The following is a 56,870-nucleotide window of genomic DNA, read 5'->3' as shown; positions in this document are numbered from 1 at the left end:
TCGAACTGCCGTGGGTCCATGCTATCGAAGGTTAGGGCACCGATTAAATCCTGCCCTGCGAACAGGGGTAAGCCGATGCAAGCATGCACTTTCAATTGACCGTGGCCGGGGATCAGACCGTCGTAAGGATCGGGTAAATCGCTGTCTGCCGGGAAACGCACTACGTTACCGGCACGAGCGATGGCTTCCAGCCGCGGATGTGCGTCAAGGGAGAAACGGCGGCCCAAGACATCCGGTGCCAGGCCATCGATGGCCAGAGGGCGGAATTGTTGCCCCTCAAAGCGCAGTAAAGCGGAGGCATCGCAGCGTAAAAGTTCTCTTAGGCTGTTGATCAAAAACTGGAAGCGATCGCGTTGCGTGAGGCCGTTTTGCAAATCTATCGCGATGGTGGCGAGCGACTGGATAGAGAGAGACATGATTGTCATTCCGACACTGAGTTGTCATAAAGACAAGCTTATCCCGCTGTCACTTTGACATCAACATTTTAAAAGTAGTTTTAAAACAATCAGATAATAACTGGCACGCCCTTTGCTCAATACCACTATCTCAATGTAATGATCAATCGAAGGGCAGTGAACATGGCAATCCAGGTAAAAAACAATATTCAGTGGGTCGGGCAACGTGACTGGGAAGTGCGCGATTTTCACGGCACAGAATATAAGACCCTGAAGGGCAGCAGTTACAACAGCTATCTGATCCGTGAGGAAAAAACGGTATTGATCGATACGGTCGATCACAAATTCAGCCGCGAGTTTGTGCAAAACCTGGCGGCGGAGATCGACCTGCAAACGCTGGACTACATCATTATCAACCATGCGGAAGAAGACCATGCCGGTGCGCTCACCGAGTTGATGGCGCGGATCCCCAATACGCCGATTTACTGCACCGAAAACGGTATCGACTCCATTAACGGTCACCATCACCACCCCGAGTGGAATTTCCACGTGGTGCATACCGGCGACAGCCTGGATATCGGCAACGGCAAGCAGCTGATCTTTGTTGAAACGCCAATGCTGCACTGGCCGGACAGCATGATGACCTATATGACCGGTGATGCGGTGCTGTTCAGCAACGATGCGTTTGGTCAGCATTATTGCGATGAGCATCTGTTTAACGACGAGGTCGATCAGAACGAACTGTTCGAACAGTGCCAACGCTATTACGCCAATATCCTCACGCCTTTCAGCCGTTTGGTCACGCCTAAGATCACTGAAATCCTCGGGTTTAATCTGCCGGTAGATATGATTGCCACGTCGCACGGCGTGGTGTGGCGCGATAATCCGACGCAAATTGTGCATCGCTACCTGGAATGGGCAGCAGACTACCAGGAAGATCGCATCACCATTTTCTACGACACCATGTCCAACAACACCCGCATGATGGCGGATGCCATTGCCCAGGGGATCAATGAAATCGATCCTCGCGTGGCGGTGAAAATCTTTAACGTGGCGCGTCACGACAAAAACGAAATCCTCACCAACGTGTTCCGCTCCAAAGGTGTGCTGGTGGGCTCATCGACCATGAACAACGTGATGATGCCGAAAGTGGCTGGGTTATTGGAAGAGATCACCGGCCTGCGTTTTCGCAATAAGAAAGCCTCGGCGTTCGGCAGCTATGGCTGGAACGGCGGGGCGGTTGACCGTATCCAAACCCGCCTGATGGACTGTGGTTTTGAAACCACGCTGGCGCTGAAGGCCAAATGGCGGCCCGATGGCGATACGCTGGAGATCTGCCGCCAGCATGGGCGTGATATTGCCCGCCAATGGGCTATTTCTCCTCTGCCAGCAGGTAATGCGGTAATCCCGGAGGTTCAGCCTCAACCGCCAATGGCTACGGCATCGCAGAGTGCTGAAAGCGGCGATTTGGGGCCATGTATGCAATGCAGCGTTTGCCTGTGGGTTTACGATCCGCAGCAAGGTGAGCCGATGCAGGATGTGGCGCCAGGAACGGCCTGGCCAGACGTGCCGGACGATTTCCTCTGCCCGGAATGTGCGATGGGCAAAGAGGTCTTTGATGCGATGAAGTCGGAGGCAAAATGAATCACGGCATTCTGATCGTTGGCTCCGGATTTGCGGCCCGTCAGTTGGTTAAAAGCCTGCGTAAGCTGGATGACAATGTGCCGATTAGCCTGATTGCCGCAGACAGTTGCGATGAGTACAACAAACCGGAACTGAGCCATGTCATCAGCCAGCATCAATCGGCAGAGGCTTTGACGCGGCAAACGGCGGGCAGCTTTGCAGAACAGTACCGCGTGACGGTGCATCCCAACACCCGCATTACCGCTCTGGATAGCCAGCTAAAAACGGTGAGTAGCGATGAGCGCTGCTGGCATTACGACAAACTGGTGCTGGCCATGGGGGCCTCGGCCATCGTGCCGCCGGTGCCGGGTCATCAGCATATGCTGACGTTGAACAGCCAGCAGGAATATCGCAGCAGTGAAACGCTGCTGTTAAAGGCTCAACAAGTGTTGATCCTGGGCGGCGGGCTGATTGGCTGCGAACTGGCCATGGATATGTGCCGGGCGGGCAAGCGGGTTACGCTAGTCGATAAAGCCTGTAGCCTGATGTCCGCGCTGATGCCGGTTGAGGCCAGCAGTGGCCTCCAGCATCGTTTGCAGCAGATGGGCGTCGAGCTGGTATTCAACCAGCAATTAACGGCTGTTGAACAGCGGGAAAATGGCATACATGTGACGCTGAGTAATCAGCGAGAGCTGCTGGTGGATGCCGTGGTCTCTGCCATTGGGTTGCAACCGAACATTGCTTTGGCGCAGCAGGCTAATTTGCAGGTTAACCGGGGTATCCAGGTTGATCGGAGCTTGCAGACGTCGGCGCAAGACGTTTACGCGCTCGGTGACTGTGCAGAAATCGAGGGCCAGTTGATGCCTTTCCTGCTGCCCATCCAATTCAGCGCCTCGGTGCTGGCAAAAAACCTGTTGGGGACGGCCGAGGCGGTGAAATTTCCGGCCATGTTGATCAAGGTGAAAACGCCTGACCTGCCTTTACATCTGGCGGGGGAAACCCAGCGTCAGGATTTGAGTTGGTCGATCAGCGTGGATCCTCAGGGCATGATCGCCAAAGGGGTGGATCAACAGCAGCAACTGCGGGCGTTTATCGTCAGCGCAGATCATATGAAGCAGGCATTTGGATTGTTGAAAGTGCTGAATGCCTGAAAGTTATCGTCAGAAGGAGGTGTTATGAAATTCCGCATTCCAGTTGATTACAAGCATACCCGTTCAACACCTTTTTGGGATCGCGAAACAGTACCCCGTGCCTTATTGACCCATCACAACACCAAAAAGGGAGTCTATGGTCGGCTTTCCGTGATGCAGGGCGCGGTGAAATATAAGGGGTTTAACAATGAACAGGCTACCGAAGCGGAGATGGAGGTGATTATTTCCGCCGGACAGTTTGGTGTCAGCCCGCCGGAGTATTGGCACTGCATTGAGCTAATGACGCCGGACACCTACTTCAATCTGGATTTCTTTGCTGCCCCCGATCTGGAGATGGCAGGCGAGGGATTCGGGCAGGTAGTTAACCGGAAAAGTTGAGGCAACCGATCGCCCCTCACCCCAGCCCTCTCCCACGGTAAAAACCGGGGATCCCATAAACACTGGTTTAGGGAGAGGGAGCGAGTCCAGAGCTGCGGTCAAGTGCCGGAGCTCATATGTAGCACGTTCAGTCCCCTCTCCCTGTGGGAGAGGGCTAGGGTGAGGGGCATCACGGCACGTATGGCTATGCGCCTATTGGCTAAACGGACAAACCAACGATTCAAATTTTAATTCCCCAGAATTCGAGGGAATAAAATGGGGGGCAGGCCACAATAGCTTTAAAACCATCAGATATGTTTGAGAGTAAGAAGTCACTTTTCTTGATCCCATAACGTATGAACTTGCATGGTTCTGCGTAATGCAGCATTGGGTTCAGAAGCCAGCTCTAATCGGGTCAGGAATTTTTGGTAAGCTTCAGGGGCGGCAATGATAACGCGTTGTTCTTCGGTGGCTTTGATGAATATCTTATGCTTAACGGGAATGCTGTTGTCTGTCGACATAGGGCTGTCCTCAGTGCATTTCTAGATACTAAATATACTGCGATGTAACGTTAATATCATTACACGTCTTGTGCTGAGAAATATTCTGGGGTGACCGAACATGAAAACAGCGTGGCCCCCAAGTTCTGAGGGCCAACGTTGTTTTATTGCAGGGAGGTGCTGGCATCCATACGCAGCAGCGCGAGCAGCAAAGTACTCAACGCAGCATAGAACCCAAAACCGTCGTGACGAATACAGCGCTGGTTGAACTCCGGCAGCCAGCTCAGGATACCGGTTAACACTTCACTACGCAGCGCCAGCAGCTCCTTGCCAGCCGTCTCTGTTTCCGTGAGTGCAAAGTTCAGCCGGCTCAGCAGCTCCAAAATCAGCGCCAGATGATCTTCCGGCTCGCTAAAGGAGCCATCAACCTCCATGCCCGACTGTGCCAACAGTGCCTTCATCCGTGAGCTCTGCTCTTGCTTAAAGCGTGTGGACTCCGGCTGATAGCACGAGGCATAGGGCAGCGCGGCGGATTTATCCGTCATCAGAAACAGCCCGGCAAAATCGGCCGCCAGCTCCAGTTGCGCATCAGGCCGCTGCTGCAATGCCGCAACTGCCTGATTGAACTGGGTGACCGGTGCTTGCAGCGCCGGGATCTGCTCCAGCAACGTCAGCCAGGCAGTGAGCGATGGGCTGGCCAGCTCGGCTATCTGCGCATCGCCAAGCTCCCGCGCAAAGCAGCCGGACAGCCAGGCATAGAGGCAGGCGTAATGCGGAGCGCCAAGCTCTGAACCCTGATTTAACATGGCATAGCCTCCTTATGGCGCGGCATTTTCTGCCTTCTTCGGCACAAATTCATATTGGGCAACCATCTCGATGGGGCCATTAAACGCGGTAACCGGTTCGATTTTGCCTTTGAACTTCTCAATCTCGACCAATGCGGTGTGTGCGCTGGTCGCCTGCGCCAGATCGGAAGAGCCGATATCCAGTGTCAGCACGTTCGGGTTGCCGTACTTACACAGCGAACCGGCCACGCCGCCGCGTTCAGGATCGTACCAGGCACCTTCATGGATGCGGATCACGCCGGGCGTATAGCGATCCGAAACCACCGCCCCGGCCAACACCTGCCCACGCGCGTTAAATACCCGCACCACGTCGCCATTGTTGATACCGCGCTCGCGTGCATCTTGTGGGCTGATAAACACCGGCTCTTTACCTGCCACGCTATATTGCGCGCGCAGCATGTCCGATTCGCACAGTTGCGAGTGCAAACGGAAATCAGGGTGGGCAGATTGCAGGTGCAACGGATAGCTGGCCGAAAGTGGCCCACCATGCGAGCGTTCTGCCTTCTCAAACCACATCGGGTGGCCCTGGCAATTGTTGTAGTTAAGATCGGCAATGCTCTTCGAGTAAATCTCGATCAAGCCGCTCGGCGTGCCTAACGGCTCTAAATCCGGGTCTTGGCGGAAGGCCTGGTGCCGCACAAACATTTCCGGGTGGCTGAATTCGAAGTAACCCGTGCCATTCCAATATTCATCAAAGGCGGGCAGAGCAATGCCGCGTCCTTTGCCCTGGCGTGCGCCGTCTTGATAGATGCGCTTGATCCAGCCCATTTCGTCCAGGCCTTCGGTGAACTCCCGCTCGCGATCGAACAACTTGCACAGTTCGCGGAAGATATCGAAGTCATTACGGGCTTCAAACTGCGGCGGTACCAGTTGCTTCATCGCCATGATGCCGCGGTTGGAATGGTTGCCGAACTGGTCGATATCGTTACGCTCGAACTGAGTAGTGGCAGGCAGCACGATATCGGCAAAACGGCAGGTGGAGGTCCACTGATTGTCGATGGCAATCACGGTTTCCAATTTTTGCCAGCCGGCGATCATGCGGTTAACCTGCTGATGGCGGTGGAACGGGTTGGTACCGGCAAATACGCACATCTTCAACGGCGGCAGTTTGACGCGCTTGCCATTCCAATCAATCTCTTTGCCCGGCTCCAGCATGGCATCGATAAAGCGAGCGATAGGGATGGTGCTGCTGTAACCCTTGAAATCGCCGTTAGCGTGGATCGCTGGCGTGCTGGTGGATCCGGAGAAACCGCTCAGGATCACCCCTTTACGGCTCGGCGTGCCCGCACCGTTATAGTGCCAGCCAAAACCAAAGCCGCCGCCCGGTAAACCGATCTGGCCAAGCATCGCCGCCAGCACGACTGTCATCCACGACCATTGCTCACCGTGCTGCATACGCTGTACACACCAGCCAGCGATAATCTGCGTGCGGTTGGCTGCCATCTGGCGGGCCAGTTCCTGGATGGTTTTAGCGTCGATGCCGCACAGCGTTGAGGCCCATTGGGCGTCTTTAGGCTGGCCATCGCTAGTGCCCAACAGGTAAGGGAGGAACTGCTCAAAGCCGACGCAGTAGGTGCCGAGGAAGTGGGTATCGTGCAGCTTCTCGGTGTACAACGTATGCGCCAAGGCTAGCTGCAATGGCACGTCCGTTTGTGGATTCAGGGCGATGTGCTGCACATGTTCGCGGCCCAAATACTCGTGCGTCGAGGTCACTACCGGGTCAACGCTGACTACCTTGATCTCGCCGCTGGCAGCCTTGGCTTTTAGCTCGGCATAGTATTCATAAACGTCATGATCCGGGCACCACCAGTTGGCTTGCTGGTTCTTCACCAGATCCGAGCCCCAGAACACCACGGTCTTGCTGTTTTGCAGCACCAGCGGCCAAGAGGTTTGCTGCTCATAGACTTCCATTGCGCCAACCACTCGCGGCAGGATCACCTGGGCTGCACCCGTGGAATAGTCGCCGCCGGTGCCAACCGAATCCCCGTGCAGGGCTAGCGCCCTGGCGAGCATACCGGAGGCATTATGGAACATGCCGGTCGATTGCCAGCCGGTGCCAGAGAGCAGGGCGGAAGGGCCATGGGTTTTCTGCACCCGCTCGAGTTCCTGATAGAACAGATTAAGCGCTTCATCCCAGGTGACGCGCACGAAACGGTTGTCGCCGCGCTGGGTGGTGTCGCTCAAATGGCGCTTGCGCATCCAGTCGATCCGCACCATCGGATAACGAATACGTGCGGTGCCGTGGACGTGATCGGGCAGGCCCGCAATCATTTTGGAGGGATATTTATCCATCTCAAACGGCTTGGCGGCGACAAAACGCCCGTCCATCACGGTGGCGCGGATGGCCCCCCAGTGGGAGCCGGTCAACAGACCTTCTTGCAGGCCACTACCGGTGCTGCCTTGGGCCAGAGCGTTCTTCGGCATCAGCAGCGACGGGCCAATCATGCCAATGGCGGTCAACCCGCCCAGTTGAGTCAGGAAACGACGGCGGGACAAGCTGATGGTTGGTAATGTTTTCATGTGCATTCTCCCTTAGTGTTTCTGCTCTGCGCCGCCGGTATCGGAAGCATTCATCTGCAAGTATTTCAGCAGGGTACGTTCTTCCCGCTTATCCAGGCTGGTGAAGCCAATCATGCCGTTCAAGGTGCCGATCCAAGCGTTGGCATCAAAGTGGGCGATCTCCGGTGCGCCGTGGCATTGGTTACAGGTGCCGTTATACAGGGCGGCGGTGTAGGCCCAGATCGGTTTGATATCGTTGACCAGATCGCCTTTCTGCACCCAGGCGGTGGTTTGCAGCTTGCTCCACTCCACGCCGGTGCCGGCTACCGTGGTTTTCTCCAGCGTTTTGGCCTGCTTTTGCACCTCATCACGGATCGAGGAGACAAAAATGCGTTTACCCGGCAGCAATGACAGCACGCGCTGGCGGCCGGTGGTTTCGGTCCAGCCCACGATTTGTACTTCGAGCCAATCGCCATCACGTTTCAATACCGTGACTTCAGAGGCTGGCAGCAGAGAACCGGCAGGTTCTTTATCGCCTTTAGCCGCATAGATCGGTTTCATATCCAGAGTGAAGAGCGTGTTGCCATCGCTGTTGGCGTCGGCACTGTGGCGCAGATCTTCAAACTGTTTGCGGAAGCCGCTGCTCATGTCGGGTAATTGGTGAGCAATCCCTTTATGGCAATCGACACAGGACTGATTATCCTTGGCCGCGATGCTCATCTGCTTGGCAGCCTCTGGGTGCTGCTTGGTATGTTCCATCGCGTCATAGTTATGGCAGGAGCGGCAACCGGCGGAATTGTTGTCCTTCATGCGCTTCCATTCGCGCTCGGCCAGTTCGGCCCGTTTGGCTTCGAACTTTTCCGGTGTATCGATCGAGTGGGCAATAAAGGTTTGGTAGATATCGTTGGCCGCTTCCATCTTGCGCCACAGCATGCCGGGTAGATCCGGTGGGATGTGGCAGTCATGGCATTCTGCGCGTACGCCGGAGGCGTTCTTGAAGTGAACAGACTGTTTGTATTCTTGATACACTGGTTGCATAGAGTGACAACTGACGCAGAACTCGGTGGTGCTGGTCATCTTGATACCGGCGTGCGGTACGATGATGATCGCCAACCCGAGAATGCAGCCGATAGCCACCAGTGCCAGCACCGACCATTTGGCGCTAGGCCGGGTCAGTTTCCGCCAAAGCTTGCTCATAAAATAGACCTTCTAGTTATTATGGATACTCCTTTAGTAGGATAGGGAGTAAATGTGAATAGGGTCACTGGTCTGAATGAACGCAATAAGTCACAATATGAATGGATATGAACAGGGCGGGAGCAAGTTGACACCATGAGCCATCACATCGTGATTGTTGAAGACGATCCGGTTACGCAGGCGCGCTTACGCGACTATTTCGTGCATGAGGGCTACCAGGTATCTGTGGCGGAAAGCGGCGTGGGGCTGAAAGAGATCATGCTGCTACAGCCGGTGGATCTGATTTTGCTGGATATCAACCTGCCCAATGAGAATGGCCTGTTGTTAACCCGCGCGCTGCGTGAGCGTTCCAACGTTGGGATCATTCTCGTGACCGGGCGTAGCGATCAGATCGATCGGATCGTCGGGCTGGAGATGGGGGCGGATGACTACGTGACCAAACCGCTGGAGCTGCGCGAGCTGGTGGTGCGGGTAAAAAATCTGCTGTGGCGGATCGATCTGGCCAACACCCCGGCCAGTAACGTGCAGCAAGACAACTGCTACCTGTTCGCCGGGTATTGCCTAAATCCTTCTCGCCATACAGTGATGTTCGAAGAGCAGCCCATCCGCCTGACGCGGGCCGAATATGAAATGCTGCTGGCGTTTGTCACTAACCCCGGCACGGTGTTGAGCCGCGAACGTCTGTTGCGGATGTTGTCGTCCAATCGGGTGGAACAGCCGGATCTGCGTACTGTGGACGTGCTGATACGCAGGCTGAGAAATAAGCTCAACAGCGAACTGTTCGTCACCCAACACGGCGAGGGCTACTTCCTAGCCGCCGACGTCAGCTGACGGCAACTGATAGACCGGCCGAAAACCTAGGGGCGAGAGCGATAGCGCCACCTTTTGGGGGCTGATGTTGCCCGGCGTCAGCGTCAGAATATGCGGGCTGATATTATTTCCCAGCGGCTGATGTTGCAAAACCCGGATTGCCTGATCGATAGCCAACTCGCCCTGAAGCACCATCTGGTCGCTGGCGGCCACCATGATCTTGTCGCGCTTAAGCCCACGGTAAACCTGGTGCGAGAGATAAAAAGAGACAATCCCCAACGGCTGCTGCCGATTACGGTTTTCCCCCATCGCCACCTGAGCGGCAATGGCGTTGCCCGCTACCAGATTGATTTGCGGATGCTGTTCCAGCATGTCTTGCAGTAAATTGCGCTGAATTTCTACGTCATTATCGCCATACACCACTTCGACGATGTTGATCCCGCTGCCAGCAACGGCGGCACGAAATCCTTCAATCATTTCCTTGCTGCCACCGGCATCCTTGGGTCCTGGCATCAGCAACACGTTGAGTGGCCGTTGAGTCGCGTGCTCAACCAGATAACGCCCCGGTTGGTAGCCCATCTGGAACCATGGCACTCCCACGCGTACTTTGGTTGCCGCATAGCCCAGCGCGTTGACCACCTCAATTACCGGTGTGGCGCCCACTGCGGCGGCCAGGTTCGGGAACTGTGCCACGCTGCTGCCAAGCAAAATCGCATCGGCTCCCCAACTGCGGCAGAGCGCCAACTGTTCACGCTGGGTATCGATCTGCGAGTAGCCACTGGCTTCAAAGATTTGCAGCGTCACGCCAGCGCGTTGTGCCTCACGCACCATGCCGTAATTGATGGATAACCAGTAAGAGTCTTTCAGGCTGGGGTAGAGTGCGCACAGTTTCCAACGGCGCTCCGCCTGAATGGCTGCCACGGCGGCAACCGGCTCAGACTGGCGCTCGTTTATCCAACGCACCAGCGGGGCCGATGAGACGGCCAGCGCTGACGAGACGTGCAGGCCGCAGATAAACAGCAGCAGAAAACGCAGAAGAGAGGTTTGCATAATAGCCTCATAGATCGGATGCCTTTATGCTATAGGCTTCGTAGCTGATATTCCATCACCGGGACATTTATGGGGCACCCTTCGTTAACACGACGACTTTGGTTGGCTTTTTTGCTGATGGCGGGCCTGACGCTGCTCAGTTCGCTGATCGGCTGGTTCGGCTTTCGCTTTATTGGCGAGGTTGAGCAAACCCATACCCAGTCGGTGATCCCCACCATGAACATGGCGCGCCAGCTGAGCGAGGCCAGCGCGTACGAACTCTTCTCTGCCCAAAGCCTGACCAACGCCAATACCCAGGCGGAATGGCTCGATCAGGGCAAGATGCTGACGGTGCAAAGCCTGCGTATCAGCCGGTTGCTGGGGCGTTTGCGTGAGCAGGGTTTTGATACTGCGGCGATCGAGCAACAAGAATCCGACATTACCCGCAGTCTGGGCTTACAGGGTGAGTTGGTCGGCCAGCGCCTGACGCTGCGCAAACAACAGAGCGAGCTGTCACGCCAGATTATGGAGGCGGCATCCCGCATTGCCGAACTGGCCAAGGGGCAGTTAAACAACGCAGCCACAGCGGCGGGCGTGACCCAGGCAGGGATTTACGATCTGATCGATCAGCATCGCAACCAGGCGGCAGAGCAGGCGTTAGACCGGTTGATCGATGTCGATCTTGAATATCAAAACCAGATGAGCGAGTTGCGGCTTAACGCGATCCAGATCGAGCATCTGATCCTGCTGCTGGAGAAAGAGGTCGCCGAGCGAGCACCGGCTGAATTGGTTTCCCGTATTGGTGACTACGTGCGTATTTTGCAGCGGCGTCAGGAGCGTGTCGAAGATCCGCTCACGCGGGAGAAGATCGGCACTGAATTGCAGATTGTGGCGCGTTATCAGCAACTTTCGGCACTTTATCAGCAGGAGCGGGATATTCGTGCCCAGTTGCAGGCGCTGTCGCAAAACAACCTGGATATGTTTACCCGCTTTAGCAGCGAAATCAGCCGCCAGGTCAGCGACATTGAACGGCGCAATACGCAGGCATTGGAAACGCTGAAGCAGGCCCGCGAAACCGGCAAATTCTGGCTGATCGTCTTGAGCCTGTTCACTCTGGCGGTGCTGTCGCTGATCCTGTGGCGTGTGGTGTGGCGCTCGGTCACCTTACCGTTGGCGAAGCAAACTGCGGCGTTGCAACGGTTGCTGCAAGGCGATCTTAACTCGCCTTTTCCTGCGACCTCGGTGGTGCATGAGCTCAACACTATGGGGCAATTGATGGAGGCGTTTCGCGCCAATGCGGATGCCTTGCAGAACCAGCAGCAGTATCTGGCGGCACAGGTCGAATTACGCACGGCGGAACTGGAAGCGCTGGTGGTCGAGCACCATCAGGCTCGGGCAGAGGCCGAAAAGGCCAACCGCGCCAAATCCGCCTTTTTGGCGGCAATGAGCCATGAAATCCGCACGCCGTTGCACGGTGTGTTAGGCACCGCTCAGCTACTCTCCGAGCAGTCGCTATCGGCCAAAAGTCTCGCTTATGTGCAGGCGATCAATGACTCAGGCGAAAGCCTGTTGGCGATCCTCAACGATATTCTCGACTACTCGGCGCTAGAGGCAGGCAAAGGCAGCGTAACCATCAGCAATGAACCTTTCGACCCGCGCCAGCTGTTGGCGAGTATCGTACGTTTGATCTCTGGGCGTTTGCGTCATCGCGATATCCAGCTCAGCCTCAGCTGTGCCGATGATTTACCGCAGTGGCTCAATGGCGATCCGCGGCGTATTCGCCAGATCGTGATTAACCTGCTTTCCAACGCCTTGCGCTTTACCGAACAGGGGCGGGTGGTGGTGAGCTGCCGGGTTGATGGCCAGCGCTGGCAAATCGATGTGGTCGACACGGGCTGCGGCATTTCCGCCGACGGACTCACACAAATTTTCCAACCGTTCGTGCAACTGACGGATAAACGCGGCGGCACCGGGTTAGGTTTAGCCATCAGCCAAGGATTGACCGAAGCGTTGAAGGGGACGCTAAGCGCTACCAGCACGCCGGGCGAGGGCAGCTGTTTCTCGCTGAGCCTGCCGTTGCAGATTGCGGCCACGCCAGTCCAGCATCGCGCCGAAGAGCGCACCGACCTTGCCAACTATCGCCTGCTGATCGTTGAGGATAATCTGGTGACGCAGCGCATCACGGCGGAAATGTTACAGTCTTGCGGTGCCGGGGTTACGGTGGCTAGCGATGGCCAAAGCGCGTTGGGCATACTGGCAGCCGACTCGGCATTCAGTGGCGTGCTGGTCGATCTGGACCTGCCCGATATGGATGGCATCACGCTCTCGTTGCAGATCACGGCCCGTTGCCCACAGTTGCCGCTGATCGGTTTTAGCGCCCACGTGGCCGATGAAGTGCTGCGACAGCGCACGACCGAAGTATTCCGCGGGCTGATACAGAAACCTGTTGCGCGTGAGGAGTTGAGCCGATTGATTGAGCATTATTTAACGGCGGATCAAAAAACGGCGTTGCCCGCAAACTCGCTGGATACGGAGCAACTCACCCAGGATGCGGCGGTGTTTGGCAAAGAGAAAATCGGTGAGTGGCGGGAGCTGTTTATTGCACATGCGTTGCCGCTGGTAGCGGAAATTGAACAGGCGTTCGAGGCCGGGGATGAAGACTTGGTGGCGCGCTTGGCCCATAAGTTGAAAAGTGGCTGCGCCAGTTTGGGGATGCAACGTTCGGTTCAGGCTTGCGTAGTGCTGGAGCAAGGGGCGCGGGAAAACGTGCCTTTACGCCAGATGGTGATGGACGAACTCCGGCAGTTGGCGGTTTGGGTTGATGTCGGTGCCATTTGATTTACCTTGAAAAAGTTCCTTCTAAGCTGGCAAGACTATGTAGACGCCTTGCGTGTCACTTTTTGCCTGAAACCTCTTTTGAACTTGAATTTGATATGTTGGGTTGATGGTTTTTGAGATGATTAGAGGTGTGATTTTTTCTAATCAATGGATTATATTGATATTTTTGTTATAGTTTTGAGATGTTGTCATGCACTCGTTGAGATAATTAAACATCATGGCTCAATTTAATCACTTTGAACTCAGGCTTCTGAACCCGAACTTTGACTCCCCTTTGGTCGATGTGTTGACCGAACTGGAATTACTCCGGCATCTGAGACTGGAAACGGATGTCCATCCCTTGCTGTTTTCGCAGTTGAAGGCTGTTTTCCATATGTTGGAGAGTCTGGGTTCGGCAAGGATTGAGGGCAACCATACCACGCTCGCTGACTACGTTGAAAGCAAAGTTGAAGGAACGCAAAATTCGACAGATCAGCTCAGAGAAATCAACAATATTGAAGCTGCGATGGAGTTTATCGACGACTACCTGAACAATGGTGATGACATAACGGAATATTTTATCCGTGAGCTGCATAGTTTGGCGGTTGTCGGACTGCAACGGGAAGGTGATAAAAACCCCGGTGCATATCGGCAACATAACGTCACCATTGCTCAGGCAGAGCATTTACCGCCGGATCACATCCACGTTCCTGACTATATGACGGAACTTACCGCCTTTATTAACCGAGCCGATAAGCCAAAATATGATCTGATGAAAATTGCGTTGGTGCATCACCGCTTTGGTTGGGTGCACCCGTTTGGTAACGGTAATGGCAGAACGGTCAGATTGCTGACCTATGCGTTACTGATCAAGTATGGGTTTAACGTTCAGGCGGGTGGTCGGGTTCTTAACCCGACAGCGGTATTCTGTAACGATCGTGAACGCTACTACGCCATGCTTTCGTTAGCCGATAAGGGCACTGAGCAAGGTTTAGAGGAATGGTGCTTATATGTGCTGTCGGGTATCTCATCTGAGTTGAAGAAGGTTGATCAACTGACAAACCAAGCTTTTTTGCGCGAAAAGGTCTTGTATCCGGCTATCGCTTTTTCGTCGGGAAGAGGTTTGATAAACCCGCTGGAGTCGAAGGTTCTGAAACGTGCTGTCGATCTGGGGGCAATAAAAGCAGGGGATCTGCGTACTGTCTTACCCGATCTGAAACCAGCACAGGTGACTTATCAGCTTGGTAAGTTGATCGACCGGGGGCTGATCCAGCCAGTAGAAGAGGGAGCTAGAACCTATACGGCGAAATTTTCGAATTCATCTCTAATACGTGGGGTGATCCAGGTTCTGCGTGAGCAAGGGTTTATACCTGATTTGTGATCGCGCAGCTCGAAGAGGAACCCGATTCAGAAAGCAAAAAAACCGCCATAGGCGGGTTCTTCTAAAGATGGTGCCCGGACTCGGACAAGTTTGTCTGGAACAAACTTGAACAACGCTTTGCGTTGGCCCGCAAGGGTGAGCGACAGGGATGTTCATAATCGAACCAAGGATTCGGGGATTTTCAATCCCTGATGTAAACACGTATAGAACGTTGGTTAGCTATAAAACCTGTAGGAATAAGGCAACATACGCGACGAACTAAGGAGTTAGGTATGGTGACGAGAAAAAGAAAATTAGTCGCGCCTGAATCCCCTTTTTTCCAGGTGCCAGAAGCGACTCAAGTTCATGAAGACGGGGGCACTGAGAGCGTTCTTCAAGTGTCCGTCCCGCGCACCTTCTGTTTGCCGACTATGACGTGATCATTATTGATTCACAGGGTGCCCGATCCATCATGCTTGAGTTGGTCATGCTGGCAACGAACCATACTGTGTTGGCCATAATCAAGCCAGTGGTACCTTATATGCGCGAGTTTCTACGTGGCACCATCCCTATGATAGAAGGTGTTTCGGACATACTTAACTAGCTTAGGTTGTTGATATGCCTGATTAGGGAGGTGGTTTCAGTTTAGGTAAAATACCGATTTAATAATTGAATATGCTAATATTTTTCTGGTAATCGCCGGATTTTCAGTAAAACACCACGCTCTGTGGTGATGTATTCGGCTTTTTTTAGCTCGGATAAAATACGCATGATCCCGCTGCGTGAAAGGTATGACCTGCCCTTGATATAATTTGCCGCCGTGATATTCAATCGTATCGACGGGGGTTCCTGCATTAACTCTTGCAGCTGAAAGCGGATGATCTCGTAAGTGGACATCTGAGCAATCTGCGTACAGTGCTCATACACGCGCGAGGTGGTGTAAATCAGGATAGTGGCCAAGCATTCCCATAAATCATATTTCTCAATTAATTGATTGAAGAGTTCCAAGGGCAGGCTACCCATCCTGGCATCTTCTCTTACCCGCACATACAAGTGATCGGCCTGCGCAAACTGATTGCTAACACCAAGAATAAAGGGGGCCGACTCTGAATTCAGGATCATGCCATCGCCACGACGGTGTAGTGCAACACTGCCTTTAAATAGAAAAAAACATTGGCGACTGATGTTTTTATTATAATAAAAAACATTACCTTTGGGCGCGGTGAAGCTTTCTGAGTAGGGGGCTAATAAATTCATTATTTTCTTTAATTTATCAACTGGCTTATGAGATAGAACCGAGAAAACCTCTACTTCCCTGTGCGAGTCTGTTGTTAAATCCATTAGGTATCCCAAAATTAAAAACACGTAATCCGTTCCGCAGCAATGATAAGACAATTCTCAAATAAGTTAATAGCATAGTCCAACATTGGATTAATCTCTTAACGAAACGCATTTAACTTATTGTTTTTATTAACTTAATAATGAGATTGGAAGTCCGCAGTTGATTCGGTAAATATATTAATTGGTTTTTTTAAACATGGGTTTTATTTTTTTCATTTAAATTTCCACAATCATTATTTGTATGAAAAATGTTACAGCAAAGTCCAAAATGGAACCAAAATTAAATTGAGATAAATACTGGGTATCTATAAATTCTAGCCAAGCAAATCACTGGGAATATGCTTAGTTCAGTATTTCCATGATATCTGCCATTCGGAAATGATGCCGAGTAACCTCACTATGTTTATGAAAGGAATAGTTAAATGAAAAAGAATCTGATTGCTGCTGCCATGGTTGTTGCTGCTTCTCTGTCTGCTATGTCTGCCTTTGCTGATGACGGCAAAATCAACTTCGTCGGTTCAATTACTGATGACGCTTGCACCGTAGTGAACAACATGAGCAACCCGCTGACCGTTACTCTGGGCACCGTGGCCAGCTCTGCGTTCACTACCGGTTCTCTGACTGCAGCACCAACCAAGTTCACCATCGCACTGACCAACTGCCCAGCCAGCGTCACTTCTGCAAAAGTGAAGTTCGATGGCACAGCGAATGCTAACGATAACACCATTCTGGCCCTGACTCAGGAAACCGGCGTGGCGACTAACGTGGGTATCCAGTTGATGGATAAATCCCAAGTTGTAGTGCCATTGTACACCGCGTCTACAGCTTACGCGCTGACTACCGGCTCCAACAACCTGGACTTCGTTGCTCGTTATCTGGCGACTTCACTGCCTGTTACTGCAGGTCCAGCGAACTCCACCAGCAACTTCACCATCGTTTACAACTAATTGGTTGTCGCTTCCCCGCCATGTTCTGGTTGGGAAGTTATCCCTACGGGCCGACTCCGGTCGGCCCGCCTTTTCGGAGTACGGAATTACCATGAATACCGGATTTAAAGCCCTTTGCCTTTCTTTATTGCTGAGCAGCACCTTCGTGCAGGCGGCCAATGTCGGCGGCGTGACCGTCGGTGGTACCCGCCTGATCTACGACGGCGGCAAAAAGGAGGCTTCACTGAGCGTCACTAACTCTGACACCAACCCCTATCTCATCCAGTCCTGGGCGGAGACCCAAAACGGTGGTGCTGAGAAAGCCCCCTTTATTGTCACGCCGCCGCTGTTCCGTCTGGACGGTAACCAACAGAACCTGCTGCGTATTGTGCGCACCGGCGGCAGCCTGCCTGAAGACCGCGAGTCACTTTACTGGCTGAACGTCAAATCCATCCCGGCGGGCAGTAAGAAGGAAGGGGCCAACACCCTGCAGATCGCGGTCAAGACCCGCATCAAATTGCTCTACCGTCCGCAAGGCCTGAAGGGCGTACCTGAAGACGTGGCGGGCAAGCTGACCTGGTCACAGAGTGGATCCCGGTTAAGCGTCAATAACCCGACCCCGTTCGTCATGAACTTCCAACAGGTCAAGGTGGGCGGGCGCGAAGTTAAAGATGTCACCTACGTGCTACCGATGAGCCAGGCCACCTTTAACGTACCCGCCAACGTCAGTGGGAACGTGAGCTGGAAACTGATCAGCGATTACGGCGGTACCGGGGCAGAACACACCCCAGGGCACTAACAGAATATTCATGCGGAGCATGAATATTCAGGAGCGGCAAGTTGCAATGCCTTTTGCGGGCAAGGGAGTAATTAAGGATGAATAATAATAACGCCCGAGGACGGTTACGCCTGAGCAGGGTGGCTTGTTTTGTGGCCGCTCAGATGGCGCTGTTGACCGGGACAATGATGAATGCACAGGCTCGGGACTACTTCAACCCCGCCCTGCTTGAACTGGGTACCCCCGGCCAAAAAGCCGTCGACCTGACCTCTTTCGAGGACAAGGGCGGCCAGTTGCCCGGCACTTACCGCGTTGATGTCTTTCTCAACAACGAAAAGATGGAAACCCGCAATGTGGAATTCCGTCTGGGCAAGGACGGCAAAGGCGCTGAGACCCTGCTGCCCTGCATTCCGGTTAACGACCTTGCCGACTGGGGCGTACTGACCAAGAAATTCCCGGAAATAGGTGCGCCGGGCAGTGCCTGTGCCAACCTGGCGGCCATTCCCCAGGCCAACAGCGAGTTCCGTTTTGCCCGCCAACAGCTGTTGCTGAGTATCCCCCAGTCGGCGGTAAACAACTCCGCCCGTGGTTGGGTCGATCCGAAGTCGTGGGATGAGGGCATTCCGGCCGCGTTGTTAAACTACAGCGTCAGCGGGGCCAACAACTACGCCAAGAGCGGCCAGGGCGATGACAGTTCCAGCCAGTACGTCAACCTGCGCCCCGGCATCAATATCGGCCCATGGCGCTTGCGTAACTACACCACCTGGAATCGTTCAAGCAGCAGTGGTGACAATGGCAAAACCGAAGACCATTGGGACACGGTCTACACCTATGCCCAACGAGACATCATTGCGCTGAAAGGTCAGTTCACCGCCGGGGACACGTCCACCGCGGCGGATGTGTTTGACAGTATTCCGTTCCGCGGAGCCCAACTGGCCTCCGACGATGACATGCTGCCAGAAAGTCTGCGGGGCTATGCGCCCATCGTGCGCGGTATTGCCCGTAGCAATGCGCAGGTGACCATCCGTCAAAACGGTTACGTGATTTACCAGACCTATGTGTCGCCGGGCAGCTTTGAAATTACCGACATGTTCCCCACCGGCGGGTCCGGTGACCTGAACGTGACCATCAAGGAGTCCGACGGCAGCGAACAGTTGTTGGTTATTCCGTTTGCCTCGCTGCCGGTATTGCAGCGTGAAGGTCGCCTGAAATACTCGGCCACTACCGGGGTGTACCGCTCTTATGACAACAGCGTGGACAAGACCCCGTTGAGCGAAGGCACGCTGGTTTACGGCCTGCCAGCCGGGTTCACGATTTACGGCGGCGGTCAGTTCAGCAGCAAGTATCAGTCGCTGGCGGCAGGCGTCGGCAAGAACCTGGGTGATTTGGGCGCATTGTCCCTGGATGTGACACAAGCCTGGTCGAAACAGAAAGACCAGCAGAAAGAAAGCGGCCAGTCGTGGCGGGTGCGTTACAGCAAGAACTTCGTGGCCACCGGTACCAACTTCTCGGTGGCGGGCTATCGCTATGCCACTGACGGCTACTGGGGCATGCAGGAAGTGCTGGATAGCTACACCAGCGGCAACAGCTACCCGTTGCAGGAACGGCGACGTAACCGGGCGGAACTGACCCTGTCACAGGACTTGTGGCAAGGCGGCGGCAACCTGGGGCTGACGGCGGCACGGGAAGACTATTGGAATACCGACCGGCGGATGGAGTCGTACACCGCCAGTTACAACAACTCGTGGGACGGCATCAGCTACGGTCTGAGTTACACCTATAACCGCAACTCGCAGGTGGTCTATGGTACCGCCGAGTCAGGCCACAGTGGGCGTACCTACGACAAGGACCAGTTGTTTGCCTTCAACCTGAGTGTGCCGCTGAGCAAACTGTTTGGCGACAAGCACCCGACCTACGCCAACTACATGGTCAACAGCAGCAAGGACGGCAATACCACCAACAGCGTGAGCGTGGGTGGGACGGTATTGGACGACAACAACCTGAGCTGGAGCGTACAGCAAGGATATGGCACCAAAGGCCAGGGCAACAGCGGCAGTGCCAATGCGGACTGGCGTGCCACCTACGGCGAAGTCAACGGCGGCTATGCGTATGACAACAACAGCCAGCGTCTGAACTATGGCTTGCAGGGCGGCATTCTGGCCCATGAAAACGGCATCACGTTAGGCCAACCGCTGGGTGAAACTGTGGTGCTGGTTGCTGCACCGGGCGCGAAAAGCGTCGGTGTACAGGGCCAAACCGGGGTGAAGACCGATTATCGAGGCTACGCGGTAGTGCCTTATGCCAGCCCATACCGCAAGAACGACGTAACGCTCAATACCGAGAGCTTTGGCGACGACACGGAAGTGGCCATCACCACACAAACCGTGGTGCCAACGCGTGGTGCGGTAGTGAGAGCCACCTACCAGACCAGCGTGGGTTACCGGGTGCTGATGACGTTGCTGACTGCCAGTGGCAAGCCGGTGCCGTTCGGTGCCATCGTGTCGGCCGGTAATAGCAAAGACGCCGAGGGCTTTATCGTGGGCGATGCAGGCCAGGTGTATCTGACTGGTCTGGCGCAAAGCGGCCAGCTTAACGTGCAATGGGGCAGCGGTGCGGATGAACGGTGCAGTGTGAACTATACCCTGCCGAAGAGCGTGAACGGCATTGCGAATATCAATGGACAGTGCAGGTGATATAACGCTTGTCTGAACGTAAGGAATACCATGATGAAATCTATATTGAAAATACTTTTCGTGAACAAGAAGACGTTACGCTATTTACTGACCGCATTAATGTTAATTGGGGTGAGTAATATTTGCTTCATTAACTCAGCGATGGCATGTACTCCTCACCGTCAAAGTATTACTCCACCAGCAAGCATTAGTCTTAGCCCTAGTTTGCCTGTAGGAACCGTAGTGGCAAGTGCGAGTCTCTCATGGCCAGGATTTAGTAGCAGCGGAGATTGCCCGATACCTTATTCAACCGGGAGCCATTTTACTTTAACGGGAGAGGGGGTGCCAAATGGGAATCTCTACCCTACAAGCATAGCCGGATTGTCTTATCGTGGCAGAATAAACGGCGGTTGGCCTGCAAGCTTTTTTGGTTATTGGCCAACATCAGCCGTTCAGGCGGGTCCTTATAGTAGTGGTGTAGGTGCTGGCTCAGTTTTAATTGAATTTGTGAAAACAGGACCATTATCCGGTGGGACTTTTGCCCCGCAAGTTTTAATGCATGCCACAATGGAAGCTGTCCCATGGTTTGATATCTATTTGGGGGCGCCTATGATTATTACACCTACGACGCCTGCATGTACCGTGACACAGTCGGCCATTGCGGTTAATCTGGATGATGGTAATACATCTCAACTGGCAACTGCCGGTAATACCAGCAAGGACAAGACATTCAGCATTCCATTAAATTGTACCTCTGCCAGCAATATTTCCTTGACCTTTAGCGGCAATATTGTAGACAACAGCAATGCGGTGTTCCGCAATCTCAGTGGCAGCGCGAATGCCGCTAGCGTAGGAATACAAATATTAAGTGGTAGTACCCCTGTCCCTACCACTGCGGGGACCTACCTTAACCTGGGAGCGATTAACGGTAGTACTACGGTCCCTCTGATCGCCCGTTATTATGCGCTGGCCAATAATCCCGATGTCGGCACGGTCAGTGCTATTGCTTACGCAACGATTGTTTATAACTAATTTAGCTCATCAACAAATAACACCCTGTTTTTACGACAGGGGGTTGTTACACAATTAAACCGTTTAAAAAAGGAGTATTAAAATGACAGTATTTACCAAAGGACTGATTGCGGTACTGGTTATGGGTTCCTGCTCGCTGGCGGCACATGCGGCCGATACCACCATTACCATTACCGGCAAGGTCACCGCCGCCGCCTGTACCATCAACAACAGCGGAGCTTACTCGGTCATCATGCCCGATGTCACCGCAGCTACCCTGAACCCGGCGGCCTCTTCAGGTACCTGGAAAACCTTTGATGTGACACTGAGCAGTTGCCCAGCGGGAACCTCTACTGTCACCGCCACCTTTGACGGTACCGCCGACGGTGCGGATGCCAACAAGTACGCCAACACCACCGGTGCCGGTTATGCCACCAACGTGTCCGTGCAGGTGCAAAACCGTTCCGCCACCATCGCCGACAAGGGCAAAAACAGCACCATGACCGTAAACGTTGATGCCAGCAGAAATGCCACCTTCGACTTGCAGGCTCGTCCTTACAGCACCGCAGGTGGTGCCACTGTTGGTAACATCAGTACCGTGGTGCTGATGAACTTCACCTACAACTGATTGGGTCGTCACCTGGCAGGAGAGTCATTTATGTTTAAACGTGTTTTTGTCCTCAACATGTTGCTGTCCGCCCTCGCTGTCTTGCCGGGCACGAAGACGGAGGCCGCCGATGTCACAATCACTGGCAAGGTCATTGCCTCATCTTGTACCGTCAGCCCGGTGCTGGCAGGGGCGCAGGAGGTCAATCTCGGTACGCTGGGCAGAACCCACTTCCAGAATGCCAATGACGCTGGTGACTGGAAAAGCTTTGCGCTCAACCTGACCAACTGCCCAGCGGGTACCAGCCAGACCACGGTGACCTTTACCGGCACACCGGATGGCACCAATGCCACGTTGTTTGCCAATACCGAGCCGGTAGCCTCCGCCGCGCCTTATATGGCCGTGCAGATGGCAAAGGACGCGGACCACAGTGCAGTACTTTCTACGGGCAGTACCATGACCGTCAACGTCGATACGCTCACCGGCACGGCGACCTTTCCGCTGGCAGCCCGCATGTATACACCTTCAGGTGGTGCGCAGGCCGGGCAAGTATCCAGCAGCGTACTGGTGAACTTCACCTACCAGTAATGCTGTTGTCCTCTATCCGGCGGGGTGCACATTGCCTCGCCACGTTAACTGGCTGATATTCCATAGGGAGGCAGGCATGTCTTTTCTCACGGAAAATACCCACATTTCTTTACGTAGCATTCTGGTGCTGGAGCCTTACGACATCACCTGGCTGGGTATTCGACAGATGCTCCGGACAACCTTGGGGAAAGACGTTGCGCTGATCCGCATCAGCGACACGGACATACTGGCCGATGCTGCGTTGCACCACTCGGTTGATACGGTGCTGCTGAGTGCCGTTGGCCACCGAACGGAGGCATTGACGTTATTGCAGCAACTGTCGTTGATTATGCGCTGCAATAAAAAGCTCCGTATCGTGGCTTATCTGCGCAAAGAGTTGCCGCATCTGGTGGATTTGCTGCTGGCGTTTGGGGTTGATGACGTGTTCAAAGGTGCGATTGACGCACCAGAATTGGTGCATTACCTAAAGCCCACTAAATCGGATTTTCATCTCGTGAGATTCACTCAACAGGAACGTAATGTGGCTCAATGTTTGCTCGCTGGCAAGAGCGTAACCCGGGTAGCCGAATTGATGCATAAAGACGTTCGCACCATCAGCGCTCATAAGCAATCTTTACTCAGCAAACTCAACATGGCCAGCCGTGGCGAGTTACAAGTGCTGGGCGGTCGGTTGATGGCAGAAGAGGCCTTGGCATGAAATTGGGCACTCCAACACAGGGAAAACAAGGCGTTGTCATGCATGGCTGTACTTTTTCCCGCATCGGCTTAATGCACATTCTCCAGCGCCATTTGCCCGATTTTACCTTTCAGGCATCGGCGTCCTTCGGTGAAATGGCACGCCTGTCCACACTGACCCAGGCCGATCTGGTGGTGAGCGATATTCGCGACGCAGAAAGAAACGCCGCCTATGGGGTGGACTGGCTGGAATGGTTACAAAACATCCGCGGAAACCAACCGTTGGTGGTGATCACCGAGGAACTGCCTCGGCATCAGTTAGCCAATCTGTCCAGGCAGTCTTTTATCTCGGTGTTAGCGTTACAGGCGTCGGAGTCGTTGCTAGGCCAACAACTGCAACAGGTACTGACCGGTACACAGGTTATCAGCCCACTACTGGTGGCTTTGACAACATCGTCTACCTCGTCGTCTGAGCTATACCGGCTAACGGAGGCGGAATTGCAGGTGATTGAATTGCTGCATGCTGGCTATAGCGTGACGCAAATTGCCAGCCGGTTGTGCCGCAGTGTGAAAACGGTGAGCACGCATAAGCGCCACTTGATGCACAAACTGCAGGTAAGCAATGAAATAGAACTGTTTGCACGGGTGAAAAACCTGAATGAAAAAACCTACTGCCTGGACAACGGGCAACAATTTGCCAAACACCTTCGCTATAGCTCACCGTAGGCGAGCGACAGAATAACCTCCACAGGACGTGCTGCATGATTTACCTGGCTTGCGATGATAGTTATTTCACACTTGGCGTAATCACGCTGTTTGCTGCTATCAGTAAAAACGTGACGATTATCGACATCGCGATGGATCAAGTAACCGTAGTAATACCTCACTTTAATCGCGAAGACACGTTGATTTTGGCTATTGAACGTACCGATTTGCTTACCAAACTGCTGACCTCAGCACGCAAGCAGGGTACCCGGACGTTGCTGATTATGGATAATGCCTCTGAAAGAACCATGGAAAACATCAAGCAGTGGTCGCAGGGGGTACTGTCAAAAAAAATGCAGCTCGATACGCTCCCGCTGTTTTTAGACACCAACTTTGCCTATCTGAAAGACTTGTCGTTTCTGACAAGACGGGAAATCGACATTATGGGCTGGTTGGCTACCGGAAAAACACCCTATGGGATTTCTAGAGAGTTGAATTTATCGGTTAAAACTATTTTCTCTCACAAGCTCAGCGCACTGAAAAAATTAGGATTGAGTCATCTCAATGCGCGCTCTTTGCTGATCTTCAGCAAGATATTCCAGGGGCTGTCACCGCTTTGACACGTATTTTTTCTCGGGTCGAACCTGTGTTCGGCCCTGTCCCATCCTATCCTGTTAATTATAAATAAAAATCGCAGCGAAAACCGTATTGGTTTGGAACCGGGGGTCGTAAAGCCAGTTGTTCCCCAAGTCAGCATCAGCCGTTTTCCTATATCCGGTTTATGTGAGCCCTCTTGTAGACAACATAAAAAATCGCTCAGAAAAAATTCCCAGAAAAACTCTGTAATGTTAGCTATATTTATAATGCTGACTAATAAAATAATTACACCTTTAGTCTTGATAAATTAACAGAGTCCTTACGCTGAAACCAATTAACAACCATCAGTGACGCTATATTAATACTTGGCTGGTAATTTAAGAAGTGTTAATCCTCTACTCGATGAGGAATGAGTGTAATTATCACCTACAGGATGATTATGATGGACAAAAACAATGCTCACTCAACAATCAATTCACAGGTATCACCCCATGCACAGGATATCGTGAATATATTAAAAGATCACTCTATAATTCGAATTTATCCTGAAGGTAAAAAACTTAATCTTTTACAAAATGGCGATTTCATTACCTACTTAATAATCAAAGGAAATGTTTCTCTCTATCGAGGTAATGACAATCTGAATATGTTTACTATGACGTCACCTGCCTTGGCTGGGATAGGGAACTCTCCGGATTCATTTATAGAGGGTTACTTAAAAACATTATGCCCATGCCAGATAGGGACGATCCTCTCGAGTCAGGCCAGGGATTTGATTGTCAAAAATAACGCTTGGGAACTATTTTCCAAACATCTGCTTGTCGCTTCCAAAAAGATTTTCGTCTTTTCCCAACGTATTAGTACCCCTAACGCATACAGTGTCATTCGCTATCAGCTATTCGAACTGATGAGTGAAGATATAAATATGCGAAGTAATATTACCATAGCAAATTACATTATGAATAAAGTCCCTTTGTCACGTAGCAGGATAATGGGTATAATTTCCGATCTTAAAGCAGGTGGGTATATAACCACCGACCGTGGTAAGCTTGTGAAAATAATTAATTTACCTGAAAAATATTAATCTATTTTTTCTGTGTAAATAATTATTGGGTTTCCTTTGTAAACTCGAAAAATGATGGTGCCCGGACTCGGACAAGTTGGTCTGGAACAAATGTGAACAACGCTTTGCGTTGGCCCACAAGGGTGAGCGACAAGGATGTAGCTCATAATCGAACGTAGTTCGATGGAGAGTCCGTACTCAGAAAGCAAAAAAACCCGCCATAGGCGGGTTCTTCTAAATGATGGTGCCCGGACTCGGACAAGTTTGTCTGGAACAAACTTGAACAACGCTTTGCGTTGGCCCGCAAGGGTGAGCGACAGGGATGTAGCTCATAATCGAACGTAGTTTGATGAAGAGTCCGTACGCAGAAAGCAAAAAACCCGCCATAGGCGGGTTCTTCTAAATGATGGTGCCCGGACTCGGAATCGAACCAAGGACACGGGGATTTTCAATCCCCGTGTCGTAGGTAACAAGATGTAAAAAGTGGGTAAGCTATAGTTTTCTATGGTGTTTATGCTCGAATCAACTAAATTCGAGTGTACACATGGACAATATCGTTACAAAAGCCACTACTGCTTCTGTCAGTGCTAAGCCACAAATCGTGCCTATGGTTTCAACCAAAGGCGGAGAAGGTAAATCCACTCAAAGCGCCAACCTTGCCGGTTTCCTTGCCGATGCAGGTAAAAAGACTCTCCTCATTGATGGTGACCACTCCCAACCCACCGCAAGCAGCATTTTCTCCCTGGAATATGAGGCCCCCAACGGTTTGTATGAGCTGTTGATGAAGACGGTCGACCTCAATCACCCCGAACAAATCATCTCCCGTTCCGCTATCCCAAATCTGGACATCATTGTTTCCAACGATCCCCATGACCGTTTATCTTCTGCCATGCTGCATGCCCCTGATGGTCGTATGCGGCTGAAGAATGTTCTGCAGCACCCTTTGTTCAACGAGTACGACGTCATCATCATTGACTCCAAAGGTGCGGCGTCTGTGATGCTTGAACTGATCCTGGTAGCCAGTACGGAATTCGCTGTCGGGGTTATCAAGCCTATACTGCCGGATACGCGTGAGTTTCTGCGTGGCACATTGGGGTTGATGGAAGGATTATTGCCGCTGACCAGCTACGGTATTGCGTTACCGCGTATCCGTATTCTGACGAACTGTATGGAGTACACCAATCTGGACTGGCAGACCCTGAATAGTCTGCGCGGCATTATCGCAAACGGCCAATATTTGCGTGCAGATACCTTCGACGTCTCTCTTCTCGATACCATCATCCCCAAGCTGGAAATTTACAAAATGGGGCATGCTTCCGGCCAACCTGTTCATCGTCTCGAAAGAACCACCACCCGTACATCAACGCTCGCTGCTGCTGACACTATGTATGAGCTGGCCTGCGAGTTGTTCCCTAACTGGATTGCCGACTTCGACGTTCTGCGTCAGGAGGCAAATAAATGAATATTGAACAGCTTGTGACCTTTCTTAATGAACAGCGCGAGTTAGCCGCACCTGCACCCTGGCAGGTTCTTGAACTCTATAGCGATGGCGTCACTGTCGTGGATGTCAACGGCTTCGAGCATCTGGAAATCCCTAATGTCGCGATTGTTCCAGACTGGGAAAAACTTGGGCTTGAGCACTGGTCGGATAAAGGTGGGAGCCGTGATGTGAGTCTTGAGGAGCAACGGGCTAATGGTTATCTGGCCGCTGCAGCACCACAGCTACTGGCTTACGTCAATGTGCTTAATCGTAATTTGGAAACCACGGAGAATGCGCTGCGCCGCATGCTGAAAATGCATGCGTTGATGATGGCAAAAACCAATCATGCTGCCAGCTTCTATGATGCCGAATGTCTTCTCGAAATGGCCGAGGCTCCGTATGAGGCAGCTGCGGTGCTTGAGCATATCCGTGGCGCAGATGACGATAATACGGACCTAAAGGCAACTTGCGTAGGGTGCGGTTGTACAGATGGCCACGCCTGCCTGGATAAAAACAGCAAGCCATGCAGTTGGCTTAAGATCAATCGTGAAACCGGGATGGGTGTATGTTCTTCCTGCCCGACTTTTCTTGAGTGCCCGTTGACAACGGGCAGTGAAGAGCCGGAGGTTCGCCATGACTGACTTGACTATCCCTTATTCCTCCGATGCTGAGCAGGCCGTTCTCGGTGGCTTGATGTTGGATAACCAACGGTGGGATGACGTTCTCCCATTGGTTGGAGATCGTGATTTTTATCTGGCGGTACATCGCCGAATTTTCCAGGCCATGGCTCGTCTGATGGCTGTTCAGCAGCCGATTGATCTGATTACGCTCCACGAATCACTGGAACAAAATGGTGAGCTCGAGCAGGTAGGCGGTTTTGCCTATCTGGCGGAGTTGTCTAAAAACACACCGAGCGCAGCCAATATTGTCGCCTACGCCGGGATTGTCGCTGAACGCAGTCGTCTGCGAAGCCTGTTGCAGCTCGGACGTGAATTGAGCGCTGATGCTGCCAATCCGCGCGCTGAGTCCGCGGCTCTGACCGAACGTGCTGAACATCAATTGTTCCTGCTCTCTGAGCAAACCCAGTCACAGCAGAATGTCAGCCTGACCGATGGGCTGAATGCTGTCGTGACCTATCTGGAGACGGTGAATGGCGGTAATGGTATCACCGGCACCCCGACCGGTTTTTCAGAGCTTGATGTGATGACGTGTGGTCTGCAGCCCGGGGATTTGGTTTTGCTTGCTGCACGGCCGTCGATGGGTAAAACCGCCTTTGCGTTGAGCGCCTACACCGGCGCGCTTCGTGGCACGGAGAAACCTGCATTCTTCTTTAGCCTGGAAATGCCGCGGGAGCAGCTGCTTCAACGCCTGATTGCTGTAGACGGGCGGGTTGAACTTTCACGTCTGCGCAGTGGCCAGCTGGATGATGAAGATTGGGGCCGTATTTCCAAGGCGATGGAGCGGTTGTTGCCATTGGAAAACCGCCTGATTATTGACGATGAATCGTATTTGACCCCCGCACTGCTACGCTCCAGGGCACGCCGCTATTTCCGGTTGTACGGTAAGCCGGGTTTAATCATGGTCGATTACCTGCAGCTGATGCGTTGCCCTGGCCAGGAAAATCGCACCCAGGAAATCGCGGAAATTTCCCGCAGCCTGAAAGCGCTGGCCAAAGAACTCGATTGTCCCGTCGTAGCACTCTCTCAGCTGAACCGTCAGCTGGAAAGCCGCGCTGACAAACGTCCCTTTAATGGGGATCTGCGCGATTCAGGTGCGCTGGAGCAGGATGCCGATGTGATCGCCTTCATCTACCGGGATGAGGTCTATTACGCTGATTCTGATGATGCCGGCACGGCAGAAATTATCATTGGTAAACAGCGGCAGGGCGCAACGGGTACCGTTCGCGTCAAGTTTGAAGGGCAATTCACCGCGTTCAGCGACCTCCACGACGGTCTGTATGACCAATACTCGGGGAGGGCGTAACCATGGCGCGTGCTAAAACCAAGATCCTCGATCTGAACAGTGCTTTGCTCCAGCAGGGCAAGACTGCAGCAGGCACACAACCTTTAGCTCCTGTGGCGGCGGAGACCCCCGTCAGTGAAATGCCAATGGTACTGACACTGGATGAAGTGAACCCGAACCCGGATAACCCACGAACCACCCGCAACCCAAAATATGATGATATTAAAGCGTCAATTCGGGCGCGCGGGTTGGACACTGTGCCGAAAGTAACCCGTGATCCAGAGCGCCCCGAGCTGGGGTACTTCTTCAGTGATGGGGGGAATACGCGTTATGCCATTCTTTCCGAGCTCTGGCAGGAAACGGGAGAAGAACGATTTTATCGCTTCTCTTGTGTGTTCAAACCATGGCCAGGACGATTATCCTGCGTGATAGGTCACCTGGCTGAAAATGAAGTGCGTGGAGATCTGACATTTATCGAGAAAGCGTTTGGGATCAAGCAAGCACGCACACTTTTTGAAGATCAATTGGGTAAAACAGTTTCTTTACGTGAACTTTCAACGCTGTTGGGGGAATCTGGCTATCCAGTCCATAGTTCTAACATTAGTCGGATGGAGGACACCGTCCAGTATCTGCATCCTTATATGCCAGCACTTCTTGAATCAGGTTTGGGTCGCCCTCAGATTCAGCACTTACTTGCATTGCGTGCTCATGCCGAAAAGACCTGGCTGGATTTTGTAATAGAAGGGGGATCTCAAGAGGCATTTAAGTCGGTATTCGGTAGGGTATGTTCTCAATTTAATGATCCTGAATTGTATTCACTGGATATGTTCCGTGATGAGTTGATTGGGGCACTCATTAACGCGTTACCACACCCGTTGCTCAATTATGACCGCTGGTTACTGGAGCTCGATCCCAAAGAGCAAAACCGGCGCAAGCACCTTGGTGAGCCGACGTTAACGCCCAAGTTGTCAGGCAAGGGCAATACTGTCGAGCTGGCGCCAGCACTGCAACAGGAAGATACCGGTGGGCAAACGGAACCTGAAATGCTGGGTGGTGGCACTTCTTTGGTGCTGGACAGTGCGTTAGATGAGTCAACGGGTGATGCTGATGAGGAATCACAGGAGACTCAGGAAGAGGAAACGCCTACAACTAAAACTGAACCACGTCTTGAAACGCAACCTGATTTATACGGTGCTCCTTCGGTGTTATCTGGTGACGTTGAAACGGTTTTAGACGGTGAAAATACCACCGTCAATGAAGCCCCTCTGCCTGGCGCTCATGAGTCGACCGCCCCTCACAGCAATACCGGGACACAGCCAAAGCAAGGTGTAGCCCCTGCTGCAGAGGTGCCCTTCGCTGAGGTAGGACTTGAGCCGGTTTCTTCCATTTGGGCTATTTCTGCCCTGCAGGACGATATCGAGCACCTGCAGGTGATCACCTTCCGATTGGCATTCGAGCTGGCCGAAGTGGCGGGCTGCGAAGCTGAAATCAAATCCGATAAAGCCGACTTGCGAGCTGTCGGCTACGCATTGACTGCCGAACGCCCATCTCGCTTCACCGCGTTACTCCTGACCCTTGCCGGCAACAATCTGGACGGTGCTTCATCCAGCTCGCTCAATGAGGCCCTTATCGGTTCGGAAAATGCGGCCGACTGGCCTTTGCTTGACGATATTCATGCCGTGAAATTGATGCGTCTTATTCGCGTTTTGCGTCGTCTGCGTGAACTGCAGCGTGACTTATCTGCAACAGAGGAGACAGCCTGATGAGCCATTCACAACGACAGGCGCGCCTGGTGAAACTGGTGCGCAAACTGCTTGAGCTGGCTCGCAGCAACAGCAATGCGCATGAGGCTGGGCTGGCGTTAGCCCGGGCGCAAAAACTGATGCAGAAATACGGCATCAGCGAACTGGAGGCCAGCCTTTCTTCTCTTCAGACGGCACCGAGCCGGGGAGCACCTTCCGAAGCGAAACAAAAACTGCCCGAATGGATGTCTGGTCTGGCGTGGGCGATTGCCCGAGCCTTTGGATGCCGTTTGTATTTCTCCTGGCGCGATACCGCTTCAGGCCAGCGCCGCAACGTGACGTTCTACGGTTTTAGTGAGCGGCCGGCCGTTGCGGCTTATGCGTTCGATGTGCTGAGCCGGCAGTTGAAAGATGCGACTGCAGACTACCTGAAAACCCAGAATAAGCGCCTGAAAATGAGTACGCGCCGTGCACAAGCAGAGCAGTTTCGTGCCGGCTGGGTTGCCGGCGTTCGGAGAGTAATTACGACGTTTACCGTTACTGAACAGGAATGCGAGCTGATGGGGACCTGGCTGGAAAGCCAAAAGATGGGGGAGCTGCAAACGCGCACCCCGAAAGCCTGCCGCGGTGATGATATTGCCCGTTTACGTGGATACGAGGCAGGCCAGAACGCCCGATTACACCAGGGTGTTCAGGGGGCCGCTGCCGCAGGAATTGGTTATCAGGGAGGACGTAACTCATGAGTCCTTATTTGTTGACCTTCATTAATGCCGGGGGGATTCACTATGAGTAATAGCTTGTCTCAGGCGACGAACAGCCTGCTCACTCAGCTCGTGATGGAACTTAAATCAGGTTATATCCGCCGTTGTGAGTCGCTGGGGCTGACAACGGAAGAGATGCAGTTGCTGCACGGTTTGACCATTGAGGACCTGCATTACCTGATGAACAGCTCGGTATCGGTGCTGACCTTTCAAATCCATCACGAGAATTTCTCATTGATGTTGCAGCACGCACGCCGCGAGCAGCAGCGCATGCAACGGATTGATCGGGCTTTGGCATTGGGGGGCTCTATCGAAATGATGCAACACTATTTTGGCCTTTCCACCGTTGAAGTTGCCGCCCGCCGGCGCATGACCGGTATCAACATTCGTCAGGGACGCTGTGCGGCGCTCAGCGATGACGAGAACGCGGCATTGTGGCGCCAGTGGCAAAAAGCTGACATCGATGACACCTCCAGTGCAGAGGGACTGGACGTCATGATGCTGGCCGCCGAGCAGATGGATGTTTCCCTGACGGCTGTCTGGCATGCCGTTCGCAGCTTCGATGCCCCTCAGACTGCGACTGCCAGAAAAGCCATTCAGGCCGTGCGTACGCCGGGAGGAAATGCAAGGAGGCTGGCATGAAGCCGGTGATATTAATGCCGGGGTTGCAGGTCCCCCGTTCGGTGCCGCCGTCCTGTCAGAAAAAGGCGAAGGAGCAGGTCAAGCGCTTCCGCCGCGGGGAGCGTAATTACAAGCACCTTCATGTCAAAGGCAAGCACGCCCCCGGGCGTGCCTGGATGAAAATTGATATCGGTACCAGTTGGCGACTGCTTAGCCGAAACAGTGGTGATGACTGGGAGCTGTTGACCCACGAGCGCTACAACAATGAACTGTGGAAGTGATGACATTCACCCTGTACCTGGTGTCGGGTACAGGCCTGAGTGCCGTTAGGCCAACAACAGCTTGATGCCTTCGCCCTGTGGGCGGGGGCAGCGTAAAAGGATGCGCAAAATCGATGAGCATAAATAAAACACCTGATGACAGCCTGATCACCTTTACGCTCGAACAAATGAATGCCCGCATGGCAGAACGAATAGGCGCGGAAAAGCACGCGGGGATTACCGATGTCACGAATCTGCGCAGCGGCCTGCTGTACATGGGCAATGTGCATGATTCCATCCCCCGTCGGTTGCTCCTGGATACCCGTCTGTCACCGCTTGATAAAACCGCGTGGATAATGATCCGCCTGTACGCGCAACAGAACCAGGGCGCCGTATTCCCCACCTATGACGAACTGCAGCTGCAGCTCGCCTCGCCGTTTAACGGTAAGGCGTCCCGCGAGACTGTCAGCCGCGTGTTGCTGATGTTACGCCTGACCGGCTGGCTCAGTCTGTGCCGGTGTGTGCGTGACGACAAGGGGCGGGTGAGGGGGAATATCTATGCCCAACACGATGAGCCACTCTCGGCCCGTGATGCGGAGACATTGGATCCAACCTGGCTGGATACGGTCGCCATGGGCTGCGCGCATAAAAACCGCACCGTCAACCAGACGGCCTGGTCGGTACTGTCCGATATTCAAAATGACCCGACAATGCGTCATCAGCATTCCCAGATGGCGGCAATTGCTGAACGACTGGGCTCACCACAAACCCCGCAACAGATGGCCGCCAGAGTGTCTCAACGGCAGGACAATTCCCCCAGTTCGGACGGCGAACTCAGTAAAAAATCCCCGGGTTCGGATACCGAACTCAGTGTAAAACAGGGAGGCAAAACACCGAGTTCGCTTTCCGAACTCATCCTGAAATCAGTCACTTACGGTGCATCACCGAAACCGAACTGTAACGTACGTTCTTTCACACAGAGTGTGAATAAAACAACGTACGTACCTGAGTTACCGGCCGAACTGCAGAACAGCATAGCGACGGATGATCAGCGGCAGATTGGTGTCCAGCTTAAGGCATTGCCTGCAGAGGTTGCCCGTCAGGTACTGGAGAGTCTTGAGCAGGCGATGGCCAAAGGCAGCCTGAATAACCCCACTGGCTGGCTGCTGGCGGTGATCAAGCGCGCCCGGAACGGTGAGCTGTATGCGAGTGCCAAATCCCCAGAACCTGCCAGGCCTGTACCGCGACGCCAAATACCTTGCTCTGCGGCGCCAGCAAAACCAACAGATCCAGTCCGCCAACACCTGGCGTCGCGGGACCATGTGAGCGGTGTTGTGGCCAAATTGCGCCAGCAAATGATGCGGGCAAAAAAATGAGTCGTGAGTGCAGATAATCAAGTTGTTCAAAAATAGACCACCACTACCACTGGTAGCATTGGTTGAAAAGTCACCGCTGTTGACAGTGTCAACAGTGATTAAAAAGTAACCGCTGTTGGAAGTGTCAGCGGTGGTTAATAAAAAGTCCGTTCTTGCAGCGTCAGTAGTGGATAAAAAATGCACTACTTAGGCTGCGGCTTTGTGGGGAAAACCGAATAGGGTACCAACCAAGGCACTCTTTTTCATTTCGTACAGAAAAAGAGTTTTGAATTGCTGCGAATGGTGTCTGTCGAGACTATTTCAAGCCAAACATACTCCCAGTAGTTAGAAGGATGATCAAAATGGCAGATTCAACAGAGAATACCCAACACAAGCCTGCACAGACGCGAGCCGGGGCACTGAAATCGACGTTAACCGTCCAGTTACATACACAATATGCAATATTGTTATGGGAAGGGAGGCAGCGTGAGAAGGAGTCAAATAAACCACAAATAGTCAGCATGCCTCAGGTCATCGCCCGAGCCGGGAAAATTAATGCTGATTCAAACGCTGACAATCCTTATGCCGATGGCGCGATGTTGTCATTGGAGCAGGCTATTGAACGTGGCACTGCACGATTGCAGAGCGCAGTAGCAGAGCTTGATACCGTCTTATCCAGCTTGCCAGGCCAGGTGTCGATGTCAGAAGTCTCATCAGTATCTCCGCTGAATATCGGTGTATTTAGTCGTACCCCGCTCGGGTATCGCTGTGTCTGGTTACTCGTTGGCTTTGATCAACTGGCGATGAAAGCATTCCAGGCATGGCACTACGGGTTGATCTCCCGACAAAAGCGGGATGACTTATTGAGTCAGGGGGGGCATTGGGTGCGCCAGGTTTATGGGGTGGTACAACAGTATCGTTCCGTAGCCGTTACGCGTGATGATATTCGTCTCCAAACTCTGGTCGGTACGGATGCCATAAAGCGTCTGGGGGAGCCTGACGAAGATATTATGTCGGGGGCGTCCCGCTCTGCTTTCTCGCCACCACTCAAGACCCCTGCATTAACTTCCTCTAAAAAAGGAGCTAAATCATGAGTATGAATCGACAGGTAAAGTCTGTTTTGATGCCGGGTGTACTCTGCACCGCGTTATTGTTAACGGGTTGTGCAGGCACTGAGCTGGGTGAATGGAACCAAAAAATCAGTGACGCTGCCCATACACTGGCAGGCGGTGGCAGCGGTGGCAGCGGTGGCAGCGGTGGCTCCAGCGAGAGCGGTATGCCCTGGATGACCCGGGCCGGTATTTCCGGGCCCCGGCAGGATGTACATCATACGTATACGCTCCCGGTGGACGTTGATACCGCGGCGGCGCGGCTGAAAAGCCATTATCAGTTTATCTCCTCCGAAGAACTGGAAAGTCTGCGTCAGCGTGATCAGCATGGCAAGTGGAGCGCGAGCTCTATTGATGAAGCGCGCCCGGTCTGGTCAGCAAACCAGGGCAGTTATTACAAGATGGGCCAGGAATGGAAAGGCAATGATCGCCTTGAGCTCGAAGTGGTCAAGTCCGGCGCCGGCAGTCGGCTGAAAGTGACGTACAGCTCACCGGATGCGTCGCACCTGACCGATGCCTACCTCGGACGTTTGATGACGCAGCTGCAGCAGGTCGCTAAAGGTCAGCTGGGCTGACGGGGGGTATCTGATGCAACTCTACCTGTGCGAGAAACCCAGCCAGGGTAAAGATATCGGCGCCATACTCGGGGCGACGCAGCGTAAGCAGGGTTACCTGGCGGGCGCCGGCGTCATTGTCACCTGGGCTATCGGGCATCTGCTGGAACAGGCCCAGCCGGAGACCTACGGTGAGCAGTTCGGCAGTCCCTGGCGGGAGTCCGTTCTTCCTATCGTCCCTGCCCAGTGGAAAATGGCGGTAAAAAAAGACACGGCCGATCAGTTCGCTGTCATCCGCGGGTTGCTCAAACAGGTTGATTCCGTGGTGATTGCGACCGATGCAGACCGCGAGGGGGAGGTGATCGCGCGGGAGTTACTGGAACATTGCCACTTTACCGGCCCGGTTCAGCGGCTCTGGTTGTCAGCGCTGGATGAGGCCAGTATTAGGCATGCCCTGGCAAACAAACTCCCTGGCGAGAAGACCGCTCCTCTGTATGAAGCCGGCCTGGCACGCGCCCGGGCTGACTGGATGACGGGGATGAATTTAACCCGGCTCTACACGCTCAAGGCCCGCGAGCAGGGATACGGCGAGGTGTTGTCGATCGGGCGGGTGCAGACCCCCACGCTGGCGCTGGTCGTGAACCGAGACCGCGACATTGCCAACTTCATCTCCAAACCGTACTGGCAAGTCAGGGCGATGCTGCAGAAAGGTGGGATCGCCTTCCCGGCAAACTGGGTACCTGCCGCCAACTACTGTGATGAAGAGAAGCGCTGTATTCAACAGAATGTGGCGCAGGCCGTCGTGCAGCTGTGTCAGCAAACGGCTAATGCCGTTGTGCTTGAGGTGGGGACCGAGCGCAAGAAAGAGTCCGCGCCGTTGGCCTTTGACCTGGGCACCTTGCAGCAGGCCTGCTCACGCAAGTGGGGGATGAGCGCCAACCAGGTCCTGAGTATCGCGCAGTCACTGTATGAGACGCACAAGGCCACCACGTATCCCCGGACGGATTGCGGCTATCTGCCGACATCGATGCGGGAAGAGGTTGCCGATGTGCTGAGCGCTGTTACCCGCACGGACCCAACGCAGAGCGAAAGCGTGGCCAGGCTCGACAGGACTTTTGTTTCCCGTATCTGGAATGACAAAAAAATCACGGCGCACCATGGGATTATCCCAACCAAACAGCCGTTCGACCTGAGCAAGCTGTCTGCCGACGAGCTCAAGGTCTATCAGCTGATCCGGCAGCATTACCTGGCACAGTTCCTGCCGTTACATGAAGTGGATGTCACGGAAGCGACATTCAATATCGGCGGGCAACTGTTCCGCACACGCGGCAAGGTCGAGGCGGTAGCTGGATGGAAAGTGTTGTTCCAGCATGACGCGAGCGAGGCGAAAGAAGAACCGACCGACACGGATGATATCCGGCTGCCGGCACTGGTAAAAGGTGAAGCCGTCGCGGTTGCCGGCGCTGAACTCAAAGCGCTGCAGACGAAGCCCCCGGGACATTTCACCGACGGGACACTGATCGCCGCCATGAAAAATGCAGCGGCGTTCGTCAATGACCCGCAACTGAAGAAGGTGCTGAAAGAGAACGCGGGACTGGGTACTGAAGCGACGCGTGCCGGTATCCTGGAGACGCTGTTTAAACGCGGGTATCTGGAGAAGAAGGGCAAAATCTTGCTCTCCACGCCGATCGCCGGGGAACTGATTGATGCGTTACCGACCGCGTTGACCAACCCCGGGATGACAGCGCTGTGGGAGCAGGCGCTGGACGAGATTGCCCAGGGCCAGATGACACTCGATACGTTCATGAGCCGCCAGGCACAGTGGACTGGGCACCTGGTGGAGAAAGGGAAGACGCAGGCGGTGAAGTTCACTGCGCCACCTTCACCGCCGTGCCCGACATGCGGTGGGACGATGCGCCGGTGTGCAGGCAAGAAAGGTGGAGGGGCCTTCTGGGGCTGCAGTAATTACCCCACTTGCCAGGGCATCATCAACATTGATGCAAAAGGTGGTCGTAAGGCTAAGCGCTATAAAGCAAAATCACCGGCTAAAAATAAAACAACCGGAGCGGAGTAAGAGATTGTCTGATGTACATAGCTCAAAGTTTTGCTAATGTGGGCGGGCTTTGATGCAGGGTACCCCGTAACTGCGGTGGTGGGAAAATTCGTCCATGTTTTTTTCTGCTTCAGTTCGGTCAGCGGCCTCCACACTCAGGTTGGCTGTCAAGACGCATGCAACTCCGTGAAAAACGCGTCGGGAGACCAGGTTCCTCCCCGGAGTTAGACAGAATTCACAGAAGGCTAAGGTACCGGCTGTGCGGCGTTGATTTTCGGATCAACGCCGTTTTTATTTTATGGCTCTCAAAACAGAATATTACGGTTGACACTCTCGGTGCTTGCATTAAAAATGAACAAGCTTACTCGTTGTCTTCGGACAACCAGCCAATGCTTCAGCACTCTGTGAGAAGCGCTTTCGGGTGAGTGCCAACCAAAGTTTCAGCAGTCTGTGAGAAACGCCTTCGGGTGACTGCAAATAACCTTGTAGCCTGAAAGAGGGAGCCCATGTGGCGGTAACTCCGTTTAGCCTTTGAGAACGGGGATCACTTAACGGTGATGAAGGTCCATTTCACAATCAAGACAGTCTGCACTGCCGTACGACTTTGCAGACTCCCGACGGGAAACACTTTCCCGTCGGGGAAGGTGTATTTCTCCGTCACCGAATCTTTACTCCTGGAGAAAACATCATGTCTACTCAAACTCAACAAGCATCCACCAAAACTGAATACTTCAACCTGACTATCAAGGGCATGGGGTACCTCAGCAACATTCGTCAAGTCAATGGCCCGAATGGCACCTTTATCAGCTGTGTCGTTAATGGACTCTCAGGTCCTACCGATAACGCCAGTTACACGCGTTTCGATGTAACGGTCGCCGGTAAAGAAGCCAGCAGCCTGATCAACCGCTGTCAAAAGTCGGTTGATGAAGACAAAAAGGTCCTGATTGGTTTTGTGCTCAGCAATCCCAAAACGGACATCTTCACGCTCAACAGCGGCGAACATGCCGGTGAACAGCGCGTCAGCCTCAAAGCCCGCCTTATCAAGGTCGATTGGATCAAAATCGGTCAGGAAAAGGTGTATCAGGCTGAGAAATCCGACTCTACGCCGCCTCAGCAAGGTTCCGCACAGCAACAATACGCGGAAAACTCTTTCTGATAACGCCCTCTGCGCCTCGATTTCGGGGCGTTTTTCCCTTTCTAATTCTATTCCCTATGAGGATTCGATTATGGCGTCTCGCGGCATAAACAAAGTTATACTTGTCGGTCATCTTGGCCAGGATCCGGAAGTCCGTTACATGCCAAATGGCGGTGCGGTTGCTAACATTACCCTGGCGACCTCTGAGAGCTGGCGAGATAAGGCGACCGGTGAACAGAAAGAAAAAACCGAATGGCACCGTGTCGTGTTGTTTGGCAAGCTTGCCGAAATTGCCGGTGAATATTTGCGTAAGGGCTCGCAGGTTTACATAGAAGGCTCCCTGCAGACACGCAAATGGACCGATCAGGCCGGTGTTGAAAAATACACCACTGAAATCGTCGTCAACATTGGCGGCACTCTGCAGATGTTGGGTGGGCGTTCGCAACCTGCCATCGCCGGACAATCAGTCCAGGGCAGTTGGGGGAAACCTCAGCAACCCTCGCACAGCGGTACGCCGGCCCAGCAACCCCAGCCAGCTCAATCGGGCGGGAATGCCGCGCCGATGGATTTTGATGATGACATCCCATTTTGACCTGGATGACATTCATTGACATACTGCATATAGCGTCTGCTGTGTGCAGTTTTTTCTTTCTACTTACCGGAGGCTCCCATGGGAACTCGTTACGATACCGACGTGGTCGCCTGGGCGAATGAACAGGCGGCGTTACTGCGCGCCGGTAAACTCAGCCAGCTGGATATTGAAAACATTGCCGAGGAGATTGAGGACGTGGGCAAAAGTGAAAAGCGCGAACTGGCCAGCCGGATGGCGGTTTTACTGGCTCATCTTCTGAAGTGGCAATTTCAGCCGGGGCGTCGTGGCTCAAGCTGGCAGCGAACAATAAAAGAGCAGCGTAAATCAGTACGCTTGCGTATACGTAAGACGCCAAGTCTGAAAGTCTGCCTTGCAGACGCGGAATGGCTCGAAGAGGTGTGGTCTGATGCAGTCGCAAATGCGGCAGAAGAGACTGGCCTCGATGGTTTCCCTGATAATTGTGTCTGGTCTTCGATTCAGATCCTGGATGAAGACTTCTACCCAGAGCAGTAAATCTGGATAGACAGTATGAGCGCTGACCTTTGGTTGGCGCTTTTTTTTATTTTGCAATAAAGAGTTGTTAATTGAGCACCTCGTCCGGTAACCGCACAGTGACACCTGTCAATTGTCACTGAACAGGAAACCTTCCGGATGAAAAAAACAATTCTCGTCTCATCCCTGGCAGCACTCATGCTGACCGGGTGCGTTACTCAGCAGCCCCTGCAGCAGCGTGATATTTTCCCTGTCACGCCGTCTGTCATCGTCACCCGCAACGTTCAGCCGGTCAGTCCGGATGCCTACGGGCAGGCGCCGGAGGTGGTGCGCTACGACCGTTATTTACTGGTCAGCACTGATCCAGCGGCCGTTCAGCGTGATCCGCTCTCGCAAATCATCGATATCCGTATTCCGGCGTCCGTCAAACCGACGGTTGCTGATGCGTTGCGCTATGCGCTGCGTCAGTCGGGCTATTCCCTGTGCGCGACCGGACCGGCAAACGGCGTGTTGTACCGCCAGGCGTTGCCGGCGGTGCAGTACCAGCTGGGACCGATGCGTTTGCGTACCGCGCTGCAGGTACTGGCCGGCCCTGCGTGGCAGCTTGAGGTAGACGACGTACAGCGTGTTGTCTGCCACAGCTTGCGTGACGGGTATCAGTTGCCGGCGACACAGCTTCCGCCGGTGGCGCCGGCCAGGGCTGTTTCAGCACGTCCTGCTGCGACGGTCATTGTCCCTCAGGCTGTTAACGCGGTACCGGCAACCGGCGGGTGGCTGAAAAAATGACTGAGCATAATGAAAACAGGGTGCCGATGACGTCGGCAAAAAAAGGGTTGCTACGCAGCAAGACCTTCTGGGGGGCAACGGCCGGCGTTGTTGTTGTCCTGGTTGCTGGCCTCGTCGGTTCAGGGGCTATCAGGCATGTCGACCAGCGTATTGCCCTACTTGAGCAGGCACAGAAAGCACTGGCGCCGCAGGATGGCATAAACTCTATGGCCGATGAGCTGCAGGCGCATGCTAAGCAGCTTAAAAGCCTGGCTGAGCGCCAGGACTCGCTCATGCGGCAGATTGGGGCGCTGACGCTAACCAATGGGCTACTGGAGAAACTTGAGCAACAGCTGCAGGCTCAACAGGTTGAGTTAAATGCGCTGAAAGACAGCATTGAGTCTGTGAAAAAGTCAGCGACTGAAAAGCCTGTACCGACTGTAGCACCCTCAACGGACGTACCCGCTGCACCTTCAGCCACCGCCAAAATCATCCCAAAGCACAAGCCCACGCCAATTAAATCCTCCCCGCGTAATGCGGTTCCTCGTGTGGTGCGTAAAGCGCCATTCGTGCTGACCGGGGTGGAGCAGCGCGGGACGTCGGCCTTTGCGGCTGTGGCGCCGCAGGGGTTCAGTGATTTGTCGCAGGTGCGGTTAATCGGGGAAGGGGAGTCGGTCGCCGGCTGGACCCTGGTCAGTGCCGGCTACGGGCAGGCGACATTTCGTGTGAACGGCAGCCTGCAGACCGTCAGCGCTCAGTAAGGAGACGATAATGAAACTGAAATACAGCGTGATTGCCCTGGTGCTGCTGAGCCCGTTATCACAGGCGGCGCAACAGACGTCCATCGAGAACAGCCAGTCTGCCCTGAGTGAGCTTCAGCGGAGCCAGGCCAACAAGACGGCGCAGCAGGGCAAGCAGTGGGGCCTCAGTGGGGAAGAGTACCAGCGTTATCAGCAGTTGATGGATGGTCCCCGCGGGACACAGTCCCCGGGGCTTGATCCGTTAACCGCCCTTGGTATTGAGGCTCAGAGCGACGCCGAACGTAAAAAGTACGCACAGCTGTGGGTGAAGCAGGAGTTTGTCCGCACAGAGAAAGAACTCAAGTTCCAGCATGAGGTGGATGCGGCCTGGCAGCGCCTCGGCGTGTTGCCGGTCAATATGGGCAACGCCGCGGGTATTGCACACGACACCGGCGGGCGACTGGCGCTATTCGTGAAAGCGAAAGACTGCGGCCAGTGTGATGCACGACTGGCGGCGGTGCTGGCAGATAACCGGCCGGTTGACATTTACCTCGTCGACAGTAAAGGGGATGACAGCCTGCTACGTAGCTGGGCGAAGGTGCATCACATTCCCGTCGACAAGGTGCGCGCACGTCAAATCACGCTCAATCATGACGGTGGCCGCTGGATGAAATTCGGCAACGGCCTGATGCCGGTGGTACTGCAACAAGGGGAAAACGGATGGACACTCGCCGCATTCTGACCCGGGGGCTATTGCCCCTGTTCGCCCTCCTGAGTTGCGGGGGGGCGGCAACCGTTCATGCGTCCACCCAGCAGGTCCCTTCCGGCTACCGGGAGGTGGCACTGCGTCACGGCGTCCCTCCGGAATCCCTGTATTCGGTGGCGCTGGCCGAGACCTCGATGGCGCCGAAAAGCATTGTCTCGGTGACCCGCGGGGCCGGTCCGGCCCCGGATGTGGAGCGCCCCTGGCCCTGGACCATAAACGTGGCAGGCAAAGGGTACCGCTACGCCAGCCGTCTGCAGGCCTGGGAAGCCCTGCAGCGCTTTTTGAAAACACATCCTCGCAAACGTATTGATGTCGGGATTGCCCAGGTCAATCTGGGCTGGAACGGCCATCACTTCACATCGACCTGGGCGGCGTTTGATCCGTACACCAACCTCAACGCGGCGGCGACCATCCTGCGGGAATGTTATGACCGCAACCCCGGGAGTTGGCTGGTTGCTGCCGGGTGTTACCACCACCCTGCCGGCGGTGCCCCGGCAGCCCGGTATAAATCCATTGTGAGCGGCAAGCTGGCACGCCTGAACGGCAGGGCATCTGCCCCGACCCGGGTGGCCAGTTCAACCCCCACGCCCACGGCGTTACCGGCACAAACGGCAGCGCTGACCTGGATTGAACCACGGAGCCAATAATCATGAAAAAAGTGAATTTTCTGCTGTTCGGCCTGAGTCTGGTGACCACCACGGCATTGGCCAACCTGAATGTCATCGCTGATATCGGTGGCGATGACGCATCACCCTACTTTGAGGGGATTAATCGGCAGGGTGACGCGGCAGCGCCGCCGGCCCCTGTCTCTGCTGATGAAGTTGAAGTGGCCGTATTGCCGGTGACGACACCGGAACTGACCCCGGGTGTGGTAGCGGCGCGCCCGCTGCAACTGCCCGGGATTGGTTCGCTGTTTATTGTGGGTGATGACGACGCCAGCCGACTCTGGCTGCAGGCGAATGCGGAACAACTCAAATCCCGGCATGCTGCGGGTCTCGTCGTTAACGTCAGTAACCTGCCTGCACTGCAGGCACTGCGTGAGCTGGCGCCGGGGGTGCCGATGGCGCCGGCATCAGGCAGCGAACTGGCGCGTCGTCTGCAGTTGGCACATTACCCGGTATTGATCACCGATACCGGTCTGTCACAACAGGTTTCACCATGATATCGGCGCAACACATCACCGCAGCATTGATGGTAAACCCTGTGCTGACGGTTGTGCTGATAGTGTTGTTTGTTGCTGTCATGATGGGGCTGAACTGCCGTGGCCGGGAGACGGCCAGCCGTCGGCGCCACCGCCGATATCAGGCGACGGCCACGCGGGTGCTGGCGCGCTTACCGCTGCTGGGCGGTGATGGCCAGCGTCTGGCCTACCTGCGCAAAATCAATCCCTGTGTATTCGAAGAGCTGTTGCTCCTGGCGTTTGAGCGTCAGGGGTATGCCGTTATCCGCAATACCTCCTACAGCGGCGACGGCGGCCTGGACGGTCAGGTCATTATCGAAGGCAAGACCTACCTCATCCAGGCCAAACGTTACGGCCGGACGATCACACCGTCCCATATCACGAGTTTTGGTGCGTTGCTGCGATATCACCATTGCGACGGTTTTTTCATTCATACCGGCCGTACCGGTCAACTGAGCCGGGTTTTGTTGCAGAACCATCCCCATGTCCACCTGGTCAGTGGCCAAAAGCTGCTTGCGTTGCTTGCAGGCAATGCGGAGTGGCTGTCTTTTTTATCAGGAAATACGATAACCAAACGGAGTATATCCAATGTCTCTGAAGGGAGAGTGTCATGAACGACAAGCCTTTTATTGAACGGGTGTCAGCGAATAAGCCGGCCTGGGCCGGTACGCAGATTGAGCCCTGGAGTCGGGTTGGGTACCGGCAGGCCGAAGATTTTATCACCCGTCATTACTGGACTGACCGGGGGAGCCTTAATGTGTTCCGTATCGTGGGCACCGACCACCCGCAGTATGCCGGGATGAGCTGGCTTGACCTGTTGCACCGGGGCAAACGCATGGATATCAACATCCCGCTTATTGAAAGCAACCCGGATTATTACACCGAAGCCACACAACCCCATCACGGGATGAGCTTTGTCAGTCTTGACGGACTGGACTGGTATGTTAGCGCGGATGGCAATCACCGCAGTTGCCTGGCGCGCTTTTATTTCCATCTGCAGGGGTATGGCGTGACGCAACTGCACAATGTCTCTCTGAGCCAGTATCAGGTCGACCACGCCTTTATGACAGCGTGTGAGGCCCTGTCAGCGATGGTGTCGGTATTGCGGTCGCGGGGTGTGTATCTGGCACTGTTAGCATGCCGGGTGCCGGTTTCCCGTGATGATACTCCCGGCTGGAAAGTGGACACCTGGCAGACTGATGTTACGGTGACGCTGGATGATACGACCGGCAATGATGGGGAGCAGCGGTTTGTCCTGCATCAGGCCGGGGAAGCGGAGCAATTACGTCGCCAGCTTGAAATTCGCTACCTCAAGCCGGGTGCCACACCGGAGAAGGTTTCCTGGTGGAAACGCCTGTTTGCCCCTGGTAAGGGGGGCGCATCATGAGTAACCGTCATGTGATGGAAGCGCTGCTGCGCCCGGCAGTCGAACTGAATACGGCCATTGTTGCCGGCGCTGCGGCCACGATTTGTTTTGCTGCTCCCTGGTCGGTCGCCCTGGCACCGTCAGTGAGTTATGTCACCGCCGGCGCGTTTGCGGTGCTGTCCGCGGTACGGGCACGGCAGGGTCTGCGGGTGGTCCGTTATCGTCGTAATCTGCGTCGGTTACCGCGCTATGTCATGACCAGTGCACAGATCCCTGTAAGCAGGCAGCGGCTGTTCCTGGGGCGGGGTTTCCGCTGGCAGCAAAAACACACCCAGCGCCTGATGGATACCCGTCGTCCGGAAGTGGAAAAATACGTACAGCCGCAGCAGTTGTACCAGATGGCACGCCGTCTGGAGCTAAAAACTGAATATACCCTGCCGTGGCTGTCGCAACTGCTGCGCACGGATTCACCGCTGAACCCGGTGCGGCCGTTGCCACCGGTTGGGGGAAACCCGGCCATTCACGGCATTGAACCCGATGAACTCGATGTCTCGATGGCGCTGGGCGAACGTGTAGGGCATAGCCTGGTGCTGGGCACCACGCGAGTGGGTAAAACGCGTCTCGCTGAGTTGTTGATCACCCAGGACATACGCCGCGGTGATATCACCATCGTGTTTGATCCAAAAGGGGATGCGGATTTGCTTCGCCGGGTCTGGGCTGAAGCGCACCGTGCCGGTCGCGGGGATGAGCTGTTTATCTTCCATCTGGGCTGGCCCGACATCTCGGCACGCTATAACGCCGTCGGACGCTTCGAGCGCGTGTCGGAAGTGGCCGGGCGTATTTCCGGGCAGTTAAGCGGGGAGGGCAACAGTGCGGCATTTCGCGAGTTTGCCTGGCGATTCGTCAACATCGTGGCCCGTGCCCTGGTCGCGTTGGGGCAGCGTCCGGACTATCAGTTGATCACCCGGTATGTGAACAACATCAGTGAACTGTATGAGACCTACGCGAAGAAAGTGATAGAAGCACGTATGCCGGCGCTGCAGCAACAAATCGACAACAGCCTGCAGGTACTGACGGAGGACGATGTACCGCGCAATATGCAGGGCCAGCCGAACGCGATAAAAATCATGGCGGTGGAAATGGCGCTGAGTTCCGAGGCCGGCAAGCAGCTGTATGACCCCATTCTCGATGGCCTGCGGTCAGCCGTCCGTTATGACCGTACCTACTTCGATAAAATTGTGGCGTCCCTGTTGCCGCTGCTGGAAAAACTTACCACTGGCAAGACCGCCGAACTCCTGGCACCAAACTATATGGATATGAGCGACCCGAGGCCCATTTTTGACTGGGAGCAGGTCATCCGCAAGCGCGGTATTGTCTACGTGGGGTTGGATGCCTTGTCGGACGGGGTGGTCGCCTCTGCTGTCGGCAACAGCATGTTTGCCGATCTGGTATCCGTGGCCGGCCATATCTATAAACACGGCATGCACGGCGGGTTGCCGACCCGGGCAGACGGCAAACTGCCGATCAACCTGCACTGTGACGAGTTCAACGAACTCATGGGGGACGAATTTATCCCTCTTATCAACAAAGGCGGTGGCGCCGGTATGCAGGTGACGGCCTACACGCAAACCGAGTCGGATATCGAGGCACGCATCGGCAGTACCGCCAAAGCAGCCCAGGTGACGGGTAACTTCAATACCCTGATCATGCTCCGCGTGCGTGAGAACCGGACCGCGCAGTTACTTACCACACAGTTGCCGGAAGTGGATATCTACACCAAAACCCTGGTATCGGGGCATGCCGATACGGCCGATGTGGAGAAGGGACAGGATTTTACCTCCAACACCCAGGACCGTGTCGGTACCGTGAAAGCCCCACTGCTCGCCCCGGCGGATGTGATTAACCTGCCGAAAGGGCAGGCGTTCGCGCTGCTGGAAGGTGGTCAGCTGTGGAAAATTCGGATGCCACTGCCCAGCGGTGACAGGGATGATGCGTTGATGCCGGCCAACCTGCAGAAGATTGCCGAGGAGATGCAGCGCAACTACCGTACCAGCGAGTCCTGGTGGTCAGCCAGCACGGTAATGCCGGATGTTGCCATCAAAGGGGGGCTGAATGTCGCAAGCGGTGAATAATCAGCCCCAGCAGCCCGTACAACCCCGTAAGCATGGGCTGTTTTACAATGTGCTGTGGGGTTGGCCATGGATGCTGATCGGGATGTTCTTTGCTTCGCTTTTGGTGAGCCTGGTGATCGAATATGTCGGGATGGCATTCTTCTGGCCAGAGCTTGGCGCGTCGCACAGTGAAGCGGTGATGAACACCGAGTTGGGGTACCTGTCCTCTGAGTTTACACGCAGCCTGCTGCTGTCCGAACCTTCGGTGACCGTCACCCGCTGGATTATGGTGGCGTATCAATGGACCTTCGTGGACAGTGGCTTTTTGGACTGGATCCAACGTGCGTATGACACGCAGGTACACAGCCAGAATGCGGTTGCCAGGGAGCTGAATAGCTGGAGCGGTTGGTTGGCCGTTACGCTTAAAGAGTACCTGATGGCAACGGTATATGTCACAGTGATTACCCTGGTACGAGTGACCATTCTGGTGCTGTCCATCCCGCTGTTTATCCTGGTGGTTCTGGTTGCGCTGACCGAGGGGCTGGGGCGGCGTGATATTCGGCGCTATGGTGCCGGCTATGAGTCGAGCTTTGTGTACCATCATGCCAAGCGGATGGTGAAGCCGGCGGTGTATATCCCCTGCATGCTGTATCTGTCATGGCCAACAGCGGTATACCCCAATCTGCTGCTGTTGCCGGCCGCTATCCTGCTCGGTATTGCGGTGACAGTGACGACAGCGTCGTTTAAGAAATATTTGTAGCTGCCTGAAATCCAGGCTGGACGGCGGCGTACAAAACTGGCTTTTGTGCGCTGCCGTCAGCAGACAAGCCGCTGTGCGGCGCGGCAGTATTCCCAGGCTTAAAAACCCTCCAATTTAGCTCTATGCTCTTCCCCAGGCTCAAAAATTATCAGAATTCCATAAAGAGTTATCCGCTGACCTCCCGCCCCATCTGTCGCACCCTGAGAGCACCCTAAATCATCAAGGAGTGTTGTATATGTCTATCCCCGTTGTACGTGGTCTCGGTGCCGGCTGTTTGCTGGGGCTGACTTTGCTGACCGCACTGCCTGCCTTTGCTGCTGAAAAAGATGAGCTGGCCTCTGCCCGGCGCATGCTGATTCAGGTGCAGGCAGCACTTGAACGTGCGCGTGTTGCCGCCGTTCAGGCTGACCCGTCGGAGCGCGGTCGTTTCTTCTTCGACTATGCCCGCGCTACCGCCGATCTCAAGACCATCAATGCCGGCATTGACCGCTATCTGGAACCCTCGCGTGCCCAACCGCGTGATGGCAGTGCGGTGGCCGGCAACTACCGTCGGGAGCGCCCCTGATGGCCATGACGGGTGCTCAGGAACAGGCCTTCAAGGCCGCCAGCGGCGGCGTTGAAGTCAATATCCTGTCGCTGATTTGCATCGGTGGGTTGCTCGCGGTGCTGTTTGTCTGGGCTGCCTGGGCGCTGACCGATATCTGGAAGGGATGGAGCAACGAAAAGGTTCGCAACGCGGCAATGGTGCAGTTTGCCGTCAGGCTCGTGTTGTTGCTGCTCGTTGTTACCTGGATGTTTGCCAACTGACCCTGGTGAGACGCTGGACCGTTTTACACGTTATTAATTTCACACTGCAAAAAGGAATGTTTTATGAATGCTGTAGCTCGTCTTTTCCGTCATTTTTCTGCGCGTGTCGCGGTGGCGACTTCTCTGGCTTATGCCGCCAGTCAACCGGCGCAGGCTGCACTGCCGAGCGTTGAGCCGCCGTCTTCCGGAGGTGGTGGTGGGCTGATGGATACCCTCAAAGGTTACATTCAGGACGGCATCGTCATCCTGGGGCTGGTTGCCGCCGCAGTGGCGTTTCTTGTGGTAGCAAACTCTGCGATCTCCACCTTCCATGAGGTGCGCGAAGGTAAATCCAACTGGGGTAAGTTCGGCGCCATCATCGTGGTCGGTATTGTGCTGCTGGTTGCGGTTATCTGGCTGGTCGGCAAGTCCGCCGAGATCCTGTTCTAAGGTGGCCCGCCATGCAGACTATCCGATTTTTACCTGACCGCCTCAATGCCGAACCTGTCGTCTTCCGGGGCTTTACCACCCCGGAGATGGGACTGGCGGCGTTGGCGGGCGTAGGGCTGGGTCTGCTCGTGTCGTTGCCGTTTTTTCCCCTTGCCGGCTGGGTCGTGATACCCACCGGCATGCTGGTGACGCCGCTTCTGGTCATCTGGTTTGGGGGCAGCCGGCTGACGCGCCTTAAGCGCGGTAAGCCGGAGAATTATATCTGGCAGCGCCTCGATGCGCGTAAACGTCGTATGGGGTGGGGTGATCCCACCCTGATTATCGACAAACAGGGCTGGTCGTTGCGTCGCAGCCGCGTTGTTAAGAGGTCCACATGAGCCGTTTCAGACATGCGGTTAAAAACCGCGACCAGCATATTCTCACGTTGCGTGTTGCCTGCGGCGTGCTGGTTGTTTTCCTTCTGGTGGCCAGCATCGGCTGGATGCGGGCGCCAGCCAACCTGACTATCCATAATCCCCCCGACCTGCGCAGCGGCTCTACCCGCGCCTGGTGGGAGGTGCCTCCGTCCACGGTCTACAGCTTCGGCTTTTATATCTTACAGCAACTCAATGCCTGGCCAAAGAACGGTGATGCAGATTACCCGGCCAAAATTGCCGCGCTGTCCCCTTATCTGACGGACTCCTGCGCACGTTTCCTGAAGGCGGATGCCAAAAAGCGCAGCGAAAGCGGCGAGCTCGCCGGCAGGACGCGCGTGGTATTCGAAATCCCTGAGCATGGCTACAACGGCCGCTATAACAAAAGCCCGGTGACGGTCAAAAGCCGTGATAACTGGGTGGTGCGCCTTGACCTGGTGGCGGATGAGTCCTTTGCCGGTGAACCGGTGAAACGCGCACTGACACGTTACCCGCTGAAAGTGGTGCGCGCAGAAGGGGATCCGGAGCGTAATGAGTTCGGTCTGGCCCTGGATTGTTACGACAGCATGCCACAGCGTCTTGCTGCGGCGCCGGCGGAACCCGCATCTGAGAAAAAAGGAGTATTCCAATGATGAAAGTACGTGTTCTGGCGCTTTCCCTGAGTGTACTTCCCCTGGCGGCGACGTTCACCGTGCCGGTTACTCAGGCGGAAGAGCTGATGAAATGGGAGCGTATCCCACTGCAAATCCCGCTGGCCGTCGGCAAGGAGCGGGTGCTGTTTGCCGATAAAAATGTGCGCGTCGGTTTCCCGCCGGCGCTGAATGGTAAGCTGCGGGTGCAAAGCAGCGGCGGTGCGGTTTATCTGAAAGCTGATGCCGCTTTCCCCTCAACCCGTTTGCAACTGCAGGACGTGGAGAACGGGGAGGTTATTCTCCTCGATGTGACGGCATCGGACAAAGGCCCGGCCGAACCGGTGCGCATTTTCTACAGCGGTGACGTGACATCGGTCAGCAGCAGTAATGACACGTCTGCTGCTTCAGGGGGAAACACCGCGGCACCCGGGGCGGATAACGGCACCCAGGCGAAGCGTAAAAAAGTCAAATACAACGCGCCGCTGCCGGTCGTCCTGACACGTTACGCAGCACAAAGCCTGTACGGCCCGGTGCGCACGGTTGAAGCGGTGCCGGGTATTCATCCGGTTAACCTGCACCTGCCGAAACGTATCACCACACTGTACCCGTCAGAGCCGGTGGCCATCACGCCGCTGGGCGGCTGGGGTATTGGCAGCCGCAACGTGGTGGCGCTGAAGGTGCAAAACACCGCCGGCCGCAAAATCACGCTCGATCCCCGGGTACTGCAGGGGCAGTTTGTGACGGCGACGTTCCAGCACCGTTATTTGGGACCCGTTGGCACGCCGGAAGACACCACCACGCTGTATCTGGTCACGTCCGGTCGCCCGGACGGGGCGTTTGTCGCGGAGCCGTCGGTGGTTCGCAAAGCCGTAAAAGCGGTGAAGAAGGGGGCTAATCATGGCTGAGGTGAAATCCAACATGCTGCCGAAGGTAATTGTGTTCGGCGTGCTGGCTGCATCCATAGTCGTCGGGCTCAAAGCCTGCAGCGGCGGTAAAACACAGGAGGAGACTCAGCAGGCGCATAACGTGCTGGCCAGCATGTCGCCGGAAGAGCTGCGGGCGCTGGGCGTGGAGGGGGATACCCCGGAGGACACGCTGCGTACCCTGGTGGGCACCCTGCGTACCACCCGAACCCAGCAGGCCGAGTTGCAAAGCAACATTGACAAGGTGCTGAAAGAAAACGAAGCGCTGCGCAAGCGCAATACCAATGTGTCCGGCCAGGTCAATGAGGCCGTGGCCGGCTTCCAGAAGCAGGCCGAGCAGCGCCAGCAGCAGCTCCAGCAGGAGCAGCAGACGCTGATGGGGAAAATCCAGACGCTGACCGAACAATTGGCCGGGAACAAAGACAAGGCTAAAAGCGACAGCGATATCCCGCTCGGTCTGGGGCTGGATGGCATGGGCGCCGGCGAGGGCAGTGCGGCGCCTGGCCAGGATGGCTTGATGTGGGTCGGACCGAAGGACATGAAAGAGCCCGATCCGCGTAATCCGAACAGCGTCAAAGACGGCCCACAGTTTCCGACGTCGTTCCTGTCGGACAACACCATCACGCGCCAGAAAGCCGCCTATGAGCAGCAGGTAAAAGGGCATACCAATGAAAAAGGGGCGGAGGAGAACGCCGAGCCGGTGTTTACCCTGCCCGAGAATTCCACCCTGGTGGGCAGCCGCTCCATGACGGCGCTGCTGGGCCGCGTGCCGATTAACGGCACGGTGACCGATCCCTATCCCTTCAAGCTGATGATTGGCAAAGACAACCTGACGGCGAACGGCATCGAGCTGCCGGACGTGGAAGGGGCGATTGTCTCGGGGACCGCCAGCGGGGACTGGACATTGTCGTGCGTGCGCGGTCAGATCAACAGCATCACCTTCGTGTTTGCGGACGGGACGGTCCGAACCCTGCCAAAACCCAACACCAATATGAATGCCAACGGCAGTAACAATAATGCCGGCAGTAATGCAAAGGATGTCAGCACCACCGCCGGCATCGGCTGGATCTCCGATGACAACGGCATTCCGTGCATCGGTGGAGAGCGTAAGTCCAATGCCTCGACCTACCTGCCGACGATCGCCGCCTTGTCGGCCGCCAGCGCCGCCGGGGAAGGGATCAGTCAGGGGCAATACACCACGCAAAACAATGTGAATGGCATAACCTCGACCATGACCGGTAATGCCGGCCAGGCAGTGCTGGGCAAGGCGTTGTCCGGCGGGATGAAAGAGACCGCCGACTGGGTGCGTGAGCGCTACGGCATGATGTTCGACGCCGTGTACGTTCCGCCGGGTCAGAAGCTGGCCGTGCACATTACCCGCCAGCTGGCGATCGACTTTGAGACCAAAGGGCGCAAGGTGCGTTACGACGACTTCAGCCTGCCTAGCGAAGACGGCAGCACCGGCGGGCTGGATTAACGTTTGCTTATAAGAGAATGATAATCATGCGGAAAAACCTGTTTAACCGAGTCCTGGCGACCGCTGCCATCGTCAGCGTCATGGCGTTGGCCGGCTGTTCAACGTCGAAAGAGGAAATGCTGCCACCGGGCGACAGCTCGATGCTGGAATTGTGGCAGGGTGAGGATGGCGGTGGAACGGCGCGCAATGCTGTAGCAGCGCGCGACAGTCTGCGCCGGCCGCTCACCGAGAGCGAAAGCCAGGCAACAGCCGCGAGCGATCGCAGCTACAGCCGCACGCAGGAAAGCGAAATCAGCCAGCAGTTCCCACGGTTGCCGAACCCCGACCTGGTGATGTACGTGTTCCCGCACCTGGCGGACGGAAACGCGCCGGTGCCGGGGTACAGCACCGTGTTCCCGTTCTACAGCCAGGTGCAGTATGCGATGCCGGGTGAACGGACGGAGGCCTATTGATGCGATTTTCCCTGTTTGATAAAAAGCGCCTGACGCGCAAGACGCCGGCAACAGTTGTCCAGGACACCGTGATCGCCACCGAGGACGGCGTGCCGCTGTCCGTTGACGGACGTGAACCGTTACGGCGCCCGGGCAAGATGACGGTAAAGGATGAGAAACAGGTGTATCACGCCAATCCTTCCATCGTTGATTACCTGCCCTGGGCGGAGTTTCTCGACCGTGAGCAGTGTATTTTGCTGGATGACGGTGTGTCCGTCGGGGCCGTATTCGATATTACGCCAGTGGCAACCGAAGGACGCACTGACGATCGCCTGGAGCAAATGCGCGACACGGTGGAAGACGCGCTGCAGGACTCATTTGACGAGCATGACGAAAACCCCTGGGTCGTGCAGTTCTTTTGCCAGGATGAGAACAACGTCGATGCGTACCTTGACCGGCTGAGAGGGTATATCAAGCCGCATGCGCAGGGCTCTCAACTGTCTGAGTCCTGGCTGAAAGAAACCGAGCGCCATATGCGCGGTATTGCCCGTCCGGAAGGCCTGTTCAAGGACACGCTGATCACCGATCAACCATGGCGTGGGCAGCAACGCCGGACCCGCATGGTGGTGTATCGCTGGATTGGCAAGGGCAATACCGACCCGATGCCGCCGATCGCCATGCTGAATCAGACCTGTGAGCGCGTGACGGGGGCGCTGAACGGAGCAGGCGTGGTGTGTGTGCGGCAAAATGGCGGCCAGGTTCACGACTGGCTGCTGCGTCATTTTAACCCCAGCCCGGAGTGGGTGGATAAAGGGGTCCTGTACCGTGACGCCGCCTATTTTGACAGCCGTGACACGCCGGTAGGCGCCATGCCGGTGCAGAATGACTTTGCCGAAACCCTGCTGTTCACCCCGCCCGTATCCGATCCGGACCAGGGGGTGTGGTGGTTCGATAATCAGGCGCATTGCGCCATTCCGGTCGAAAAGCTGCGCCGCCCGCCAGAGCCCGGCACAATCACCGGAGAGAAGAGGCGTGGCGAGAAAAAAATCAACGCGCTGATGGATATGTTTCCGGAAGGGACGATGCTGTGCATGACCATCGTGGTGCAGCCGCAGGACACGCTGGAAAACGATTTTAACAAGCTGTCGAAAAATGCTGTTGGAGAGAATACTGAGTCCGGCCGCGTGCGTCAGGACGTGGCGCAGGTCAAGGAATACCTGGGTAATCGCCACAAGCTGTACCGTGCCGGCATCACTTTCCTGCTGCGCGCCGGCGACCTGACCACGCTCAATCACAAGCGTGTCGAACTGACCAACGTGCTGCTCGGTGCCAGGCTGCAGCCGGTAAGGCCGGAGTTTGATGTGGCGCCGCTCAATACCTACCTGCGGGCGCTGCCGATGTGCTTTAACCCGGAGACGGACAAGAAACACTGGTACACCCGCCTGACCTGGGTACAGCATCTTGCCGGCCTGTTACCGGTGACCGGTCGTGAAACAGGAACGGGCAATCCAGGCCTGAGTTTTTTCAACCGCGGTGGCGATATTCTCACGGTTGACCCGCTCAACAAGCATGACCGCAGCCAGAATGCCCATATGCTGTATTTTGGGCCGACCGGCGCGGGGAAGTCTGCAACATTGTGCGCCACGCTGACGCAAACCATGGCGGTACATCGTCCTCGTCTTTTCATTGCTGAGGCGGGTAACTCGTTTGGATTGCTGGCTGATTACTTTGAAAGCCAGGGGCTGACGGTCAATAAAGTCAGCATCAAACCGGGCAGTGGCGTGTCTCTGCCGCCGTTCTCTTTCGCACATAAGCTTATCGAGGAACTGAGCTCACTGGAGCTGGATGAAAGTGAGCTGCGCGATATCGATGCGGATGACGAAGATGAGGATAAACGCGATTACCTGGGGGAGATGGAGATCTCGGCGCGCATGATGATCACCGGCGGTGACCAGAAGGAAGAAGCGGAGTTAAAACGGGCTGACCGGGCAATGATCCGTGAGGCGTTGCTGATGGCAGCGCGGCAGACCTATGACGAAGGACGGCAGATGTTGCCGGCAGACCTGCAGAAGGCACTGTACGCCATATCCAAAGACGAAGGGAGTGATATCCGTAACGTCCAGCGCCGGGCGAAAGCGGCCGAAATGGCCGAAGCGCTGGGCATGTTCACCCAGGCAGGCAGCTTCGAGGCGGAGCTGTTTAACCGCGAAGGTAGCCTGTGGCCAGAGGCGGATGTGACCCTGATTGACCTGGGGCATCTGGCGCGTGAGGGTTATGAGGCGCAGATGGCGCTGACGATGGTGAGCCTGACCAACACCATCAACAACATTGCCGAACGAGACCAGTACTCGGAGCGGGACATCGTGTTTGCGGTGGATGAAGCGCACATTGTGACGGTGAACCCGCTGCTGGCGCCGTATATGACGAAAATTGTCAAGATGTGGCGAAAGCTCGGCGCCTGGCTGTGGCTTGCGACACAGAACCTGAAAGACTTCCCGGACATTGCCGAAAAGATGCTGAACATGGCGGAGTGGTGGGTCTGTCTGACCATGCCGCCGGAGGAGGTCAACGACATTGCCCGTTTCAAAGCCCTGACCGAGGAACAAAAAGCGGTGCTGCTGTCGGCCAGTAAGCTGTCCGGCTGTTATACCGAAGGCGTGGTGCTGTCGAAAAAACTCGAGGCGCTGTTCCGTGCGGTACCGCCGAGCCTGTATCTGGCACTGGGGATGACCGAGAAAGAAGAGAAGTCCGAGCGCCGCGCGCTGATGCAGGAATTTGGCTGCAGCGAGCTCGAGGCGGCCCGCAAGGTGGCGCAAAAGCTTGACCGCCTGCGTGGCCTGGCGGCGAACGGGGAGGCAGCGGTAGCATGATGACCCTGAAATACCCGGAACCTGTTGTTCGACCGCATGGACAGATTTGTCGTGAACCGTCGTTGTTTACCCTTCCTCCGCAGGGCGTTGCCACCTTAAGCGAAACGGATGCGCGGCGGCTTGAGACGTTCTGTGCGGCTATCCGCGATCGGCTGTTGGGGCCGGTTCAACTTACTGCCCACCCGCATCGCATCGGGAGTCGTACCAGCGTTGCGTTGCATCTCGAGGGCCGACTGGGGCGTTGCATCGATGTGCTGATCACGGTGACCGGCAGTACGTTGTGGCCCCAGCCGGAGGAGTACGATCATCCGCGTTGGTATGTCACCGTGCCTGATGCGGCGGATGTGGTGTACCTGCTTCTCCACCTGAGCGAGCGATTAACGGTTAATTAGGCGGATAAACAATTTTCTGAGTAGCCTCATTTTAGCCGGTCTTAAGACCGGTTTTTTATGATCGGTAACTGTCAAGGAAGTTCACGGTTGACCTATTAATAAACTGTTCTTGTCATATTTATATAAATATATGCAGTTTTATTAAATGGAAGCTGATGTTACTCAGCGCATCAACGCGGAGCCCCATGAACGCAGTGATGAGCGTGAAACCTATCGCAACGGTTATCGTGACCGTTAGTACAACACCCGGCTCGGCACGCTGGAGCTGCGTATCTCTAGGCTGCGTGAAGGCTCGTGCTTTCCCTCTTTCCTGGAGGCCGCAGGTTGTCTGAGAAGGCGCTCAACGCGGTTATCCAGGAAGCCTGGATAGGATGACTTGGTCCAGTCTATGGGGATACCTGCCACAACGCAGCATGGCGGAGATAGAGCAGACTGCAGAGAAACATTGGCGATTAACGCATAACAGGCACATTACCAGAACAGAAAGCTGGCGCTGAATTTACACCATCTTGACGAACTTGACCTATACTGACCATAGTTACCCCGATGCGGGTTATGTGCGATGACACTCTCAAGATGGAATCAATTGATGCTCCTATTCTATGTAATAGATGGTGATACGTTCTAACAGTCAATATTTTGCTGCTGGATGATTTGAGACGTATAGCAGGGTTCAATAGATAATATCTCGTGGATACGCACTTACATCATATAACTACAAGTGATTGATATGGTTGTTTATTCGATTATGGAGACAAAAATGTACAACCAGTCCCCGTCTAAATATTCTGTTCATTTGTGTACTCACCATCTATTCGAGGCTCAGGTTGCACGCAATCCTGGAGCCGCAGCACTGGTCTTTGAGGGAGAGACACTGAGCTATGACGAACTCAACGCCAGGGCCAATCGACTGGCGCACCGGCTGATTGCTTTAGGCGTCAGACCTGACCAACATGTAGCGATCTGTGTTGAACGCTCCCCTGCGATGATTGTTGGCCTGATGGCGATCTTGAAAGCAGGCGGAGCCTATGTGCCGCTCGACCCAGAGAACTCAGGGGAGCGACTGGCTTTCATTCTTGCCGATACGGCACCGGTCCTTGTGCTGGCTGACGCAGCAGGATGCCAGGCACTCGGGGACGCTTTGCA

At 54.9% G+C, this 56,870-nt stretch carries 57 protein-coding genes and 2 pseudogenes (1 of these 59 running past the window's edge); 52 read left to right on the top strand and 7 right to left on the bottom strand.

All coding sequences use genetic code 11. From position 1 onward, the window contains the following. A protein-coding gene (norR, locus tag ACRDCA_RS16270) for a nitric oxide reductase transcriptional regulator NorR (protein ID WP_438690469.1) crosses the window boundary here: on the bottom strand, nt 1–416 show its start. 1,105 nt of this gene lie to the left of the window's left edge; the window shows 416 of its 1,521 coding nt (coding positions 1–416); it begins with the start codon at nt 414–416; the stop codon falls past the left edge of the window. 162 nt (nt 417–578) lie between these two features. On the opposite strand from norR, the gene norV reads away from it, so the two are divergent. From norV to ACRDCA_RS16255, 3 genes are read left to right on the top strand one after another with little or no spacing between them, the layout of a single operon-like run. Next, nucleotides 579–2,039, top strand: a complete 1,461-nt coding sequence (norV, locus tag ACRDCA_RS16265; RefSeq protein ID WP_438690468.1) for an anaerobic nitric oxide reductase flavorubredoxin — start codon at nt 579–581, stop codon at nt 2,037–2,039. After that, nucleotides 2,036–3,169, top strand: a complete 1,134-nt coding sequence (gene norW / locus ACRDCA_RS16260; RefSeq protein WP_438690467.1) for an NADH:flavorubredoxin reductase NorW — start codon at nt 2,036–2,038, stop codon at nt 3,167–3,169. The genes norV and norW overlap by 4 nt, the downstream gene beginning before the upstream one ends. A gap of 24 nt (nt 3,170–3,193) precedes the next feature. Next, nucleotides 3,194–3,547 carry a DUF1971 domain-containing protein gene (locus ACRDCA_RS16255; RefSeq protein WP_438690466.1) on the top strand — a complete coding sequence of 118 codons (354 nt, stop codon included), beginning with the start codon at nt 3,194–3,196 and terminating at the stop codon, nt 3,545–3,547. Between the two features lie 311 nt (nt 3,548–3,858). Here ACRDCA_RS16255 and ACRDCA_RS16250 read toward each other — a convergent pair whose 3' ends face one another. The 4 genes from ACRDCA_RS16250 to torC all read right to left on the bottom strand — a co-directional run bounded on the left by ACRDCA_RS16250 (nt 3,859) and on the right by torC (nt 8,567). After that, nucleotides 3,859–4,047: a type II toxin -antitoxin system TacA 1-like antitoxin gene (locus tag ACRDCA_RS16250; protein WP_438690465.1), complete on the bottom strand. Its 189-nt coding sequence runs from the start codon at nt 4,045–4,047 to the stop codon at nt 3,859–3,861. A 143-nt stretch (nt 4,048–4,190) separates the two neighbouring features. Beyond that, the gene (gene torD / locus ACRDCA_RS16245; RefSeq protein WP_438690464.1) at nt 4,191–4,832 is read right to left on the bottom strand and encodes a molecular chaperone TorD; all 642 of its coding nucleotides are present in this window, start codon (nt 4,830–4,832) and stop codon (nt 4,191–4,193) included. A gap of 12 nt (nt 4,833–4,844) precedes the next feature. Continuing rightward, complete coding sequence (gene torA / locus ACRDCA_RS16240) at nt 4,845–7,391, bottom strand: trimethylamine-N-oxide reductase TorA (protein ID WP_438690463.1); 2,547 nt, start codon at nt 7,389–7,391, stop codon at nt 4,845–4,847. Nucleotides 7,392–7,403: 12 nt separating this feature from the next. After that, nucleotides 7,404–8,567, bottom strand: a complete 1,164-nt coding sequence (gene torC / locus ACRDCA_RS16235; RefSeq protein ID WP_438690462.1) for a pentaheme c-type cytochrome TorC — start codon at nt 8,565–8,567, stop codon at nt 7,404–7,406. Nucleotides 8,568–8,702: 135 nt separating this feature from the next. On the opposite strand from torC, the gene torR reads away from it, so the two are divergent. After that, on the top strand, nt 8,703–9,398 hold the full coding sequence (torR, locus tag ACRDCA_RS16230) for a two-component system response regulator TorR (RefSeq protein ID WP_025123798.1): 696 nt from the start codon (nt 8,703–8,705) through the stop codon (nt 9,396–9,398). Here the strand turns inward: torR and torT are convergent. Beyond that, nucleotides 9,378–10,412, bottom strand: a complete 1,035-nt coding sequence (torT, locus tag ACRDCA_RS16225) for a TMAO reductase system periplasmic protein TorT (RefSeq protein ID WP_438690478.1) — start codon at nt 10,410–10,412, stop codon at nt 9,378–9,380. The genes torR and torT overlap by 21 nt on opposite strands. Nucleotides 10,413–10,496: 84 nt before the next feature. On the opposite strand from torT, the gene torS reads away from it, so the two are divergent. From torS to ACRDCA_RS16210, 3 genes and pseudogenes are all read left to right on the top strand, one after another. Continuing rightward, complete coding sequence (gene torS, locus ACRDCA_RS16220) at nt 10,497–13,244, top strand: TMAO reductase system sensor histidine kinase/response regulator TorS (RefSeq protein WP_438690461.1); 2,748 nt, start codon at nt 10,497–10,499, stop codon at nt 13,242–13,244. 217 nt (nt 13,245–13,461) lie between these two features. Then, nucleotides 13,462–14,604 (top strand): Fic family protein, encoded by a 1,143-nt coding sequence (locus tag ACRDCA_RS16215; RefSeq protein ID WP_438690460.1) that lies wholly within the window; start codon nt 13,462–13,464, stop codon nt 14,602–14,604. A gap of 391 nt (nt 14,605–14,995) precedes the next feature. Next, a pseudogene (locus ACRDCA_RS16210) lies at nt 14,996–15,169 on the top strand (ParA family protein); the annotation flags it as partial. Nucleotides 15,170–15,261: 92 nt separating this feature from the next. Here ACRDCA_RS16210 and ACRDCA_RS16205 read toward each other — a convergent pair. After that, entirely contained in the window at nt 15,262–15,924 is a 663-nt protein-coding gene (locus ACRDCA_RS16205; RefSeq protein ID WP_438690459.1) for a helix-turn-helix domain-containing protein, read from the bottom strand. A 422-nt stretch (nt 15,925–16,346) separates the two neighbouring features. On the opposite strand from ACRDCA_RS16205, the gene ACRDCA_RS16200 reads away from it, so the two are divergent. The 45 genes and pseudogenes from ACRDCA_RS16200 to ACRDCA_RS15980 all read left to right on the top strand — a co-directional run. Beyond that, nucleotides 16,347–16,871 carry a fimbrial protein gene (locus ACRDCA_RS16200; protein WP_438690458.1) on the top strand — a complete coding sequence of 175 codons (525 nt, stop codon included), beginning with the start codon at nt 16,347–16,349 and terminating at the stop codon, nt 16,869–16,871. Between the two features lie 91 nt (nt 16,872–16,962). Further along, complete coding sequence (locus ACRDCA_RS16195) at nt 16,963–17,649, top strand: fimbrial biogenesis chaperone (RefSeq protein WP_438690457.1); 687 nt, start codon at nt 16,963–16,965, stop codon at nt 17,647–17,649. A gap of 77 nt (nt 17,650–17,726) precedes the next feature. Continuing rightward, the gene (locus tag ACRDCA_RS16190; RefSeq protein ID WP_438690456.1) at nt 17,727–20,321 is read left to right on the top strand and encodes a fimbria/pilus outer membrane usher protein; all 2,595 of its coding nucleotides are present in this window, start codon (nt 17,727–17,729) and stop codon (nt 20,319–20,321) included. A gap of 30 nt (nt 20,322–20,351) precedes the next feature. Next, the gene (locus ACRDCA_RS16185; protein WP_438690455.1) at nt 20,352–21,332 is read left to right on the top strand and encodes a fimbrial protein; all 981 of its coding nucleotides are present in this window, start codon (nt 20,352–20,354) and stop codon (nt 21,330–21,332) included. Between the two features lie 82 nt (nt 21,333–21,414). Beyond that, complete coding sequence (locus ACRDCA_RS16180) at nt 21,415–21,939, top strand: fimbrial protein (RefSeq protein WP_438690454.1); 525 nt, start codon at nt 21,415–21,417, stop codon at nt 21,937–21,939. Nucleotides 21,940–21,969: 30 nt separating this feature from the next. Continuing rightward, on the top strand, nt 21,970–22,506 hold the full coding sequence (locus tag ACRDCA_RS16175) for a fimbrial protein (protein WP_438690453.1): 537 nt from the start codon (nt 21,970–21,972) through the stop codon (nt 22,504–22,506). Nucleotides 22,507–22,582: 76 nt separating this feature from the next. Next, on the top strand, nt 22,583–23,203 hold the full coding sequence (locus ACRDCA_RS16170; protein WP_438690452.1) for a helix-turn-helix transcriptional regulator: 621 nt from the start codon (nt 22,583–22,585) through the stop codon (nt 23,201–23,203). Then, complete coding sequence (locus ACRDCA_RS16165; protein WP_438690451.1) at nt 23,200–23,907, top strand: helix-turn-helix transcriptional regulator; 708 nt, start codon at nt 23,200–23,202, stop codon at nt 23,905–23,907. Before ACRDCA_RS16170 ends, ACRDCA_RS16165 begins: the two co-directional genes overlap by 4 nt. A 35-nt stretch (nt 23,908–23,942) precedes the next feature. Beyond that, a complete protein-coding gene (locus ACRDCA_RS16160; RefSeq protein ID WP_438690450.1) occupies nt 23,943–24,506 on the top strand; it encodes a LuxR C-terminal-related transcriptional regulator in 564 nt (187 codons plus the stop codon). Between the two features lie 416 nt (nt 24,507–24,922). Next, nucleotides 24,923–25,567 carry a helix-turn-helix domain-containing protein gene (locus tag ACRDCA_RS16155; protein ID WP_438690449.1) on the top strand — a complete coding sequence of 215 codons (645 nt, stop codon included), beginning with the start codon at nt 24,923–24,925 and terminating at the stop codon, nt 25,565–25,567. 523 nt (nt 25,568–26,090) lie between these two features. Further along, complete coding sequence (locus tag ACRDCA_RS16150) at nt 26,091–27,008, top strand: ParA family protein (protein ID WP_438690448.1); 918 nt, start codon at nt 26,091–26,093, stop codon at nt 27,006–27,008. Beyond that, nucleotides 27,005–27,667 (top strand): hypothetical protein, encoded by a 663-nt coding sequence (locus ACRDCA_RS16145; RefSeq protein WP_438690447.1) that lies wholly within the window; start codon nt 27,005–27,007, stop codon nt 27,665–27,667. The genes ACRDCA_RS16150 and ACRDCA_RS16145 overlap by 4 nt, the downstream gene beginning before the upstream one ends. Beyond that, on the top strand, nt 27,660–29,009 hold the full coding sequence (dnaB-PI, locus tag ACRDCA_RS16140) for an SPI-7-type island replicative DNA helicase (RefSeq protein ID WP_438690446.1): 1,350 nt from the start codon (nt 27,660–27,662) through the stop codon (nt 29,007–29,009). The genes ACRDCA_RS16145 and dnaB-PI overlap by 8 nt, the downstream gene beginning before the upstream one ends. A gap of 2 nt (nt 29,010–29,011) precedes the next feature. Beyond that, a complete protein-coding gene (locus ACRDCA_RS16135) occupies nt 29,012–30,751 on the top strand; it encodes a ParB family protein (RefSeq protein ID WP_438690445.1) in 1,740 nt (579 codons plus the stop codon). Next, the gene (locus tag ACRDCA_RS16130) at nt 30,751–31,473 is read left to right on the top strand and encodes a DUF2786 domain-containing protein (RefSeq protein WP_438690444.1); all 723 of its coding nucleotides are present in this window, start codon (nt 30,751–30,753) and stop codon (nt 31,471–31,473) included. The genes ACRDCA_RS16135 and ACRDCA_RS16130 overlap by 1 nt, the downstream gene beginning before the upstream one ends. A 42-nt stretch (nt 31,474–31,515) precedes the next feature. Next, entirely contained in the window at nt 31,516–32,133 is a 618-nt protein-coding gene (locus ACRDCA_RS16125; protein ID WP_438690443.1) for a DUF2857 domain-containing protein, read from the top strand. Then, nucleotides 32,130–32,393 carry a ParE family toxin-like protein gene (locus ACRDCA_RS16120; protein WP_438690442.1) on the top strand — a complete coding sequence of 88 codons (264 nt, stop codon included), beginning with the start codon at nt 32,130–32,132 and terminating at the stop codon, nt 32,391–32,393. Before ACRDCA_RS16125 ends, ACRDCA_RS16120 begins: the two co-directional genes overlap by 4 nt. Before the next feature lie 113 nt (nt 32,394–32,506). Further along, nucleotides 32,507–33,748, top strand: coding sequence for an STY4528 family pathogenicity island replication protein (locus ACRDCA_RS16115; protein WP_438690441.1), 1,242 nt, complete (start codon nt 32,507–32,509; stop codon nt 33,746–33,748). 341 nt (nt 33,749–34,089) lie between these two features. Continuing rightward, a complete protein-coding gene (locus ACRDCA_RS16110) occupies nt 34,090–34,821 on the top strand; it encodes a PFL_4669 family integrating conjugative element protein (protein ID WP_438690440.1) in 732 nt (243 codons plus the stop codon). After that, nucleotides 34,818–35,411: a hypothetical protein gene (locus ACRDCA_RS16105; protein ID WP_438690439.1), complete on the top strand. Its 594-nt coding sequence runs from the start codon at nt 34,818–34,820 to the stop codon at nt 35,409–35,411. The genes ACRDCA_RS16110 and ACRDCA_RS16105 overlap by 4 nt, the downstream gene beginning before the upstream one ends. A gap of 13 nt (nt 35,412–35,424) precedes the next feature. Next, nucleotides 35,425–37,464: a DNA topoisomerase III gene (locus tag ACRDCA_RS16100; protein WP_438690438.1), complete on the top strand. Its 2,040-nt coding sequence runs from the start codon at nt 35,425–35,427 to the stop codon at nt 37,462–37,464. 667 nt (nt 37,465–38,131) lie between these two features. Then, entirely contained in the window at nt 38,132–38,599 is a 468-nt protein-coding gene (locus tag ACRDCA_RS16095; RefSeq protein ID WP_438690437.1) for an STY4534 family ICE replication protein, read from the top strand. A 70-nt stretch (nt 38,600–38,669) separates the two neighbouring features. Continuing rightward, on the top strand, nt 38,670–39,170 hold the full coding sequence (locus tag ACRDCA_RS16090) for a single-stranded DNA-binding protein (protein ID WP_438690436.1): 501 nt from the start codon (nt 38,670–38,672) through the stop codon (nt 39,168–39,170). Nucleotides 39,171–39,248: 78 nt separating this feature from the next. Beyond that, nucleotides 39,249–39,683, top strand: a complete 435-nt coding sequence (locus ACRDCA_RS16085) for a DUF29 domain-containing protein (protein ID WP_013060261.1) — start codon at nt 39,249–39,251, stop codon at nt 39,681–39,683. A gap of 138 nt (nt 39,684–39,821) precedes the next feature. Next, nucleotides 39,822–40,448: a pilus assembly protein PilL gene (locus ACRDCA_RS16080; RefSeq protein WP_438690435.1), complete on the top strand. Its 627-nt coding sequence runs from the start codon at nt 39,822–39,824 to the stop codon at nt 40,446–40,448. Next, on the top strand, nt 40,445–41,188 hold the full coding sequence (locus tag ACRDCA_RS16075; RefSeq protein WP_438690434.1) for a hypothetical protein: 744 nt from the start codon (nt 40,445–40,447) through the stop codon (nt 41,186–41,188). Before ACRDCA_RS16080 ends, ACRDCA_RS16075 begins: the two co-directional genes overlap by 4 nt. 10 nt (nt 41,189–41,198) lie before the next feature. Continuing rightward, nucleotides 41,199–41,909 (top strand): TIGR03759 family integrating conjugative element protein, encoded by a 711-nt coding sequence (locus ACRDCA_RS16070; RefSeq protein ID WP_438690433.1) that lies wholly within the window; start codon nt 41,199–41,201, stop codon nt 41,907–41,909. After that, the gene (locus ACRDCA_RS16065) at nt 41,888–42,580 is read left to right on the top strand and encodes a transglycosylase SLT domain-containing protein (RefSeq protein ID WP_259190459.1); all 693 of its coding nucleotides are present in this window, start codon (nt 41,888–41,890) and stop codon (nt 42,578–42,580) included. Before ACRDCA_RS16070 ends, ACRDCA_RS16065 begins: the two co-directional genes overlap by 22 nt. Nucleotides 42,581–42,582: 2 nt before the next feature. Further along, nucleotides 42,583–43,095: an integrating conjugative element protein gene (locus ACRDCA_RS16060; protein ID WP_438690432.1), complete on the top strand. Its 513-nt coding sequence runs from the start codon at nt 42,583–42,585 to the stop codon at nt 43,093–43,095. After that, nucleotides 43,092–43,727: a restriction endonuclease gene (locus ACRDCA_RS16055; RefSeq protein WP_438690431.1), complete on the top strand. Its 636-nt coding sequence runs from the start codon at nt 43,092–43,094 to the stop codon at nt 43,725–43,727. Before ACRDCA_RS16060 ends, ACRDCA_RS16055 begins: the two co-directional genes overlap by 4 nt. Further along, on the top strand, nt 43,724–44,500 hold the full coding sequence (locus tag ACRDCA_RS16050; protein ID WP_438690430.1) for a hypothetical protein: 777 nt from the start codon (nt 43,724–43,726) through the stop codon (nt 44,498–44,500). The genes ACRDCA_RS16055 and ACRDCA_RS16050 overlap by 4 nt, the downstream gene beginning before the upstream one ends. After that, nucleotides 44,497–46,611, top strand: a complete 2,115-nt coding sequence (gene traD / locus ACRDCA_RS16045) for a type IV conjugative transfer system coupling protein TraD (RefSeq protein ID WP_438690429.1) — start codon at nt 44,497–44,499, stop codon at nt 46,609–46,611. The genes ACRDCA_RS16050 and traD overlap by 4 nt, the downstream gene beginning before the upstream one ends. Further along, on the top strand, nt 46,592–47,350 hold the full coding sequence (locus ACRDCA_RS16040) for a TIGR03747 family integrating conjugative element membrane protein (protein WP_438690428.1): 759 nt from the start codon (nt 46,592–46,594) through the stop codon (nt 47,348–47,350). Before traD ends, ACRDCA_RS16040 begins: the two co-directional genes overlap by 20 nt. 235 nt (nt 47,351–47,585) lie before the next feature. Then, on the top strand, nt 47,586–47,915 hold the full coding sequence (locus ACRDCA_RS16035; protein ID WP_438690427.1) for an RAQPRD family integrative conjugative element protein: 330 nt from the start codon (nt 47,586–47,588) through the stop codon (nt 47,913–47,915). Further along, nucleotides 47,915–48,157, top strand: coding sequence for a TIGR03758 family integrating conjugative element protein (locus ACRDCA_RS16030; RefSeq protein WP_438690426.1), 243 nt, complete (start codon nt 47,915–47,917; stop codon nt 48,155–48,157). Before ACRDCA_RS16035 ends, ACRDCA_RS16030 begins: the two co-directional genes overlap by 1 nt. 63 nt (nt 48,158–48,220) lie before the next feature. Next, a complete protein-coding gene (locus ACRDCA_RS16025) occupies nt 48,221–48,586 on the top strand; it encodes a TIGR03745 family integrating conjugative element membrane protein (protein ID WP_438690425.1) in 366 nt (121 codons plus the stop codon). A gap of 11 nt (nt 48,587–48,597) precedes the next feature. Then, a complete protein-coding gene (locus ACRDCA_RS16020; RefSeq protein WP_438690424.1) occupies nt 48,598–48,963 on the top strand; it encodes a TIGR03750 family conjugal transfer protein in 366 nt (121 codons plus the stop codon). After that, nucleotides 48,960–49,631 carry a PFL_4703 family integrating conjugative element protein gene (locus ACRDCA_RS16015; protein WP_438690423.1) on the top strand — a complete coding sequence of 224 codons (672 nt, stop codon included), beginning with the start codon at nt 48,960–48,962 and terminating at the stop codon, nt 49,629–49,631. Before ACRDCA_RS16020 ends, ACRDCA_RS16015 begins: the two co-directional genes overlap by 4 nt. Then, entirely contained in the window at nt 49,628–50,536 is a 909-nt protein-coding gene (locus ACRDCA_RS16010; protein WP_438690422.1) for a TIGR03749 family integrating conjugative element protein, read from the top strand. The genes ACRDCA_RS16015 and ACRDCA_RS16010 overlap by 4 nt, the downstream gene beginning before the upstream one ends. Further along, complete coding sequence (locus tag ACRDCA_RS16005; protein WP_438690421.1) at nt 50,529–52,031, top strand: TIGR03752 family integrating conjugative element protein; 1,503 nt, start codon at nt 50,529–50,531, stop codon at nt 52,029–52,031. Before ACRDCA_RS16010 ends, ACRDCA_RS16005 begins: the two co-directional genes overlap by 8 nt. Before the next feature lie 26 nt (nt 52,032–52,057). Beyond that, nucleotides 52,058–52,483 (top strand): TIGR03751 family conjugal transfer lipoprotein, encoded by a 426-nt coding sequence (locus ACRDCA_RS16000; protein WP_438690477.1) that lies wholly within the window; start codon nt 52,058–52,060, stop codon nt 52,481–52,483. Then, entirely contained in the window at nt 52,483–55,332 is a 2,850-nt protein-coding gene (locus tag ACRDCA_RS15995) for a conjugative transfer ATPase (RefSeq protein ID WP_438690420.1), read from the top strand. Before ACRDCA_RS16000 ends, ACRDCA_RS15995 begins: the two co-directional genes overlap by 1 nt. Further along, nucleotides 55,329–55,724 (top strand): acetyltransferase, encoded by a 396-nt coding sequence (locus ACRDCA_RS15990; protein WP_438690419.1) that lies wholly within the window; start codon nt 55,329–55,331, stop codon nt 55,722–55,724. The genes ACRDCA_RS15995 and ACRDCA_RS15990 overlap by 4 nt, the downstream gene beginning before the upstream one ends. A gap of 145 nt (nt 55,725–55,869) precedes the next feature. Next, nucleotides 55,870–56,093: pseudogene (locus ACRDCA_RS15985) on the top strand (transposase); the annotation flags it as partial. Between the two features lie 391 nt (nt 56,094–56,484). Beyond that, the coding region (locus ACRDCA_RS15980) for an AMP-binding protein (RefSeq protein ID WP_438690418.1) at nt 56,485–56,870 on the top strand (386 nt) is incomplete at its 3' end.

This window comes from Serratia sp. (in: enterobacteria) (assembly GCF_051654945.1).
Classification (GTDB): domain Bacteria; phylum Pseudomonadota; class Gammaproteobacteria; order Enterobacterales; family Enterobacteriaceae; genus Chania.
The sequence above is the reverse complement of the archived record's forward strand: the minus strand, read 5'-3'. Positions and strand labels throughout refer to the sequence as shown.

Coding starts and splice junctions, on each gene's coding strand:
- ACRDCA_RS16110 (WP_438690440.1), top strand. CDS start 34,090: ATGGCAGATTCAACAGAGAATACCCAACACAAGCCTGCACAGACGCGA.
- ACRDCA_RS16200 (WP_438690458.1), top strand. CDS start 16,347: ATGAAAAAGAATCTGATTGCTGCTGCCATGGTTGTTGCTGCTTCTCTG.
- ACRDCA_RS16010 (WP_438690422.1), top strand. CDS start 49,628: ATGATGAAAGTACGTGTTCTGGCGCTTTCCCTGAGTGTACTTCCCCTG.
- torA (WP_438690463.1), bottom strand. CDS start 7,391: ATGAAAACATTACCAACCATCAGCTTGTCCCGCCGTCGTTTCCTGACT.
- torS (WP_438690461.1), top strand. CDS start 10,497: ATGGGGCACCCTTCGTTAACACGACGACTTTGGTTGGCTTTTTTGCTG.
- ACRDCA_RS16215 (WP_438690460.1), top strand. CDS start 13,462: ATGGCTCAATTTAATCACTTTGAACTCAGGCTTCTGAACCCGAACTTT.
- traD (WP_438690429.1), top strand. CDS start 44,497: ATGAGTAACCGTCATGTGATGGAAGCGCTGCTGCGCCCGGCAGTCGAA.
- ACRDCA_RS16040 (WP_438690428.1), top strand. CDS start 46,592: ATGTCGCAAGCGGTGAATAATCAGCCCCAGCAGCCCGTACAACCCCGT.
- ACRDCA_RS16055 (WP_438690431.1), top strand. CDS start 43,092: ATGATATCGGCGCAACACATCACCGCAGCATTGATGGTAAACCCTGTG.
- ACRDCA_RS16025 (WP_438690425.1), top strand. CDS start 48,221: ATGAATGCTGTAGCTCGTCTTTTCCGTCATTTTTCTGCGCGTGTCGCG.
- ACRDCA_RS16205 (WP_438690459.1), bottom strand. CDS start 15,924: ATGGATTTAACAACAGACTCGCACAGGGAAGTAGAGGTTTTCTCGGTT.
- ACRDCA_RS16080 (WP_438690435.1), top strand. CDS start 39,822: ATGAAAAAAACAATTCTCGTCTCATCCCTGGCAGCACTCATGCTGACC.
- ACRDCA_RS15990 (WP_438690419.1), top strand. CDS start 55,329: ATGATGACCCTGAAATACCCGGAACCTGTTGTTCGACCGCATGGACAG.
- ACRDCA_RS16185 (WP_438690455.1), top strand. CDS start 20,352: ATGATGAAATCTATATTGAAAATACTTTTCGTGAACAAGAAGACGTTA.
- ACRDCA_RS16085 (WP_013060261.1), top strand. CDS start 39,249: ATGGGAACTCGTTACGATACCGACGTGGTCGCCTGGGCGAATGAACAG.
- ACRDCA_RS16120 (WP_438690442.1), top strand. CDS start 32,130: ATGAAGCCGGTGATATTAATGCCGGGGTTGCAGGTCCCCCGTTCGGTG.
- ACRDCA_RS16095 (WP_438690437.1), top strand. CDS start 38,132: ATGTCTACTCAAACTCAACAAGCATCCACCAAAACTGAATACTTCAAC.
- norW (WP_438690467.1), top strand. CDS start 2,036: ATGAATCACGGCATTCTGATCGTTGGCTCCGGATTTGCGGCCCGTCAG.
- ACRDCA_RS16165 (WP_438690451.1), top strand. CDS start 23,200: ATGAAATTGGGCACTCCAACACAGGGAAAACAAGGCGTTGTCATGCAT.
- torD (WP_438690464.1), bottom strand. CDS start 4,832: ATGTTAAATCAGGGTTCAGAGCTTGGCGCTCCGCATTACGCCTGCCTC.
- ACRDCA_RS16065 (WP_259190459.1), top strand. CDS start 41,888: ATGGACACTCGCCGCATTCTGACCCGGGGGCTATTGCCCCTGTTCGCC.
- ACRDCA_RS16070 (WP_438690433.1), top strand. CDS start 41,199: ATGAAACTGAAATACAGCGTGATTGCCCTGGTGCTGCTGAGCCCGTTA.
- ACRDCA_RS16250 (WP_438690465.1), bottom strand. CDS start 4,047: ATGTCGACAGACAACAGCATTCCCGTTAAGCATAAGATATTCATCAAA.
- ACRDCA_RS16020 (WP_438690424.1), top strand. CDS start 48,598: ATGCAGACTATCCGATTTTTACCTGACCGCCTCAATGCCGAACCTGTC.
- ACRDCA_RS16005 (WP_438690421.1), top strand. CDS start 50,529: ATGGCTGAGGTGAAATCCAACATGCTGCCGAAGGTAATTGTGTTCGGC.
- ACRDCA_RS16130 (WP_438690444.1), top strand. CDS start 30,751: ATGAGCCATTCACAACGACAGGCGCGCCTGGTGAAACTGGTGCGCAAA.
- norV (WP_438690468.1), top strand. CDS start 579: ATGGCAATCCAGGTAAAAAACAATATTCAGTGGGTCGGGCAACGTGAC.
- ACRDCA_RS16255 (WP_438690466.1), top strand. CDS start 3,194: ATGAAATTCCGCATTCCAGTTGATTACAAGCATACCCGTTCAACACCT.
- ACRDCA_RS16050 (WP_438690430.1), top strand. CDS start 43,724: ATGAACGACAAGCCTTTTATTGAACGGGTGTCAGCGAATAAGCCGGCC.
- ACRDCA_RS16170 (WP_438690452.1), top strand. CDS start 22,583: ATGTCTTTTCTCACGGAAAATACCCACATTTCTTTACGTAGCATTCTG.
- ACRDCA_RS16175 (WP_438690453.1), top strand. CDS start 21,970: ATGTTTAAACGTGTTTTTGTCCTCAACATGTTGCTGTCCGCCCTCGCT.
- dnaB-PI (WP_438690446.1), top strand. CDS start 27,660: ATGACTGACTTGACTATCCCTTATTCCTCCGATGCTGAGCAGGCCGTT.
- ACRDCA_RS16160 (WP_438690450.1), top strand. CDS start 23,943: ATGATTTACCTGGCTTGCGATGATAGTTATTTCACACTTGGCGTAATC.
- ACRDCA_RS16000 (WP_438690477.1), top strand. CDS start 52,058: ATGCGGAAAAACCTGTTTAACCGAGTCCTGGCGACCGCTGCCATCGTC.
- ACRDCA_RS16075 (WP_438690434.1), top strand. CDS start 40,445: ATGACTGAGCATAATGAAAACAGGGTGCCGATGACGTCGGCAAAAAAA.
- ACRDCA_RS16115 (WP_438690441.1), top strand. CDS start 32,507: ATGAGCATAAATAAAACACCTGATGACAGCCTGATCACCTTTACGCTC.
- ACRDCA_RS16150 (WP_438690448.1), top strand. CDS start 26,091: ATGGACAATATCGTTACAAAAGCCACTACTGCTTCTGTCAGTGCTAAG.
- torR (WP_025123798.1), top strand. CDS start 8,703: ATGAGCCATCACATCGTGATTGTTGAAGACGATCCGGTTACGCAGGCG.
- ACRDCA_RS16060 (WP_438690432.1), top strand. CDS start 42,583: ATGAAAAAAGTGAATTTTCTGCTGTTCGGCCTGAGTCTGGTGACCACC.
- ACRDCA_RS16100 (WP_438690438.1), top strand. CDS start 35,425: ATGCAACTCTACCTGTGCGAGAAACCCAGCCAGGGTAAAGATATCGGC.
- ACRDCA_RS16090 (WP_438690436.1), top strand. CDS start 38,670: ATGGCGTCTCGCGGCATAAACAAAGTTATACTTGTCGGTCATCTTGGC.
- ACRDCA_RS16195 (WP_438690457.1), top strand. CDS start 16,963: ATGAATACCGGATTTAAAGCCCTTTGCCTTTCTTTATTGCTGAGCAGC.
- ACRDCA_RS16155 (WP_438690449.1), top strand. CDS start 24,923: ATGATGGACAAAAACAATGCTCACTCAACAATCAATTCACAGGTATCA.
- ACRDCA_RS15995 (WP_438690420.1), top strand. CDS start 52,483: ATGCGATTTTCCCTGTTTGATAAAAAGCGCCTGACGCGCAAGACGCCG.
- ACRDCA_RS16190 (WP_438690456.1), top strand. CDS start 17,727: ATGAATAATAATAACGCCCGAGGACGGTTACGCCTGAGCAGGGTGGCT.
- ACRDCA_RS16135 (WP_438690445.1), top strand. CDS start 29,012: ATGGCGCGTGCTAAAACCAAGATCCTCGATCTGAACAGTGCTTTGCTC.
- torC (WP_438690462.1), bottom strand. CDS start 8,567: ATGAGCAAGCTTTGGCGGAAACTGACCCGGCCTAGCGCCAAATGGTCG.
- ACRDCA_RS16105 (WP_438690439.1), top strand. CDS start 34,818: ATGAGTATGAATCGACAGGTAAAGTCTGTTTTGATGCCGGGTGTACTC.
- ACRDCA_RS16030 (WP_438690426.1), top strand. CDS start 47,915: ATGGCCATGACGGGTGCTCAGGAACAGGCCTTCAAGGCCGCCAGCGGC.
- ACRDCA_RS16145 (WP_438690447.1), top strand. CDS start 27,005: ATGAATATTGAACAGCTTGTGACCTTTCTTAATGAACAGCGCGAGTTA.
- ACRDCA_RS16180 (WP_438690454.1), top strand. CDS start 21,415: ATGACAGTATTTACCAAAGGACTGATTGCGGTACTGGTTATGGGTTCC.
- ACRDCA_RS16125 (WP_438690443.1), top strand. CDS start 31,516: ATGAGTAATAGCTTGTCTCAGGCGACGAACAGCCTGCTCACTCAGCTC.
- ACRDCA_RS16015 (WP_438690423.1), top strand. CDS start 48,960: ATGAGCCGTTTCAGACATGCGGTTAAAAACCGCGACCAGCATATTCTC.
- ACRDCA_RS16035 (WP_438690427.1), top strand. CDS start 47,586: ATGTCTATCCCCGTTGTACGTGGTCTCGGTGCCGGCTGTTTGCTGGGG.